The 57,415-nt window shown below is 64.2% G+C and carries 53 protein-coding genes (2 of these 53 running past the window's edge); 28 read left to right on the top strand and 25 right to left on the bottom strand.

What is annotated here, in order from left to right; translation table 11 throughout:
- From OK351_RS08545 to OK351_RS08510, 8 genes are all read left to right on the top strand, one after another.
- Window positions 1–411, top strand: partial view of a beta-ketoacyl-ACP synthase III gene (locus OK351_RS08545; RefSeq protein WP_265157898.1) — the 3' end only. 537 nt of this gene lie to the left of the window's left edge; the window shows 411 of its 948 coding nt (coding positions 538–948); its start codon lies off the left edge, out of view; it ends in the stop codon at window positions 409–411.
- 102 nt (window positions 412–513) lie between these two features.
- Entirely contained in the window at window positions 514–1,119 is a 606-nt protein-coding gene (locus OK351_RS08540; protein WP_265157896.1) for a hypothetical protein, read from the top strand.
- A 12-nt stretch (window positions 1,120–1,131) separates the two neighbouring features.
- On the top strand, window positions 1,132–1,530 hold the full coding sequence (locus tag OK351_RS08535) for a VOC family protein (RefSeq protein WP_265157894.1): 399 nt from the start codon (window positions 1,132–1,134) through the stop codon (window positions 1,528–1,530).
- A 33-nt stretch (window positions 1,531–1,563) separates the two neighbouring features.
- The gene (locus OK351_RS08530; RefSeq protein WP_265157892.1) at window positions 1,564–2,268 is read left to right on the top strand and encodes a FadR/GntR family transcriptional regulator; all 705 of its coding nucleotides are present in this window, start codon (window positions 1,564–1,566) and stop codon (window positions 2,266–2,268) included.
- Window positions 2,265–3,233, top strand: a complete 969-nt coding sequence (locus OK351_RS08525) for an asparaginase (protein ID WP_265157890.1) — start codon at window positions 2,265–2,267, stop codon at window positions 3,231–3,233. Before OK351_RS08530 ends, OK351_RS08525 begins: the two co-directional genes overlap by 4 nt.
- A gap of 48 nt (window positions 3,234–3,281) precedes the next feature.
- On the top strand, window positions 3,282–4,697 hold the full coding sequence (locus OK351_RS08520; RefSeq protein ID WP_265157888.1) for an aspartate ammonia-lyase: 1,416 nt from the start codon (window positions 3,282–3,284) through the stop codon (window positions 4,695–4,697).
- A 14-nt stretch (window positions 4,698–4,711) separates the two neighbouring features.
- Window positions 4,712–6,211, top strand: coding sequence for an amino acid permease (locus tag OK351_RS08515; protein ID WP_265157884.1), 1,500 nt, complete (start codon window positions 4,712–4,714; stop codon window positions 6,209–6,211).
- 95 nt (window positions 6,212–6,306) lie between these two features.
- Complete coding sequence (locus tag OK351_RS08510; protein ID WP_265157882.1) at window positions 6,307–8,115, top strand: HNH endonuclease signature motif containing protein; 1,809 nt, start codon at window positions 6,307–6,309, stop codon at window positions 8,113–8,115.
- Window positions 8,116–8,155: 40 nt separating this feature from the next.
- On the opposite strand, the gene OK351_RS08505 is transcribed toward OK351_RS08510, so the two are convergent.
- The 3 genes from OK351_RS08505 to OK351_RS08495 all read right to left on the bottom strand — a co-directional run bounded on the left by OK351_RS08505 (window position 8,156) and on the right by OK351_RS08495 (window position 10,310).
- Complete coding sequence (locus OK351_RS08505; protein WP_265157880.1) at window positions 8,156–9,457, bottom strand: SH3 domain-containing protein; 1,302 nt, start codon at window positions 9,455–9,457, stop codon at window positions 8,156–8,158.
- 145 nt (window positions 9,458–9,602) lie between these two features.
- Complete coding sequence (locus OK351_RS08500; RefSeq protein WP_265157878.1) at window positions 9,603–10,145, bottom strand: hypothetical protein; 543 nt, start codon at window positions 10,143–10,145, stop codon at window positions 9,603–9,605.
- A 12-nt stretch (window positions 10,146–10,157) separates the two neighbouring features.
- Window positions 10,158–10,310, bottom strand: coding sequence for a hypothetical protein (locus OK351_RS08495; protein ID WP_265157876.1), 153 nt, complete (start codon window positions 10,308–10,310; stop codon window positions 10,158–10,160).
- Window positions 10,311–10,574: 264 nt separating this feature from the next.
- Between OK351_RS08495 and OK351_RS08490 the strand changes: the two genes are divergently transcribed.
- Window positions 10,575–12,620: a S9 family peptidase gene (locus OK351_RS08490; RefSeq protein WP_265157874.1), complete on the top strand. Its 2,046-nt coding sequence runs from the start codon at window positions 10,575–10,577 to the stop codon at window positions 12,618–12,620.
- 66 nt (window positions 12,621–12,686) lie between these two features.
- Here OK351_RS08490 and OK351_RS08485 read toward each other — a convergent pair whose 3' ends face one another.
- The 6 genes from OK351_RS08485 to OK351_RS08460 all read right to left on the bottom strand — a co-directional run bounded on the left by OK351_RS08485 (window position 12,687) and on the right by OK351_RS08460 (window position 21,498).
- Window positions 12,687–15,179, bottom strand: coding sequence for a DUF5129 domain-containing protein (locus OK351_RS08485; protein WP_265157872.1), 2,493 nt, complete (start codon window positions 15,177–15,179; stop codon window positions 12,687–12,689).
- Entirely contained in the window at window positions 15,176–16,570 is a 1,395-nt protein-coding gene (locus tag OK351_RS08480) for a hypothetical protein (RefSeq protein ID WP_265157870.1), read from the bottom strand. Before OK351_RS08480 ends, OK351_RS08485 begins: the two co-directional genes overlap by 4 nt.
- 129 nt (window positions 16,571–16,699) lie before the next feature.
- Window positions 16,700–18,121 carry a dihydrolipoamide acetyltransferase family protein gene (locus OK351_RS08475; protein ID WP_265157868.1) on the bottom strand — a complete coding sequence of 474 codons (1,422 nt, stop codon included), beginning with the start codon at window positions 18,119–18,121 and terminating at the stop codon, window positions 16,700–16,702.
- 16 nt (window positions 18,122–18,137) lie between these two features.
- Complete coding sequence (locus OK351_RS08470) at window positions 18,138–19,103, bottom strand: alpha-ketoacid dehydrogenase subunit beta (RefSeq protein ID WP_265158381.1); 966 nt, start codon at window positions 19,101–19,103, stop codon at window positions 18,138–18,140.
- Window positions 19,104–19,116: 13 nt separating this feature from the next.
- Window positions 19,117–20,262: a pyruvate dehydrogenase (acetyl-transferring) E1 component subunit alpha gene (gene pdhA, locus OK351_RS08465; protein WP_265157866.1), complete on the bottom strand. Its 1,146-nt coding sequence runs from the start codon at window positions 20,260–20,262 to the stop codon at window positions 19,117–19,119.
- Between the two features lie 120 nt (window positions 20,263–20,382).
- Window positions 20,383–21,498 carry a histidinol-phosphate transaminase gene (locus tag OK351_RS08460; protein WP_265157865.1) on the bottom strand — a complete coding sequence of 372 codons (1,116 nt, stop codon included), beginning with the start codon at window positions 21,496–21,498 and terminating at the stop codon, window positions 20,383–20,385.
- 80 nt (window positions 21,499–21,578) lie between these two features.
- Between OK351_RS08460 and OK351_RS08455 the strand changes: the two genes are divergently transcribed.
- A complete protein-coding gene (locus OK351_RS08455) occupies window positions 21,579–21,965 on the top strand; it encodes a phage holin family protein (protein WP_265157863.1) in 387 nt (128 codons plus the stop codon).
- Between the two features lie 20 nt (window positions 21,966–21,985).
- Here OK351_RS08455 and OK351_RS08450 read toward each other — a convergent pair whose 3' ends face one another.
- The gene (locus OK351_RS08450; protein WP_265157861.1) at window positions 21,986–23,338 is read right to left on the bottom strand and encodes a lipase family protein; all 1,353 of its coding nucleotides are present in this window, start codon (window positions 23,336–23,338) and stop codon (window positions 21,986–21,988) included.
- 2 nt (window positions 23,339–23,340) lie between these two features.
- Entirely contained in the window at window positions 23,341–23,682 is a 342-nt protein-coding gene (locus OK351_RS08445) for a hypothetical protein (RefSeq protein WP_265157859.1), read from the bottom strand.
- An 89-nt stretch (window positions 23,683–23,771) separates the two neighbouring features.
- Between OK351_RS08445 and purB the strand changes: the two genes are divergently transcribed.
- The gene (gene purB, locus OK351_RS08440) at window positions 23,772–25,181 is read left to right on the top strand and encodes an adenylosuccinate lyase (protein ID WP_265157857.1); all 1,410 of its coding nucleotides are present in this window, start codon (window positions 23,772–23,774) and stop codon (window positions 25,179–25,181) included.
- A gap of 94 nt (window positions 25,182–25,275) precedes the next feature.
- Here purB and OK351_RS08435 read toward each other — a convergent pair whose 3' ends face one another.
- Together OK351_RS08435 and OK351_RS08430 are read right to left on the bottom strand one after the other, a co-directional pair.
- A complete protein-coding gene (locus OK351_RS08435; RefSeq protein WP_265157855.1) occupies window positions 25,276–26,931 on the bottom strand; it encodes a BCCT family transporter in 1,656 nt (551 codons plus the stop codon).
- A 42-nt stretch (window positions 26,932–26,973) separates the two neighbouring features.
- A complete protein-coding gene (locus OK351_RS08430; protein WP_265157853.1) occupies window positions 26,974–27,927 on the bottom strand; it encodes a flavin reductase in 954 nt (317 codons plus the stop codon).
- A 117-nt stretch (window positions 27,928–28,044) separates the two neighbouring features.
- Between OK351_RS08430 and OK351_RS08425 the strand changes: the two genes are divergently transcribed.
- From OK351_RS08425 to OK351_RS08380, 10 genes are all read left to right on the top strand, one after another.
- Window positions 28,045–28,743, top strand: a complete 699-nt coding sequence (locus OK351_RS08425) for a GntR family transcriptional regulator (RefSeq protein ID WP_265157851.1) — start codon at window positions 28,045–28,047, stop codon at window positions 28,741–28,743.
- 40 nt (window positions 28,744–28,783) lie between these two features.
- Window positions 28,784–29,452, top strand: coding sequence for an amino acid synthesis family protein (locus OK351_RS08420; protein ID WP_265157848.1), 669 nt, complete (start codon window positions 28,784–28,786; stop codon window positions 29,450–29,452).
- The gene (locus OK351_RS08415) at window positions 29,449–30,000 is read left to right on the top strand and encodes an amino acid synthesis family protein (protein ID WP_265157846.1); all 552 of its coding nucleotides are present in this window, start codon (window positions 29,449–29,451) and stop codon (window positions 29,998–30,000) included. The genes OK351_RS08420 and OK351_RS08415 overlap by 4 nt, the downstream gene beginning before the upstream one ends.
- 22 nt (window positions 30,001–30,022) lie before the next feature.
- Complete coding sequence (locus tag OK351_RS08410) at window positions 30,023–30,775, top strand: alpha/beta fold hydrolase (protein WP_265157844.1); 753 nt, start codon at window positions 30,023–30,025, stop codon at window positions 30,773–30,775.
- A complete protein-coding gene (locus OK351_RS08405; RefSeq protein ID WP_265157842.1) occupies window positions 30,772–32,256 on the top strand; it encodes an aldehyde dehydrogenase in 1,485 nt (494 codons plus the stop codon). The genes OK351_RS08410 and OK351_RS08405 overlap by 4 nt, the downstream gene beginning before the upstream one ends.
- A gap of 15 nt (window positions 32,257–32,271) precedes the next feature.
- On the top strand, window positions 32,272–32,478 hold the full coding sequence (locus OK351_RS08400) for a tautomerase family protein (protein WP_265157840.1): 207 nt from the start codon (window positions 32,272–32,274) through the stop codon (window positions 32,476–32,478).
- Window positions 32,479–32,494: 16 nt separating this feature from the next.
- On the top strand, window positions 32,495–33,565 hold the full coding sequence (locus OK351_RS08395; protein ID WP_265157838.1) for an LLM class flavin-dependent oxidoreductase: 1,071 nt from the start codon (window positions 32,495–32,497) through the stop codon (window positions 33,563–33,565).
- A 214-nt stretch (window positions 33,566–33,779) separates the two neighbouring features.
- A complete protein-coding gene (locus tag OK351_RS08390) occupies window positions 33,780–35,228 on the top strand; it encodes an MFS transporter (RefSeq protein ID WP_371931411.1) in 1,449 nt (482 codons plus the stop codon).
- Window positions 35,229–37,349: a molybdopterin oxidoreductase family protein gene (locus tag OK351_RS08385; protein ID WP_265157836.1), complete on the top strand. Its 2,121-nt coding sequence runs from the start codon at window positions 35,229–35,231 to the stop codon at window positions 37,347–37,349.
- On the top strand, window positions 37,346–38,845 hold the full coding sequence (locus tag OK351_RS08380; protein ID WP_265157834.1) for an FAD-dependent oxidoreductase: 1,500 nt from the start codon (window positions 37,346–37,348) through the stop codon (window positions 38,843–38,845). The genes OK351_RS08385 and OK351_RS08380 overlap by 4 nt, the downstream gene beginning before the upstream one ends.
- Before the next feature lie 171 nt (window positions 38,846–39,016).
- Here the strand turns inward: OK351_RS08380 and nirD are convergent, their stop codons facing one another.
- Complete coding sequence (nirD, locus tag OK351_RS08375; RefSeq protein WP_265157832.1) at window positions 39,017–39,373, bottom strand: nitrite reductase small subunit NirD; 357 nt, start codon at window positions 39,371–39,373, stop codon at window positions 39,017–39,019.
- A 353-nt stretch (window positions 39,374–39,726) separates the two neighbouring features.
- Between nirD and nirB the strand changes: the two genes are divergently transcribed.
- Both nirB and OK351_RS08365 read left to right on the top strand, forming a co-directional pair.
- Window positions 39,727–42,336, top strand: coding sequence for a nitrite reductase large subunit NirB (gene nirB / locus OK351_RS08370; protein ID WP_265157830.1), 2,610 nt, complete (start codon window positions 39,727–39,729; stop codon window positions 42,334–42,336).
- A 100-nt stretch (window positions 42,337–42,436) separates the two neighbouring features.
- Window positions 42,437–43,999 carry a long-chain-fatty-acid--CoA ligase gene (locus tag OK351_RS08365; RefSeq protein WP_265157828.1) on the top strand — a complete coding sequence of 521 codons (1,563 nt, stop codon included), beginning with the start codon at window positions 42,437–42,439 and terminating at the stop codon, window positions 43,997–43,999.
- On the opposite strand, the gene OK351_RS08360 is transcribed toward OK351_RS08365, so the two are convergent.
- Together OK351_RS08360 and OK351_RS08355 are read right to left on the bottom strand one after the other, a co-directional pair.
- The gene (locus tag OK351_RS08360) at window positions 43,953–44,255 is read right to left on the bottom strand and encodes a hypothetical protein (protein WP_265157826.1); all 303 of its coding nucleotides are present in this window, start codon (window positions 44,253–44,255) and stop codon (window positions 43,953–43,955) included. The genes OK351_RS08365 and OK351_RS08360 overlap by 47 nt on opposite strands.
- Window positions 44,256–44,263: 8 nt before the next feature.
- Window positions 44,264–45,127, bottom strand: coding sequence for a type II CAAX endopeptidase family protein (locus OK351_RS08355; protein WP_265157824.1), 864 nt, complete (start codon window positions 45,125–45,127; stop codon window positions 44,264–44,266).
- Window positions 45,128–45,213: 86 nt separating this feature from the next.
- On the opposite strand from OK351_RS08355, the gene OK351_RS08350 reads away from it, so the two are divergent.
- From OK351_RS08350 to OK351_RS08340, 3 genes are read left to right on the top strand one after another with little or no spacing between them, the layout of a single operon-like run.
- Window positions 45,214–45,828 carry a TetR/AcrR family transcriptional regulator gene (locus OK351_RS08350; RefSeq protein WP_265157822.1) on the top strand — a complete coding sequence of 205 codons (615 nt, stop codon included), beginning with the start codon at window positions 45,214–45,216 and terminating at the stop codon, window positions 45,826–45,828.
- 27 nt (window positions 45,829–45,855) lie between these two features.
- On the top strand, window positions 45,856–46,356 hold the full coding sequence (locus OK351_RS08345; RefSeq protein ID WP_265157820.1) for a DUF456 domain-containing protein: 501 nt from the start codon (window positions 45,856–45,858) through the stop codon (window positions 46,354–46,356).
- Between the two features lie 22 nt (window positions 46,357–46,378).
- Complete coding sequence (locus tag OK351_RS08340) at window positions 46,379–47,062, top strand: GNAT family N-acetyltransferase (protein WP_265157818.1); 684 nt, start codon at window positions 46,379–46,381, stop codon at window positions 47,060–47,062.
- Here OK351_RS08340 and OK351_RS08335 read toward each other — a convergent pair.
- From OK351_RS08335 to OK351_RS08320, 4 genes are read right to left on the bottom strand one after another with little or no spacing between them, the layout of a single operon-like run.
- Window positions 47,059–47,664 carry a response regulator transcription factor gene (locus OK351_RS08335; protein WP_265157816.1) on the bottom strand — a complete coding sequence of 202 codons (606 nt, stop codon included), beginning with the start codon at window positions 47,662–47,664 and terminating at the stop codon, window positions 47,059–47,061. The genes OK351_RS08340 and OK351_RS08335 overlap by 4 nt on opposite strands.
- Entirely contained in the window at window positions 47,661–48,785 is a 1,125-nt protein-coding gene (locus tag OK351_RS08330; protein ID WP_265157814.1) for a sensor histidine kinase, read from the bottom strand. The genes OK351_RS08335 and OK351_RS08330 overlap by 4 nt, the downstream gene beginning before the upstream one ends.
- Window positions 48,782–49,537, bottom strand: a complete 756-nt coding sequence (locus tag OK351_RS08325) for an ABC transporter permease (RefSeq protein WP_265157812.1) — start codon at window positions 49,535–49,537, stop codon at window positions 48,782–48,784. Before OK351_RS08325 ends, OK351_RS08330 begins: the two co-directional genes overlap by 4 nt.
- Window positions 49,534–50,451, bottom strand: a complete 918-nt coding sequence (locus OK351_RS08320; protein ID WP_265157810.1) for an ABC transporter ATP-binding protein — start codon at window positions 50,449–50,451, stop codon at window positions 49,534–49,536. Before OK351_RS08320 ends, OK351_RS08325 begins: the two co-directional genes overlap by 4 nt.
- A gap of 365 nt (window positions 50,452–50,816) precedes the next feature.
- Between OK351_RS08320 and OK351_RS08315 the strand changes: the two genes are divergently transcribed.
- Entirely contained in the window at window positions 50,817–51,530 is a 714-nt protein-coding gene (locus tag OK351_RS08315) for a DedA family protein (RefSeq protein ID WP_265157808.1), read from the top strand.
- Here the strand turns inward: OK351_RS08315 and OK351_RS08310 are convergent.
- The 5 genes from OK351_RS08310 to OK351_RS08290 all read right to left on the bottom strand — a co-directional run bounded on the left by OK351_RS08310 (window position 51,527) and on the right by OK351_RS08290 (window position 56,363).
- Window positions 51,527–51,883, bottom strand: coding sequence for a DUF2695 domain-containing protein (locus OK351_RS08310; protein WP_265157806.1), 357 nt, complete (start codon window positions 51,881–51,883; stop codon window positions 51,527–51,529). The two genes, OK351_RS08315 and OK351_RS08310, sit on opposite strands and share 4 nt — an antisense overlap.
- Before the next feature lie 99 nt (window positions 51,884–51,982).
- On the bottom strand, window positions 51,983–53,173 hold the full coding sequence (locus OK351_RS08305) for a pyridoxal phosphate-dependent aminotransferase (protein WP_265157804.1): 1,191 nt from the start codon (window positions 53,171–53,173) through the stop codon (window positions 51,983–51,985).
- Window positions 53,170–53,652 (bottom strand): carboxymuconolactone decarboxylase family protein, encoded by a 483-nt coding sequence (locus tag OK351_RS08300; RefSeq protein ID WP_265157801.1) that lies wholly within the window; start codon window positions 53,650–53,652, stop codon window positions 53,170–53,172. Before OK351_RS08300 ends, OK351_RS08305 begins: the two co-directional genes overlap by 4 nt.
- A gap of 374 nt (window positions 53,653–54,026) precedes the next feature.
- On the bottom strand, window positions 54,027–55,316 hold the full coding sequence (locus OK351_RS08295; RefSeq protein WP_306349476.1) for an Nramp family divalent metal transporter: 1,290 nt from the start codon (window positions 55,314–55,316) through the stop codon (window positions 54,027–54,029).
- A gap of 111 nt (window positions 55,317–55,427) precedes the next feature.
- A complete protein-coding gene (locus OK351_RS08290; RefSeq protein ID WP_265157798.1) occupies window positions 55,428–56,363 on the bottom strand; it encodes a dihydrodipicolinate synthase family protein in 936 nt (311 codons plus the stop codon).
- Between the two features lie 151 nt (window positions 56,364–56,514).
- Here OK351_RS08290 and OK351_RS08285 point away from each other — a divergent pair, with 151 nt between their 5' ends.
- Window positions 56,515–57,415, top strand: partial view of a LacI family DNA-binding transcriptional regulator gene (locus OK351_RS08285; protein WP_265157796.1) — the 5' portion only. Its footprint extends 113 nt past the window's final position; only the first 901 of its 1,014 coding nucleotides appear in the window; it begins with the start codon at window positions 56,515–56,517; its stop codon lies off the right edge, out of view.

The raw sequence follows: 57,415 nt of genomic DNA, 5'->3' as shown, positions 1-57,415 counted from the left end.
GTGCTCTGGGGTTCGGTCCCGCAGATGTCCGATGCCGTGCGGATCGAGCGGGAGAACAACGACAAATTCGCCCAGAACGGCCAAAGCGTCTTCCGCTGGACCACCACCCAGCTACCGAAGATCGCCCAGCAGATCATCGGGAAGGCCGGGCTGGTTCCGGAGGACATCGGCGGTATCGTGCTGCACCAGGCCAACCTGCGCATCATCGAACCGCTGGCCGATAAGATCGGCGCACCCAATGCACGGGTGGCCACCGATGTCATCTACTCTGGCAACACCTCCGCAGCCTCGGTGCCACTGGCATTGTCCAAGATGATGGCCGAGGACCCGCTGCCTGCCGGTACCAGGGTGCTGCTTTTCTCCTTCGGTGGCGGACTGACCTACGCCGGCCAGGTCATCACCATTTCCTAGTCGCCCGGCCGACGGACCACCCGGTACCGCCCGTTCACTACCCGTGGACTGTAGGCTACCTCTCAGGCGGGTGCCGGACCCGGCCCATTGGAGGATCACGACGTGCCACGGAAACGAACCGTACCGCCGCAAACCGTCGCCTGGCTGGCCTGCACGCTGCTGGGCGGTCTGGTCCTGGGCTCGTGCACCGCGCCGGCGCCGGGCACCGGCGATCCCACGGCACCGCCGGCCGAGGCCTCCTGTACCGATCCGGTGGCGGATCTGGAGTCCCGCACGGATCTGGACCAGCAGGTGCTTTTTGTCCAGCACGAGGCCTTCGGTGAGCAGCCGGAGACAACCACGCACGTTCTGGCACCCTTCGAACCCTCGCTCACCTGGCAGGCTGCGGAGCCGGGGATCGAGGACGAGGTGCTGCTGCCGTTGCTCGATGAGCAGGTCACCGGCATGAGCGTTGACCTCACCCCGATCTCCATCGACAGCGCCGATGTGCTCGTCGAGAACCCGGAGGACGGGGAGCAAACCCTGGTCTACCGGTTCGTCCAGCCGGTACAGCTGGATTACACGGTGAGCTGCCAGGGCGAAGCTACCGCCTATCGCGCCCGCGTCGTCGCGAATGCGGCATCCGGCACGGTGATCCTGGACTGCCTGGATCCCGACGGGGAGGACGCCGAGACGCTGGCCACCGCGCTGCGCCAGGACTACTGCTAGGAGGGACCCGCCATGGAAGTGGTCACCAGCCGAGTATTGTTGCGACCTGTGGACCACCAGGCCACGCTGCATTTCTACCGCGAGGCGCTGGACCTGCCGGTGGTCCGCGAATTCGGCCCCGCCCGCAGCCCCGGGGTGGTCTTCCAATTGGGGACCGGGCAGCTGGAGATCTCCGGCAGCCGCGAGGCCGGGCCGTCCACCCTCGTGTTGTGGCTGCAGGTGCGCGATGTTCCCGCCGAGCTACACCGCCTGCAGCACCTGGGGGTGCCAGTCACCCGGGAGGCGCGCACCGAACCGTGGGGGCTGGTCGAGGGCTGGATCCGGGACCCGGATGGCAGCAGGATCGTGCTGGTGCAAATCCCGGCGGAGCATCCGCTGCGCCGGGATCAGCGCGGGATTCCGGGGAGTTGACGTAGGCCGGGTCACATTGGCATACTCATCACCATGAACCTGTCAGACAGCTGGACACCCGGACAGCAACCCATAGCGCGGACCAGTGCCTCCGAAGCCGTATTCCACGCGCTGCGCTCGGCCATCGAGGCACAGGAGATCCCGTTGGGGACCAAGCTCGGCTCCGAGGCCAGCCTGGCCGCGAACTACGCGGTCAGCCGCTCCGTTATCCGCGAGGCCCTGCGCTCCTGCGCCGCCCTGGGGTTGACGCGCACCGAAACCGGGCGCGGCACCTTCGTGATCTCCCACCGTCCCACCCGGGACCTGGTACTGGGCGGCCACTCCTCCGCGGACCTGCATGAGGCCCGTCCGCATATCGAGATTCCCGCGGCCGAGCTGGCCGCCTCCCGGCGTACCGCCCAGGACCTGGAGCGGCTCAACGGCCTGATCGAGGAGATGGAGCAGGAGGACGGGGCATCGACCTGGGTGGAACTCGACGCCGCCTTCCATGCGGCGGTGGCCCGCGCCAGCGGCAACTCGGTGTTCGACCGGGTGGTTGGCGATATCCGCGAGGCCATGGCCCGCCAGTCCGAAACGGTCAACCTGGTCGCCGGACGACGCGAGCCGTCCAACAGGGAACACCGGGTGATCGTGGCGGCCATCGCCGCCGGTGACCCGCACGCCGCGGCCAACGCCATGGCGCAGCACCTCAAGGCCGTCCAGCAGGCGGTTTCCACCATCGTCAGGAGCACCGAATGACCCCGGCCAACCGGTCCCTGCCGGCCCATGTTCCGCTGGTCGCCGCCAGCCGTGGCGGGCAGCTGGAGTCCATCCACTACGGTTCGGCGGTGCTGCTCGGCCCGGACGGACGGATCGCCATGTCCCTGGGCGATGCCGGTGCCCGGTTCTACCCGCGTTCGGCCCTCAAACCACTGTTCGCGGTGGCCATGCTGCGCGCCGGACTGGAACTGGATGACGAGCAGATCGCCCTGGCCGCGGCCAGCCACTCGGGCTCCGGCCGGCACCAGCAGGTGGCGCTGAGCACCCTGCACCAGGCTGGCCTGCAGGAGGAGGACCTGGGAAATTCCCGCGACCTGCCCTACGGCCCCGCCGAACGCCAGGACTGGCTGGCCTCCGGGGGCACCGCCACCCGGCTGGCGCAGAACTGCTCCGGCAAGCATGCCGCGCTGCTGGCGCTGTGCCGCCTGAAGGGCTGGCCCACCGCAGGGTACCTGGGGGAAGACCACCCGCTGGCGGACCTGCTGGCGCAGACCGTCCAGGAGCTGACCGGGGAGAGGATCACCACGGTGAGCACCGACGGGTGCGGCACCCAGGTCTACCCGCTGACCCTGGCCGCCCTGGCCCGCGGCTTTGCCCGGCTGGCCAGCGCCGCACCGGGCACCGCCGAACACCGGGTAGCCAGTGCCATGCGCCGGCACCCGGACCTGGTCGCCGGGCATGGCCGGGACGTCACCGAGCTGATGCTGCGGCTACCCGGGGCCGTGGCCAAGGACGGCTTCGAGGGGATCCAGGCCGTCGGGTTGCCCGACGGCTGGGCCGTGGCCGTGAAGATCGCCGACGGCACCGACCGGGCACGCATGCCCATCACCATCAAGCTGCTCACCGCGCACCTGGGTGCGGCCGCACCCGCGGCCCTGCAGGAACTGGCCTCCAGCCCGGCCCTGGGCGGCGGCCAACCGGTCGGCGAACTGGCCGCACTCTAACCATCCACCTGACACCGGTGCCATCGGGCACCCGAGGAGTACTTTTCCATGCCCAATTCCGCCCTTGCCTCCCCCACCCGCAGTGAACACGACCTGATCGGCGACCGGCAGATTCCCGCCGACGCCTACTGGGGCGTGCACACCCTGCGCGCCAAGGAGAACTTCGACATCACCGGGACCACGCTGGCCGGCAACCCCCACCTGATCACCGCCCTGGCCCGGGTCAAGCAGGCCGCGGCCCGCACCAACCGCGAGTTGGGGCTGCTGGATCCCACCCGGGCCACGGCCATCGACCAGGCCTGTGAGGCCATCGCCGGTGGCGCCCTGCACGACCAGTTCATCATCGACCCGATCCAGGGCGGGGCCGGGACCAGCACCAACATGAACGCCAACGAGGTGATCGCCAACCTGGCGCTGGAGATCCTGGGCCACGCCAAGGGCGAGTACCGGCACCTGCATCCGAACGACCATGTGAACCTGTCCCAGTCCACCAACGACGCCTACCCGACCGCGGTCAACATCGCCACCCACTTCGCCACCCAGCCGCTGCTGGCCGCGATGCAGGTGCTGGAAGACTCCTGCCTGGCCAAGGCCGCCGAGTTCCGCTGCGTGGTGAAGATGGGCCGCACCCAGTTGCAGGATGCGGTGCCGATGACCGTCGGCCAGGAGTTCGGCGGCTGGGCCGTGACCCTGGGTGAGGACCGGGCCCGGCTGGCCGAATCGCTGTCCCTGGTCACCGAGATCAACCTGGGGGCCACCGCCATCGGCACCGGGCTGAACGCCCCCGCCGGCTATGCCGAGGCCGCCTGCCGGCATCTGCGCGAACTGACCGGGCTGCCGCTGAGCACCAGCCCGGACTTGATCGAGGCCACCAGTGATGTGGGTGCCTTCGTTCACCTGTCCGGGGTGCTCAAGCGGGTGGCGTTGAAGATCTCCAAGATCTGCAACGACCTGCGGCTGCTCTCCTCCGGGCCGCGGGCCGGGCTGAACGACCTGCAGCTGCCGGCCGTGCAGTCCGGATCCTCCATCATGCCCGGCAAGGTCAACCCGGTGATCCCCGAGGTCGTGAACCAGATCGCCTACCAGGTGGTGGGCCACGATTTGACCGTGACCATGGCCGCCGAGGGCGGGCAGCTGCAGCTGAACCCCTTCGAACCGGTGATCGCCCATTCGATCGGGCTGTCGCTCAAGCACCTGACCAACGGCTGCCTGACCCTGGCCACCCGTTGCATCGACGGGATCACCGTCGACGAGGACGCGTTGCGCCGCGAGGTGGAGAACTCCATCGGCCTGGTCACCGCACTGAACCCGCGGCTGGGTTACGCCGCGTCCACCTCGATCGCCATTCAGGCCCTGCACACCGGACGGGGCGTGGCCGAGCTGGTACTGGAACGCGGTCTGCTCTCGGCCGCGGACCTGGACGAACTGCTCAAGCCCGAGCGGCTTGCCAATCTTTCCGACTAACCCCAAGGAATCCCATGGACCATTCCACAACACGGGCCCAAGCCGCCCCGGTCACCGACGCGGCACTGACCGCCGGCGACTCCGACTACCACAAGGGCCTGACCGGCCGACAGATGCAGATGATCGCCATTGGCGGGGCCATCGGCACCGGACTGTTCATGGGCGCCGGTGGCCGGCTGGCGGCAGCCGGTCCGGGCATCGTGATCAGCTACGCCATCTGCGGTTTCTTCGCCTTCCTGATCCTGCGCGCCCTGGGCGAATTGGTGATGCACCGCCCTTCCTCGGGCTCGTTCGTCTCCTACGCCCGCGAGTTCTACGGGGAAAAGGCCGCCTTCGCCACCGGGTGGCTGTACTGGCTCAACTGGTGCATGACCTCCATCGTGGATATCACCGCGGCGGCGCTGTACATGAACTTCTTCGGCAAGTACGTTCCCTGGATCGGGGCGGTCCCGCAGTGGCTTTGGGCGCTGGCGGCCCTGGTGCTGGTACTGGGCATGAACCTGGTCTCGGTCAAGGTCTTTGGCGAACTGGAATTCTGGTTCGCGTTGGTCAAGGTGGTGGCCCTGGTCGGTTTCCTGGTGGTGGGGTGCTACTTCGTCATCTTCGGCACCCCGATCGCCGGCCATGAGGTCGGTTTCTCGCTGATCTCCGACAACGGCGGGCTGCTTCCCAGCGGGCTGTTGCCGGTGCTGGTGCTCATGCAGGGTGTGGTTTTCGCCTACGCCTCCATCGAGCTGATCGGCACCGCCGCCGGGGAGACGAAGAACCCGGAAAAGGTCATGCCCAAGGCCGTGAATACCGTGATCATCCGCATCGCAGTGTTCTACGTCGGCTCCCTGGTGCTGCTCTCGCTGCTGTTGCCGTTCAACGCCTACAAGGCCGGGGAAAGCCCGTTCGTCACCTTCTTCGGCGCCATCGGGGTGCAGGGCATGGATGTGGTGATGAACCTGGTGGTGCTCACCGCGGCGCTCTCCTCGCTGAATGCCGGGCTCTACTCCACCGGGCGCATCATGCGCTCGATGTCGTTGAACGGTTCGGCCCCGCGCTTCGCCGGACGCATGAACAAGGCCGGGGTGCCCTACGGCGGCATCGTCATCACCTCGGTGGTTGCGGTGCTCGGTGTGGTGCTGAACGCGGTGGTTCCGGCGCAGGCATTCGAAATCGTGCTGAACTTCGCCGCGGTGGGCATCATCTCCGCCTGGGGCATGATCGTGCTGTGCCAGATGGCCCTGGTGAAAAAGGCGCGGGCCGGGGAACTGCAGCGGCCCTCGTTCAGGATGCCGCTGGCCCCGGTCTCGGGCTGGGTCACCCTCGCCTTCCTGGTGCTCGTGCTGGTGATGATGGCCTTCGACAACCCGGTGGGGACCTGGACCATCGCCTCGCTGGTGATCATCGTCCCGCTGCTGGTGCTGGGCTGGTACCTGTGCCGCGAGAGGATCAACGAAATCGCCGGGGCGCGGCTGGCTGCCGAAACCGCACCCGGTGAACCGGTGAAGGTCGACGCCGCGAACTGAGCGCCCGGACCCCGCGGTGCGCACCGCGGGGTCCGGTTATCCACACATCTGCGCTATGCGCCCCGCCGCACCCGATGGTGGGGCATGCTGGGGCCATGAACACCTCCACCAGCCCACTGGCCCAGTTGGCCCAGGCGGCATCACTGATCCAGAGCGCGACCGCGGCGCTCGCCGGGCAGGAACCTGCGCCCGGGCATGCCGCCTACTTCGCGCGACTGGTGGAGCATCTGGGTGAACAGCTGGTCCGCGCCCAGCTCCATGCGGTCGACGCCCTGCGACGCACTGGCGCACATCAGCTGGACCAGGACTCCTTCCAGGCCATCAGCGACGCGGGCCTGGATCCCTCCCCTGCCGAGCTGGCTGCGATCAACGGGCGCACCACCATGGGGCGCTCCTACTACGGCAACACCGTGGACCTGCTCCACGGCTGGCTGAATATCCCGTTGACCACGGCCCGCGAACGGGTCCACCAGGCCGAGGCGTTGATCGCCGCCATCACCGAAACCGGCACGCGCACCGACCCGCTGATGCCCGAGTTGGCCGAGCAATTCACCGGGAAGGACATCGACCCGAGGCTGGTCACCAGTGCAGCCAGACAGATCCGCGGAGCCAAGAAGGATCTGGGCACCGGACCCGGCGCCGCCGGAGCCCAGGAACAGCTCGAACGCGATGCGATCACCCTGATTCGGGACCAGCCACAGAGCGCACGCAAGCACATGAACCGCCTCGTGGAGCAGACCGTGGCCGCCGACCGCCCTCTCGAAGCATTGATAGCCGAATCCGGGCTGTATCGGCGCGGGCTCAAACGCGGACTGGTCACCTACCAGCTCAAGCTCCTTCCCCAGGACGCCGAACTGCTCGAATCCGTTTTCACCCAGATCGACAACCCCAAGACCATCGCCGGAAACCGCGACGCACTCGATGCCTTGGTTGCCACCCGATACGGTCCCGCAGCACCGCCCAACGGCACAGGACCGGAGCCTGCCGTGTCCGCCCCATGGGGAGACCCGTCCGATATGCCTGCCTGGGCGCAGGAATCACCCGGGGATACGCCGCAGCTGCCGGCCATGGTCCCGGATGCGCGACCCGAACCCGGGGATCTTCCGGGCGAAACCGGAACAGGAGCCGACGAATCTTCCGGCACCGCATCACAGGCTCCCGCACAGGACGCCCACGCTCCCGAAGCCACCCAGCCGGTGTGCACCACCGCAGATACCGGCATGCCGGCGGAACTGTCACTACCGCTGGAAAAGGTCCGCCCCGAATTCAGGCACCTGATCGCGCTGATCGAACTGATCCGGGGCGCCGGGACCGTGCCGGACGGAAAACGAGCCGGATCGGTCACCCCGGAGGTCATGGTGATCCTGAACTACGAGAAAATGCTGGCCGGGGCCACGGATTTCGCGATCACCGCCAACGGGCTGCCGCTGACTGCCGGTGAAGCCCGGGCGATCATGTGTCAGGCCAAGATCTACCCCGAGGTCCTCGGTTCCAAGGGCATGGTCCTCGACTTCGGACGAGCCCGGCGCCTCTTCCCCAAACACGTCGGAAAGGCGGTTCGTGCCGCCTACCGGGGTTGTTCCTATCCCGGGTGCACCATGCCGGCGCACCGCTGCGAACTCGATCACCTGGAGCCCTGGGAAAATGGCGGTACCACCGACGTGGACAATGTGGATCTGTACTGCAAGATCCACCACCTGGCCCGGCACTGCGGCCTGTTCAAGGTGGTCAAGGTCGAGGGGTGTCGCCCTATGGTGCTATTGCCCCGCGACCTGGATCCACCTCAACACCTGAGGGTGAACACCTACTGGATGACCCCGTCCGAAGCCATCGAGGCGAACAAGCTGGCCGAGGAAGCCACCGTGCTCTACAAGGCCGGCAAATTGCAGCCCTTCGCTGCCTGAGCCATCGGACGACCCGCCGCGGACCGACTATCCGACCCGTTTAGCAAGGTAGCGACGCGGGCAGCTTGACCGGGGTCTTCTGCACCCCGCCCTTGGGACCATGATAGGCCCTACACACTGTGAGCCCGCGTTTGCCCAGGTTGTTGCCGATCTGCCTGATCGCGTCGACATCGAACCCCTGCCACTGCATGTGCATCAGGACTGTGTCCCCGGCCTTGGCCTGCGATGCCCGGGCAACGATGGTCTTCTTGTTTTTCACCTGCCAGTCCATGGTGTCCACGGTCCAAGTCCAGATCCGCATGTCCGCCCGCTGATATGCACAGCGCACATTGTCGTTGATCGCCCCATATGGCGGCCTTCCCCAGTTGGTGCGCACCCCGGTGCCCTGCAACTGCTTGGCCCCGTTGGCGCAGGAGAGCCTACGCAGATCAGGATGACTGACCGAGTGGTTGATCACCCATTGTCCGTGGGCCCGGGCCCGGTCTGCCAGATCCACACCGTACCGGGATTTGAAGGAAGCCAGACAGTTTCCGGTGGGAGCAAGCACCAGCCCGATGTTGCTCTTTGCCGCGTACTTGACGACAGCGTCGAAGGCCGACAGCGTCAGCGGGCAGTCGTCATAGGTCAGCACAACCGACTTGGTGAGGTTCGGACCCTTGCCCTGGGTGGTTTGGGGAGCAATCGGTTTCGGCGTGGCCTTCGGTGCCGTCGCTTTCAGGTACTGTCCGCTGGCCCAGCCGGTCCTGCCCTTGTAGTTGACCTTGTACCAGCCGTTGGCCGCCTTGGACAGGACCTTGACATTCGCTCCCTTGGCTATGGTCAGCACGATCTTGTGCTTCGTACTGCTGCCGGTGCGCATGTTCAGGTTCGCTTGGGTGACCAACGTGGCGGGCGGCTTGCTCACGGTCCTGGGTTTCGCCGTTGTCTTGGCCGCTTTCAGGTATTGCCCGCTGGCCCAGCCGGTCCTGCCCTTGTAGCTGAGCTTGTACCAGCCGTTGGCCGCCTTGGACAGGACCTTCACGCTCGCACCCTTCGGCATGGTGAGGATGACCTTGTGCCTGGTGCTATTTCCGGTGCGCAAGTTCAGGTTCGCCTGCGTGACCAGCGTCGATGTGGTGCTGGCGCCTGCCGCAGGATTCCCCAGGTCCTGCGGCTTCAACAAGCCGGACTCGGATACGTGGAACGCGGCGTAGTCTGCGGCCCCCTGGCCCCCAAACGGATCCTGCGCTGCGGCGTTCATGGACGGCGTGGCAGCCGTGGCCCCCGTCGACAGCAACGCGGTTCCGAGCATCGCGCAGAGCACGACCCTGGCGATTCCCGACGTGCGAGTGCGATATTCCATTGTCGATTCCCCCATGACCATCGGTCCCCACCGATTGTTATGGACCTATCATGAGCCCGAATCCGCCTGTCCACAAGTGTTTTCCGCGCATGGGAACGGAAGCGCCCGTGGTCTGCGGAAACTGCTACAAGCCAGGAATTGGCCCCTACTCCGTGATGCGCACCGTCTTCATGATCGAGTTCAGGTAGGTGAAGTCCTCCGAGTTCAGGAACTCCTCGGCCTGTTCCCGGGTCATCTGCCCGTCCACGCGATAGCCCATGACCTCCAGGTACTCGTTGGACACCCACAGCATCGGCCAGGCATCCTCGCTGGTCTTGAAGTAGTCCAAGTCCGGCTGTTCCCCGCGCTTGGCCAGAACCTCATCATCGACAATCGCCATGGAGAAGGACTCGGTCACTCCACCGTCCTCCTGGTGGGTGCCGATGGCATGGTGGGCCACCACACTGGCTGGCTGGAATGTCAACCCGGGAGCCGGGTCGCTGCTGAGCACTTCGCGCTCGTAGAGGTTCATGTCCCCGTCTGGGGAGGTCGCCGTATTCGGCAACAGGCTCAGTACCGTGACCCCGGCCTGGTTCTTCAGGTTCCATTGGGTGTATTCGTGACATTCACCCTCGCATTCCTCCTCCGGTTCGACGCTCCACGTCTGCGGAATATCCAAGGTGACCTCGTACTTGGATATGGTCTGCATTTCCGTGGCCGTTTACGATGGGCTTTCGGTGACGGTGGGCGACTGCTCGGAAGCAATAGGCGGTGTGCTCGGCTCCGGCGACTGGTTTCCGGAGCATCCGGTCACCAGGAATCCGGCACTGATGAGCATGGCGGTCAGGGTGAGGTTTCGTTTCGGGTTGCGCATGGTCTGCCTCCTACGTCGAATGTGGCGGTATATCATCGCCAGACCCCACTTCATACGGTGCCTCATTTCACCCCTTATTCCAAGGAGTGATCGAACTTTCGTCAGGACACTCTCAGGTTCACTTCGACATCAGATGCCTTTCGGCCACCAACGTTTCGCTGGACCGAATCACGTTTGCTCTAGTGCGAAGCGCAAATCAATGGAAAGATAAGTGAGGTGGAACACTCTAAGCATTCATTTCATAATTTGGACTCATACATCGGCATGCATCGCGTCGCGGGCCTGCAGCTCTCCCCCGACGGTTCCCGTCTGGTCACCACGGTCACCTCGCTGGACAAGGAGGAGACCGGCTACCGCAGCGCCCTGTGGGAGCTGGACACCAACGGAGCTTCCCCGGCCCGGCGGCTCACCCGCGGAACCGAGGGGGAAACACAAGCGGGCTTCACCGCGAACGGGGACCTGCTGTTTATCGCCAAACGCTCATCCGACAAGGATGCCAAACCGGCATTGTGGCGGTTGCCGGCCAATGGCGGTGAAGCACAGCTGGTAGTGGAACACCCGGCAGGGATTGGTGCGGTGCAGACCCTGCCGACCGCCCCGGCCTCCCGGCAGGGCACCGTGGTCTTCACCGCCAGCACCATGCCCGGCGCCGGCAACATCGAACAGGACAAGACCCTGCGCGCACTGCGCAAGGACAAGAAGGTCAACGCCATCCTGCACAGCGGCTACCCGGTACGTTTCTGGGACCACGATCTGGGCCCGCAACAACCCGATTACTTCCGTGCCCAGCTTCCCTCGGAAACCGACGACGCGGCCACGCCCGAGGCCATCAGCCCGGGGATCGGAGCCGAGCTGCTCGAAGCGGGCATGCATATTGCACCCAACGGCCAGTTCCTGGTCACCGATTGGAGGACCCCGGAAGGTCGCGGCAGCTCCTATCAGGGTGTGACCAAGATCGATCTGGATACCGGTGAACGCGAACTACTGCTGGAACCGGATGAGACCTACGAATACGGTGTGGGCAAGATCAGCCCCGACTCGACCGAACTGGTCTACTACCGCATCGAACGTTCCACGCCGGAAAACCCGGGCCGTTCCACCCTGTGGCTGATGAACCTTGCTGGCGGGGAAACCCACCAGATCGCGGTCGGCTGGGACCGGATGGTCACCTCGGTGACCTGGCTGCCCAATAGCACCGCCCTGCTGGTCACCGCCGACGACTTCGGCCGCGGACCGGTATTCCACATTGCCCTGGAAACCGACAAGGTCACCCGGCTCACCCGGGAGGGCAGCTACAGCGATGTGGTCATCTCCCCGGATTCGAGTTCCGCCTTCGCCTTGCGGGCCAGCTACGAGTACCCGGCCGAGCCGGTACGACTGGACCTGACCCATATCACCGGGCTGGAAGACGGGGACGAGGTCGCCCTTGGTGCGCTGAATTCGCCGGTGGGCCGGCCCAAGCTGCCAGGACGCCTGGAAGAGGTCACCACGACGGCCGAGGATGGCACGAGCATCCGCGCTTGGCTGGCCCTGCCCGACCAGGCCACAGCGGGGTCCCCCGCTCCGCTGCTGCTGTGGGTTCATGGCGGCCCGGTGTCCTCGTGGAACACCTGGAGCTGGCGTTGGAATCCCTGGTTGATGGTCGCGCAGGGGTATGCGGTGGTGCTGCCGGATCCGGGTTTGTCCACCGGGTACGGCCACGACTTCGTCGCCCGCGGCTGGGGCCGTTGGGGTGCCGAACCGTACACCGACCTGATGCGGATCACCGACGTCGTTGAGGACCGTGCGGACATCGACCGGACCCGTACCGCGGCCCTGGGTGGTTCCTTCGGCGGCTACATGGCCAATTGGATCGCGGGGCAGACCGACCGGTTCAAGGCCATCGTCACCCATGCCAGCCTCTGGGACCTGAACGGATTCGGCCCGACTACCGACATGTCCTTCTACTGGGCGCGGGAAATGCGACCGGAGATGGTCGCCAAGTACTCCCCGAGCGCCTACGTCGATCGCATTAGCACCCCGATGCTGGTGATCCACGGGGACAAGGACTACCGGGTGCCGATCGGCGAGGGGTTGCGGCTATGGTACGAGCTGCTCTCGAAATCCGGGCTTCCGCAGCAGGCCGACGGTTCGACAGCGCACCGTTTCCTGTACTTCCCGGAGGAAAACCACTGGATCCTCAGCCCGCAGCATGCCAAGGTCTGGTACCAGGTGATCCTGGGTTATCTGGCTGAGCATGTCCTGGGTGAGGAAGCCGTCCTGCCGCAGAGCCTGGGGCTGAGCGCTCCCGAGGAGGACGGGAAGAACTAACGGCACGAGAACAGGTCCCGCCCGGCAGCGTCCGGGTGGGACCTGTTGGCGTTGAGGTGGCCGGGGTCACCCGGGCACCTGCTGGGGCCCCGGTGTTCCTCCGCCGGCCCCGCGGGTTGCGGCAATCAGCTGCTGGGCACGCACCGCGGCATCAACCTCGTGACGTCCCAGGGTCTGTACCAGTTTCTCCAGGTGCCGGACCCGGCGTCCGAAGGTGCCTGAATAGCGTTCGGCCAGCGGGATGGAGGCCAGTTCCTCGGCCTCACGCCAGGCCATCGCCAGCGCTCGTTCATGCAACCGCTGGCCGGCTTCTGCAGCAGTTCCCGGCGGGCCGGCACCCAGCACCGCCACCGTGTTCAGCCGTGACTCGTCCAGCCCCAGGGCCAGTTGCCCAAGGTCCCGTTGCGCGGCGCGCAGCCGACGGCCGTACCGTCCCAACCGGCCCAGGGACGTGGTGGCTCCCAGCAGGAAGCGCACCAGCAGCACGGCGTTCAGGCCTGTCAGCCAGATCATGGCCGTGAGCGTCCAGAACAGGGCGGAGACCGAGAAGTCCGGACGGCGAGCGTCGTTGCGTACCAGGGCTTCGGCGTAATCGTCGATCATGTTCGCCAACGTGATCCCGCCATAGCTGGAAGAGCGGATGCTACCGTGTTCCCACCGCACCGGCTGGCCCCAGCCGTATTCGCCACGGGCCAGCTGCCAGCTGGCCATCCCGGGGATGGCCAACTCCCCGTTCTCGAAGATCATCGCGGGGATGATCGCTTCCCCTTCGAACAGCTCCCCGGTCTCCGGGTCGACCTTGTCGCTGAACTCGTGTTTCAGGCGCCACAGGATCTCCGGGATATTCCGGGGAACCAGGTAATCCGGATCCTCCGGATCGTATTCCAGGTAGGCACCGGCATCGCGCACGGCGATGGTAATCCTTTCGGCCTGCGGGAACTGCACATCCATGTACCGACGGATGTCGCTTTCAACCACTTGCTCGTGCACCCCGTCGATGACCAGCTCCAAGGCCCGGCTGCCTCGGTCCTCCTCGCCTTGCGGACGTTGCGAGTAGGGCGTGATCACCACCCCCGACACGATCATCGCGCCAATCAGCAGCACGGCGGCCACGCCGATCCGCCACCAGCGGCGGCGCACGTCGGGTTCGTCTCCTCCGGTCCGTTGGCCCCGGGCCAGACCCGAAACCCAGGTGCGGATCCTGCCCGGCGGAGCGGGTGCCGTGTCCCCGGGCAGGTCCCCCAGGATGGCCCGGACCCGGGCATTGGCGTAGCCCAGTTGCACCAGGGCGCGCTCACGCCGGTCCGGCTTCATCCCCAGGCTCTCACGCAGCTTGAGCAGCTCCGTCGACTCGGCCGGGGTCGGGGCGGCCAGCCGGATGTGCGGATAGCGTCGCAGCCAGGCATTCAGATCCCGCACGGTGCGGGCCAGGGCGGCTTCGGCCCGCGACCAGCTCTCGATCGCGGCCCGCGAGTCGTCGGCATTGTTGGCCACGCTGATCAGCCGGTCAAGGGCTTCACGCAACGACTGCAATTGTTCCTGGCTGACCATGCGCCCCGGGGCATGGCGCAACCGGTTGAGCAGTTCCAGCACCGCCGCGTTGATCGGTTGGCTCAGCCGGTCGAAGGTCGATCCCGTTCCGGCCAATTCGGCGTGCACCGATCCCGCCCCCAGCAGGGCATCGGCCAGCTCGGTCAGTTCGCGGCAGTCTCGCTCGAAGCCGGCCAGTTCGGCAACGAATCCGGGCGATGCCACATCCCGCAGCAGTTGTTGTTCGCAGCGGGCGGCCTCCAGCGAGAGTGCCTCCAGTCTCCGCCACGCTTCGGTGAACCCGCCTGGGCGGCGTCCTTCCGGTGTGGCCCGGTAGGTCACCTCCAGGGCCTCGAGGTCCAACACCACACGGGCCAGCTTGCGTCCGGCCGCGCGCAGACGCTGCTCCCGGCTGGTCTGCCGACGGCGGCGGCGCAATCCCAGGGCAAGGAAGGCGAAGGTGGCCATGGCTCCCAAACCGATGCCTGCCAGCCAGTACGTCGGGTTGGTGACCGGCTTGTCGCCGAGCACGGCGGCCGCCTGCTCACCGGCGGCCACCACGGCTGCCGGGCCGTGGCCCAGCCCGAGGTTGTCCCTGAAGCCGTTGTGGATATCAAAACGCTTGTCGGTGTATTCGGTATCATCTCCCACCAGCGATCTGTTGAATCCGGTGCCCGAGAACCGTTCGGACACCCGGTAATCCGTATCCGGAGCCCGGTTTCCCAGCCTCGTGGAGAGCAGGATGTCGGTGCCGCTCACCTCGCCGCGCAGTAGCTCATCCCCGGTCAGCCAGCGATCGGTGACTGTCAGTTCCAGCGGCCGCCAGCTGCGGATGGGCTCCTGCAACACCGCGTCAACGGTGCTCTGCGAGATATTCCATTCGTGTTCTCCGTCAACCCGGATGGTCAGCTGGTGCTGCGGTTCGGTCGTTAACGCCCGGTAGGCGCTGGCCGCGGTGAAGGTGGTGATGACGGCGCACACCAGGGCCAGCAGCCAGGGCCAGTGCCGGGTCCACTTGTTCGTGCTCATGGGTTGAGCACCGGGTCATATGTGCCGATCAATCCACTCAGCCGTTCGTAGATGTCGGGGTCCTCCAGCGGGCCTCGACGCAGGGTGCCGGCCAGTTCTGCCGTTCCGCCGCCCGCTTCCAGAGCGCGGTCCAGTTCCACCTCCAATTCCCGGCGCAACTGCCAATGCCCGGCCAGCAGGTCCTCGTGCGAAACCCCGCTGGTCGCGGGAATCTCGGTTTCCAGGGTTTCCAGGGCGTCGGTATGTTCCACGGCCAGTTGGCGCAGGACCCCGGCATTGACAATGCTCCGGCGGGTCACCAGCAGTTGCGGGATGCCGGACAATTGCGTCCGGTGGTGCTCCTGCAGGGTCCGGAAACTGGCGGTGCGGCGTGACGGCCGGTCCCAGGAGGCCAGTTCCTGGAGGATCGAGGAGAGTTCCTCCAGGGCTGCGGCGTACTCGATGAGCTTCTGTCGCATGCTGTTGCTGAAGTCGGTGTTCCCCTCCGGTCCCGTTGCCAGCCGGGCGGCCTGCACCAGGCCGGGGCCGTGCTCATCCAGCCAGCGCACGGCATTGGCGGCCGGGCTGCTGCCGATGATCTTCATCGGACGGTATCCCAGGTGTTCGATCCCCCGGGCGAGGGTGCCGATACGCCCAATGGCAGCGAGGGTCTGCTTCTGGCGCTTCTGCTCCCGCGCCCGTCGACGATGCCGCAGCCCCTTGGTGATGCCGGCAGCTGATGCCAGGGCCACGAGCACCCCGAGGACGAGCAAGGCGTATTTGGCGTAGTCCGGGCTGAGTTTCACCCCGGAAACCACCGACTCGATGGTGGCGATCACCCCGTCGGTGGTGTTTCCCCCGGCATAGTCCCGTAGGCCCGCGGCATCCAGGTCCCCACGATCCGCCTTGGATTTGACGTTGCGTCCGAGGTCCACGGCGACCCGGGCGGGGCCCTTCCCCGATTCGGGGAGGATGATCCCGATGACCACCCAGTCCTTGCCCACGTAGCCGCGGGTCTTGCCGTGCTCCAGCCAGTCGTCGCTGAGCGCGTCGATGGGGCCGAACAGCAGCATCCCGCGGATCAGTTGGGCGGCCGAGGCGACGCTGGATGGGTCCTGGTCCACCGCCACGGCCAGCTTCAGCCCGGTTCCCTCCAGCAGTTCGGTGGCGGCGTCCACGACCTGCCGGGTATCAACCAGTGGTGCGGCCGAGTCCTTGAGCGCAAACTGGAATTGCCCGGTGTCGGTGGCCAAACCCGGCAGGATGATGGCCCCTTCGGTGTCCTCGGGCACGCTCGTGGCGCTGGGATACACGGGGATCGGGTCGGCAGCCAGGGCGGGTGCCGCGGGAAGCAGCAGGGCCAGCAGCAGGGCCGGTACGGCCGAGGCAGGCAGGGTTCGGGCTGGTCGCATCGGCTGTTTCCTCGGTTCGGGTTTCACTGCACCCCAACTTATCAACAGTGAATGGACAAAACGTCCGAGCTCGCCCGGCGGGTTCCGGAACGGCAAAGGCCACCCGCCGATGGGGTGGCCCTTGTGCTGTCAGTCCAGCAGCATCGCCGGTTCCTCCATGATGGAGGCCACATCGGCCATGAACCTGGCCGAGAGATCCCCATCCACCACGCGGTGGTCGAAGGAACCGCCCAGGGTGGTGATCCAGCGTGGGACCACTTCCCCGTCGACAACCCACGGCTTCTGCCGGATGGTTCCGAAGGCCACGATCGCCACCTCCCCCGGATTGATGATCGGGGTACCGATGTCGATGCCCAGCGCCCCGATGTTGGTGATGCTCAGGGTACCGTCACGCATGGCCTCGGGTTTGGTTTTGCCCCCGCGCGCAGTCGTGGCCAGGTCGTTGAGCTCGATGGCCAGCTCGCGCATGGACAGATCCTGGGCGTCCTTGATGTTCGGCACCAGCAGGCCCCGCGGAGTGGCCGCGGCAATGCCGAGGTTCAGGAAGTGCTTCTGGTGGATCTCGGCGCCATTTTCGGTTTCCACCCAGCTGGCATTCACGCTCGGGTTGCGTGCCGCGGCCCAGATGACCGCACGGGCCAGCACCAGCAGTGGGGAGACCTTGATGCCCTCGAAATCGCGGGACTTCTTCAGCCGGGCCACGTATTCCATGGTGCGGCTGGCATCCACGTCCACGAAAATCGACACGTGCGGTGCCGTGAACGCCGAATCCACCATGGCCTTGGCGGTGGCCTTGCGCACCCCGCGCACCGCGATGCGTTCGATCCGGGTTTCCTCGCTGGCCCCCTTCTGCCAGTACATCGGGGCGGCATCGCGTTCGGCGGCGCGTTGCGCGTTGTAGCTGTTCACGTCCTCCCGGGTGACTTCACCCTGGGTGCCGGTGCCCACCACATCGTTGATGTCGATATTCAGTTCCTTGGCCAGCCGGCGGACCGGAGGCTTGGCCATGACCCGGTCCACGAAGTTCGCCATGGCCGGTTTACGCTTGTCCACCTCGCGGGCCACCGCGGCCGACAAGTCCTGGGCGCGGCGGGAGATCTGGTCGGCCAACGCGGACGGGGTGCTTCCGGCGCGGGCGGCTGCGGTACGCTTGCCACTTTCGCTCGGAGCCGGACGGTTCAGCCGGGTACGGCGGCGTGCCGAGTCGGCGGTGGGCCCGGAACCCACCAGCGGACCGGGCTCCTCGCTGGCCACCGGCGCGGCGGTAGCCAACGCCTCTGACGCCTGGGGGGTACCGGTCGGGGCGGGCTTGTTGCCCTGTTCGTCAATGGTGATCAGCGGGGCATCGACCAGCAGGGTCTGGCCTTCCTCGGCATGCAGCTCGGTCACCACGCCGGCGAACGGGCACGGCAACTCCACCAAGGATTTTGCGGTTTCGATCTCCACAAAAACCTGGTTGACCTCGACGGTGTCGCCCACGGCGACCTTCCATGAGGCGATGTCGGCCTCGGTCAGCCCTTCGCCAACGTCCGGCAGGTTGAAGGTAGTCATGTTTTCTCCTTGGACTCTAGTATGCGAAGGAGCGGTCGAGCGCTTCAAGCAGCTTGTCAATATCGGGCAGGTACTGCGATTCGACCTTGGAGATCGGATAGGGCATGTGGAAACCGCCCACCCGGATCACCGGGGCTTCCAGCGAAAGGAAGGCACGTTCGGTCACCCGTGCGGCGATTTCGCCACCCAGGCCGCCGAAAGTCGGTGCCTCATGGGTAAGGATCAGCCGTCCGGTCTTCTGCACGGATTCGGTGATGGTGTCGAAGTCGATGGGTGAGAGCGAGCGCAGGTCGATGACCTCGATGGAGCGCCCGTCCTCCAGCGCGGCATCGGCAGCGGCCAGGGCCACGGGAACCAGTGGCCCGTAGGCGACGATGGTGGCGTCCTCGCCGGGGCGGACCACCTGGGCCTTGAACGCGTCCAGCGCCGGGGTTTCGGTATCGACCTCTCCCTTGAGCCAGTATCGGCGTTTGGGTTCCAGGTAGATCACCGGGTCCTGGCAGGCGGCGGCCTGCTGGATCATCCAGTAGGCGTCGTTGGCGTTGGAGGGGGTGATCACGCGCAGACCAGCGGTGTGCACGAACAGCGCCTCGGGTGATTCCGAGTGGTGCTCGATCGATCCGATACCGCCGCCGTAGGGAATACGGATGACCACCGGCATGTCGATGCGCCCCTCGGAACGGGTGCGCATCTTGGCCAGCTGGGTAGTGATCTGGCTGAAGGCGGGGAAGACGAACCCGTCGAACTGGATTTCGGCCATCGGGCGGTGCCCGCGCAGTGCCATGCCGACGCAGCTTCCGACGATGCCGGCCTCACCCAGCGGGGAGTCGATGACGCGGTGCGCCCCGTGTTTTTCCTGCAGCCCCTCGGTAATCCGGTAGACGCCGCCGAGCTTGCCGATGTCCTCGCCGATGATAACGGAGTGCGCCTCGGATTCAAGGATCTTGTCCAGGCCGGCGGTGATCGCCTTGGCCAGGGTCATGGTGGTGGTCAACTTACTTGCCCTCGTTTCCGGCCTGATCGGCGAATCCTGCTTCGTACTCCAGATGCCATGCCAGCTCTTCCTTGATCAACGGGTGGGCTTCGGCATACACCTGGTCGAAGACTTCGGCCAGGGGCGGAACCGGGAAGGCCATGGCATCCTCGCGGACCCGCGCGGCCATCGCGTCGCCGTCTGCGGCCAATTGCTCGAAGAAGGCATCGTCCACCAGCCCCGCATCACGCAGGTGGGTTTCGAGCCGGGTCAGCGGATCCTTCGGATCCCAGGCCTCTTCCTCGGCGCTCTTGCGGTACTTGGTTGGATCATCGGCGGTGGTGTGGGCACCGAGCCGGTAGGTAATGGCTTCGATCAGCACCGGCCCCTTGCCGCTGCGGGCGTGTTCCAACGCCCAACGGGTGGCTGCGAGTACGGCCAGCACGTCGTTGCCGTCCACCTGGATGCCGGGCATGCCGTATCCGGCAGCGCGGGTCACCAGCGGGACCTTGGACTGGACCTCGAAGGGCACCGAAATGGCCCACTGGTTGTTCTGGCAGAAGAACACCACCGGAGCATTAAAACTGGCGGCGAAAACCATGGATTCGTGGGTTTCGCCTTCGGTGGATGAACCATCCCCGAAGTAGGCGACAACCGCCTCGCCTTCGGCCGCACGCCTGGCTTCATCCCAACCGTGCTGTTCCAGGTTAACGGCCATCCCGTACCCGGCCGCGTGCGGAAGCTGCGCGGCGAGCACCATGGTGTACATATGGAAGTTGTTTTCCCTCGGATCCCATCCGCCACCGGAAATCCCGCGGAAGAGGCGCAGCATCTCGGAGAAGGACACATCCCGGGTCAGGGCCACGCCATGTTCGCGGTAGGTCGGGAAAATGTAGTCACCGGGGCGGGTTGCACGGCCCGAGGCAATCTGGGCTGCTTCCTGGCCCCGCAGTGGCACCCACAGGCACAACTGCCCTTGGCGTTGCAGCGCGGTGGCTTCGGCATCGAATCGGCGGGTCAGGGCCATATCGCGATAGAAATCGCGCAGCATCTGGTCATCCACGTCCTGCAGATAGGCATCATAGAACTCATGGGAATGCCGTTGACCGTCCGGAGTCAATATCTGTATGAACCCCTGGTCCGATGCCTCGGCTGCCTTGCGCGGCATACGCTGTCCCTTCAATCAAATATGCCCCATGCGGAATGTATTCCGCATGGGACATATACGGCATGTCCTCGTCCTAAGCCTAGCGCCCGAGACCGGGGAAATGCGAGATTTCGACCCGCCCTATGAGCTTAACAACCCCGAATTCGCCCGGCACAGCTCAATAAACCGGTTGTTCGCTTCCACCTCGCCGATGGAGACCCGCACCCCTTCACCGGCAAACCCGCGCACCGACAACGCCTGCTGGTCGGCCAGCTCGACAAACTGCGTGGTCGTCTCGCCCAACGGCAACCAGACGAAGTTTGCTTCGGTGGCAGGGATGTTCCATCCCAGGTCCTTCAACGCGGTGACTACGCGTTCGCGCTCCGCGACAATCGTATCCACCCGTTCCATGACCTTATCCAGGTTCTCCAGTGAAGCGATGGCGGCCTGCTGGGCGACCGTGGAGACGGCGAAGGGTGTAGCGACCAGTCGGATGTAACTGGTGATCTCGGGCTGGGATACGGAGTAGCCGATCCGCAGGTTGGCCAACCCGTGCGCCTTGGAGAAGGTTCGCAGCACCACCACGTTCTGGTGCTGCTTATAGGTCTTGATCCCGTCGACGGCCGCGGGATCCCGCACGAACTCCGTATAGGCCTCGTCCAAGACGATCAACACGTTCTTGGGAACCCGGGCAATGAAGTCGTCGACTTCCTGTTGCGTCAGGATCGGGCCGGTGGGATTGTTCGGTGTGCACAACAGGATCACCGAGGTATTCTCGTTGATCGCCTCGGCCATGGTGTCCAGATCGTGGCGGCCATCCTCGAGCAGCGGGATCTGTACCGGCAGCGCCCCTGCGCTTTGCACCACGATCGGGTAGGCCTCGAAGGAGCGCCAGGCGAAGATGACCTCGTCCTGGACACCGTCCTCGTTCTGGCCCGCGAAGGTCGCCAGGATCTGCGTTAACGCTCCCAGCGAGCCTGCGCCGGTGACGATATCCGCAGCCGGGATTCCAAGAACCGGTGCCAGTCGGGCGCAGAGCTCAGTGGAAACCGTATCCGGGTAACGGTTTGTACCGAGCTGGGCGGCAATGGCCGCACGGACCTCATCCAGTGGCCCGAACGGGTTCTCGTTCGATGCCAACTTGTACGGAGTCAGCCCCGGCACCTCCACCGGAGGTTTGCCTGCCGCGTACTTGGGCAGGCGAGCAACCACCGGCCGCGGCTGAACGGGATCATGAGTCACGGGGTTATCAGTCATGAAGCCAGCTTATCCGTGACGCTGGAGGCACGGGGAAGTTTTTCAGCATCCGTCCGGAAACTTGTGACAAGGTATATTCCATGAACTTCTTGATTCGCGTTATCGTCAATGCCTTGGCCCTGGCTGCCGCGGTGTGGATCGTGCCCGGGATCCACATCGACAGCGTGGGTGAAGGGGCCATGGGCGCCGGGCTGTCATACCTGATCATCGGTTTGATCTTCGGTGTCATCAACGCCTTGGTCCGCCCGATCGTGAGGCTGTTCTCCCTGCCGATCACCTGCCTGACGCTGGGCTTGTTCACCGTGATAATCAACGCGCTGATGCTGATGCTCACCGCGTGGGTCTCGGGCTTCACCCCGGTTTCCCTGACCATCGAGAAGTTCTGGTGGGACGCCATTGTCGGGACCATCATCATTTCCGTCGTGTCCGCGGTTCTGGGGCTGTTTGTCAGCAAGGACCGTCGCTAGCGTTCTTGCTGACATCCCGGTCAATGCGGTGGATTGATCCCGCTGAGCTTCCTGTAGTGCTCATCCTCACGCTTCGGGGTCGGCGCCGGTTCCTTCTTACGTCGCCGGAGCCGGAAGCTCTTGAGTTTCATCGGACCGGGCGCAAACATCAGGCTATTGATGATGGGGGCCAGCTCCGGATTCGGCGTGTTCTGCAGATGTTCCAGATGGTCCCGGTAGTTTTCCAGCTGGTGCCCCTTGCCGAACCCTTCGGAGTCCAGCGACTCGGGATCTGACGGTTCAGGGAACGTGACGGTAATCTGCTGACGCTTCCTCTTGTTGGGCATCCCGTCCATCCCGGGCACCGGATCCGTTTCGTCTTCCAGATGCAAGGACTTCACGTCTTGGGGCAAGGTCATCGGGCCGATCGGCGACCCCAGGGTCAGCACCGTCTTGATCTTGAACTTGTTGCGCAACAGTGGGTGCTTGGCCAGGTTGGCGATATGGATACCTCCTTGGGAATGGCCGCTGAGCACGACCTCGCTTCCCTCATGCGCCCCGCTGAACTCCAGGGCCTTGGCAAACGCCTCGGCATAGTTGTTCGAGTCATGCCCCAACGAATCCATGATGCCCCGGGGATCGAAGGGGTTACCGTCCCCGCGGTGCGGCTGAGTTCCCGGGACGATAACCAGGAAGACTTCCCGGCCCTCACTGCGGGTCCGTCCGATGAGGATCCGTGAGTCCTCTTGCCGCGACAGGTCCTGTAACCGATAGTAGCTGTCCAGGGTTCCGTCCATCGGTATCGGTGCCAGATCCTGGATCTGGTCGATCACGATCGGCTGACGCGGGAGCAGATTCTGCGTATCCAGGACCTCGGCGAACCGTTGCATCACGTCCTGGACCGGTGAGCCCAGCGGGTCCGTGGCGTTCCATGGCAGCAGTTCGACGTTGGCAAGCACTGCCAGCAGTTCCAGTAGCCGTTCGGTTTCATTGCGTGGCGGGCGCCAGTTGTTCTCCCGGGCCCCGGTGAAACCGTGCATCAGTGTGCCCGGTGTGCGCAACAGGGCGATCATGGCCCGCACTTTCCGTTCCGTTTCCGTGGCGTTGATAATCGCCTGCTCGACCTTGGTGGCGAGGTCCACCGCTTCGGATTCCCGCTGCCCTGACAACTGGATCAGATCCTGCAACTGCGTCCCGAAGTCGTGAAGTGCCGGTAGCCATGGGCTCAACCCGGCGGCATTCGCCCTCACCCGCGCTTCGATCCGGCAGGCTATGGCACGCATCAGACATTGCTGGAACAAGGTCTGCGCCCTGCGGGAGTGCAATGCCACAGCCCGGCAGGCCGCGGCGGCTTGTGCGTAATCCTCCGGGTTGTAATTGATTTCATACCCCATGGTTAACCCGCCAGTTGGTACTGCATGATCTGTTCTTCCAATACCGCCAGATCATTCATGGCGGCTACCAGCTGGTCCCGGGTTGAGGCAATAGCCAGCAACATCCGGCGGAGCTCCTCCGCCAGTTCGCCACTACGCTGGATGAACTCCTTTCCAGCGACTGTTTGCCATGTCAGGCCACTGATTGCCGTGAGTTCCCGGATCGCTGATGTAACCGCGGTCTCGGTTTCCGCCAGCTTGGTCCCCACCGAATCCAACGTCGCGTTGAACATCGTCGCTCGCCTCCCGATCTCCGGTTGACCGGGCAGCACGCCCGGATAAACTCCAGAATGCGGCCCGTTCACGTCACCCAGGAGGGCCTGCCCACCAGTTGTGGATGGAACCGGCTGTCGCAAAAGATGAGTCTGACGGCAAGTGATGGAAGAATATGGGCATGTCTGAGATTGCGCGCACTTCCCTTGCAAATGAACCCCTGGCACTTGGTGCACTTGATGGCCGTTACCGTTCGGCTGTCGCTCCCCTGGTGGACTACTTGTCCGAAGCGGCCCTGAACCGTGACCGGATCCACGTCGAGATCGAGTGGCTGATCCACCTGACTGACAATTCCGTCCTGCCGGGAACTTCCCCGCTGACCGCGGAGCAGAAGGCGGCCCTGCGCAAGATCGTGACCGATTTCAACGCCGACTCGGTGAAGGAACTTGCCGAGATCGAGGCCGTGACCGTCCACGATGTGAAGGCCGTGGAGTACTACATTGCCAACCGTCTGGAAGGCATCGGTATCGAGCAGTTGAAGCCACTGGTGCATTTCGGATGCACTTCGGAGGACATCAACAATTTGTCCTACGCCGTCGGGGTCCAGGGAGCTGTCGCCCGGGTCTGGCTGCCGGCGGCTCGCGACCTGGTCGCCCAGCTGGGCAAGATGGCCGAGGAATCCCGCGAGGTGCCGATGCTCTCACGCACCCACGGCCAGCCGGCCACCCCGACCACGCTGGGCAAGGAACTGGCCGTACTGGCCTGGCGCCTGACCCGCCAGCTGGATCGTATCGCCAAGACCGAGTACCTTGGCAAGATCAACGGTGCCACCGGCACCTATGCCGCACACTACGCCTCGGTTCCCGGTGCCGACTGGCAGCAGATCTCCCGGGGCTTCGTGGAACACCTGGGGCTGACCTGGAACCCGTTGACCACCCAGATCGAATCCCACGACTGGCAGGCCGAACTCTACGCGGACATCGCCCGCTTCAATCGCATCCTGCACAACCTGTGCACCGATATCTGGAGCTACATCTCCATCGGCTACTTCGCGCAGATTCCCGTGGCCGGGGCCACCGGCTCGTCGACGATGCCGCATAAGGTGAACCCGATCCGCTTCGAGAACGCCGAGGCGAACCTGGAAATCTCCAACGGCATCCTGGACACCCTGGCTTCTACCCTGGTCACCAGCCGGTGGCAGCGCGACCTGACCGATTCCTCCGGCCAGCGCAATATCGGAACCGGGATCGGGCACTCGTTGCTGGCGATCTCCAATGTCGCCAAGGGCCTGGATCGGCTCGACGTCGCCGAAGCGGTGCTCGCCGAGGATCTGGACCACAACTGGGAGGTGCTGGCCGAGGCCATCCAGATGGTGATGCGTGCAGAGTCCATCGCCGGTGTGGAAGGCATGGACAACCCCTATGAGCGTCTGAAGGACCTGACCCGTGGCCAGCGTGTGGATGCCGCCCGCCTGAAGGAATTCGTGGGTGAACTGGGGCTGTCGGCCGAAGCCGAACAGCGTCTGCAGTCGTTGACCCCGCATACCTACAACGGCATCGCTTCCCAGCTGGTGGACCACCTGAAGAAGTAGTCGACGTCCGTACGGCAAAGGGCCTGCCCAACGTTATCCCACGTTGCGACAGGCCCTTTGCTCGTTAAGGTCATGATGCCTTCCCTAGTTCCTCCTACCGCTTCACGGGCACTGGAGCATCTTCAGGGTCTTGGTTGGCCGGTGCGGCAAGCCTGGTATCCGAGCGCAGTTCCTTTATCAGCGAGATCGCCAGCAAGGTGACAATCACAGTGAACGGGACGGCCGAGAGAATTGCCGCTTGCTGCAAGGCCTGCAGGCCACCGACAATCAACAGCACGATCGCGCACACACCGGTCAACACGCCCCACACTGTTAGTACCGGTCGCTTCGGATACATGGCCCCGCCGGAGGTTAACGTCCCCAGAACGAAGGTATTCGAATCGGCCCCGGTAACGAAGAACATGACCACCAAGATGATCGTGAAAATCGAGGTAATCAATGGGAATGGTAGCTCGGCCAGCACCGCGAAGAATGTCGTATTGGTATCCACCAGGGTAGCTTCACCAATCCCAGTTGCGGTGTTCATCTGCTGATCCATAGCGGTGCCACCGAAGATACAGAACCAGATACTGAAAACCATCGAAGGAATTCCCAAGACCGCGGCGACGAACTCACGGATGGTCCGCCCCTTGGAAATACGGGCCAGGAAAATCCCGACGAACGCCCCCCAGCTCAGCCACCAAGCCATCATGAAGTAGGTCCACCATTGCATCCACTGCAAATCCTCGGCAGTTGATGGAGTCAACAATGCCACGGCGGGGAACTCGCCGACGAACTGTCCAACGGACCGGAAATAGATGTTGGTAATGAAACCGGTCGGCCCGGACACCAGCACGAAAAGGCCGATGATGGCGGCACCAACCATAGTTCCCTGGCTCAGCCATTTAATTCCCCGCCCCACTCCGGAGAGTGCAGACAGCGTGAAAATTACCGTGATTCCGGCAATGATGATGATCTTGACGATCAGGTCGTTGGGTAGGCCGGTAATCCGGTTCAAGCCCTCGGCGATCTGTGAGGCACCGAGTCCAAGCGAAGTGGTGGTACCAAACAACGTCGCCAGCACTGTGAAGATATCGATGGTCTTTCCCGCCCAGCCGTCCATCGACTTGCCAAGTACCGGACGCAACATCACAGATACCAGTCCGGAATTGCCACGACGGTGAGTCGAGTAAGCGATGGCCAGACCGAAGACACCGAACAAAGCCCAGGCGTTGGGTCCCCAGTCGAAATATGAGAATTGAAGCGCTGTCACCGCAGCATCGATGGTTTCCGCCTCTGCGCGTCCGTGGGGCGGAGACATGAAATGGGACATGGGTTCGGCTGCGCCATAACTGATCAGGCCAATGCCCATCACTGCCCCTAGGATCATGGCTATCCACGCCCAGTTGCTGAATTCCGGTCGGTCCGCATCCTTACCCAACCGTATTCTGCCGAAGCGGGAGATCGCCAGGAACAGCATCAGCCCTATGCAGCCCAATGTCACCAAAAGGTAGCTCCAGCCGATGTTCTTCGCTGCCCAGTTCGATGCGTTACTCATCAACTCGTTCAGGTTCTGCGGCGCCGATGCGGCCCAGATAACGAAACCGACGACCAGCGCCAGGGACATGAACAGCACACCGCCGGGTGCATAGATTTTCTTGTACACGCTCTTGGTTTCGTCTGCACTGCTGGCGCGCCGCAGTTCCCCACCGGTCAAGGTGGGGCCGCCGACGGGACCCCCGTACTGCCTGTGCTCAGGGTTGGTGTTCATCGCTTTCACGCTTTCTGGTTGGGTCAAAGATTGTCTGGGTACCTAGAGCTCGTTGAGCTTTGCCCCATCGAAGAATCGGCCGGCCTTGTAGACCATTGGTTCGAGTTGGGCCACTTCGGAGTGCTTCACCTTGGCGATGAACACGGTATGGGTCTTGGCTTGGAAACGTTCCTTGATCTCGGCCTCGATGGATGCCGCCGAGCCATCGATCAGTGGGCTACCGTTCGGTCCGGTATGCCAGTCGAGGGTGGCGAACTTGTCATCGCCCTTGGAAGCGAAAATGCCTACGGTATCGCGCTGCTCGTTGCTCATGATATTGATACCCAGGTGAGTTGATTTGAACAGCGAGGAGTATGTGCTCGTGGTTTTCTGAACACAGACGAGCACCAGCGGTGGCTCCAGCGACACCGAGACATAGGAGTTCGCGGCCAACCCACGGGGCTTGCCCTGGTCATCAACCGTTGTCACCACCGTCACGCCGGTGACAAATTGGCGGTTGAAGCCCTTGAGCTCCTCACGCCCCGGAATCCCGCTGAGGTCATCGACTACCACCCCATCGGACGGGGCTTCGAAGGCCGAACGCAGGGAAGGAACGCCAACATCGGCCAGCAATTCGGTTTGATCCCAGGTCACCTGCTCCGAGATCACCAACCCATCCTGGAGCGTCAGCAGATTCGACCCTCGGGTTTCAACCTTGTTCCCGGTTGCCGGCACTCCCTGAAGGTCGTTGGCGAAGGTTCCGTTGGTGTGCCAGAAGATGGCCGCGCTCTTCCCATCGGCATCCACCACGAGGCTGTCGATGGTGGTCACCAGGTCAGGGAAGGCCGCACGCACATCGAGGATGTCCTGCTTGAGCGCCTCAGCATCCACGACATGCTTCGATTGGGTGCTGATACGCCGGTACTCCGGGTGAAGGATCCCATCGAAGGCTTCTACCTCGCCACGATCCCAGGCTGATTCCCAAATGGCAGTGATTGATTCTTTGATTTGTTGCATGCAAGAAATGCTAGCATCGACTGTGATTCAGTCAACAGTTTTTTGGAATTTCCTGAAAAATCAACAGATTTTCAAGAATCCCTTGCATACAAGAGTGGCGCTCGTTAGAGTTCTTGTATGCAAGAGACTTCAACACTCGGAACCAAGAGCAAGCCTGATTCCGAGCCGCCACTGCTCAGCCGCCTGCGCCAGATGATCGTGACCGGGGCAGTCCAGCCCGGGGATCTACTGGCGGAAACGGCTCTGGCCCAGGACTTCGATGTCAGCCGTACCCCGATTCGCGAGGCACTCAAACAACTCGAGCGCGAGGGCTTGGTGGAAGTGCGCGCAAGGGTCGGAACATTTGTACGCAAACCCACCCAGCGTGAGATCCACGAGATGTTCGAGCTCAAGGAATCCTTCGAGGGTCTCGCCGCCGGTCTACTGGCCCGACGGGGGCCGGTGCCGGAACTGCAGCAGTTGCGGGAGAATGTGGCACGTTCCCAGGAAGCGGTCAAGAACGACGACTCGGAACTGTATTCCCATTTGGTTCACGAGTTCCACAGCACCTTGGTGGCCGGGGCCGACAACCGCAAGCTCTCCGAACACTACGACTTGCTCATGAACCAGTTGGCCTACCACCGGATCGTGTCCCAGACATTGAGTATGCCGGGACGGCTGCAGAACTCGGTGAAGGAGCATCAGGCCATTATCGATGCCATCAGCTCCAAGGATCCGCTGGCCGCGGAGCTGGTGATGCGGCGCCATGTCGCTTCCTCGGGTCAATCGGCTGTCCTCGCGGCTCTGCACGCGGATGATATAGACCAACCGGGTTGATAGCCCGGATCACGCAGACCTCCAAGCAAAGGAATACCAGATGAATAGCTTCATCGCCGAGCCGACGAGCCTCGTCGATCTAAGCAGCCGCACGACGTTGGACGACTACTCGGAAATCTCCGCCTCCATTGGGCTACGGAAGATCTCACGCACCGTCGAGGAAACCCCGCACGAGCAGCTGGGCAACATTACCCGGGCCACCGCAACCGCAGTGATCACCAACCCCTGGCTTGGTACCGGCACCGGCCATGAGCTGGCTGAACGGACCGAGGCCATCGCCCCGCTATTGGCTAAGCTGCTTTCCGACCGCCTGCTGGACGCCCTGGGCGGAGCCGGGAACATCGAAGCCTTCGGCAAGGCCGCACTCGTGGGCCTGGACGGCGAGATTGAACACGCCGGTGCACTGATCCATACCCCCTTCTTCGGAAACCTCCTGCGCGAGGCCCTGGGGGGCACCTCGATCCTGTGCTTTGTGGATGGGCGTGCCACAGCTGGCGAGACCTTGCGCATTCCGCTGTGGCACAAGACCGCCGCCGCAACCCGGACCCACTACCAGAGCCTGGAGCTCTTCCTGCCCGATGCCCCGCAAGCCGGGGAAATCGCGGTGATTGCCGCGGCATCCACCGGCCCACGCCCCCACGCACGCATCGGCGACCGCACCACCGATCGTCAAGTAACCTCCGAAATCCTGAAGGGAATCGCACTATGAACTACCGCAAACTCGTGACCATCATCGATGAAACCGTGACCGAGGGCGGACGCCCGGTTGAACCGGTGGCCCGCGTGGTCATTGTCGCCGCTGTTATTGACAACCCGTGGGCTGGTGAAGGTTTCGTCGAGGACCTGAACCCGGGTATCGACAAGGTCGCTTCGGCGGTGGGCGAGTTGCTCGCCCCGCGCGTCATCGAGGCTCTTGGTGCACCGTTGGAAGCCTATGGAAAGGCCGCCATCGTGGGCCTTGACGGGGAGATCGAGCATGGGTCGGCGCTGATCCACACCCTGAAGTTCGGAAACCACTTCCGTGACGCCGCCAACGCCACCACCCTGCTGCCCGCCGTGGAAAAGCGTGGACCTGCCGGAGTGCAGTTCGACATCCCGCTGAAGCACTTCACGGATGCGACCATCCGTTCCCATCACCAGAGCGTCGAGGTGAAGATCGCCGATGCCCCGCATCCCGATGAGATCCTGATCGCCCTGGCCGGTGCGACCCGAGGCCGTCCGCAGGAGCGTCTGGCCCCCCTGTCCACCGAGCAGTAGTCCACACGGAGGCGAAACGCGCATGAACAATACCAAGCAGCCACGGGTCGTCCTGTTGCACGGCGTCGGGTTGGACCACAGCATGTGGCAACCGCTGCAACAATTGCTGGGACGGGAGTCCGTTGCCTTGGACTTGCCGGGGCATGGCGCTCAGCCGGTACTACGGGAAAAACAGAACCTGGCCAGCCTTGCCGCCGATGTCCTGTCCCGCATCCCGGTGACCGAACCGGTGCATTTGGTGGGTTTCTCGCTCGGCGCACTTATCGCCCAGCACATTGCGCGCTTCGCCCCCGATCGGGTGCGGACCCTGGTTGCAGTCAATTCGGTCTGCCGCCGCACCCGGTCCGAATCGGCAGCCGTGGAACAGCGCCTGGCTACAGCCGGCACGGATTTCGCCGAAGGTGTGGACCGGGCCATCGAACGCTGGTACCCGCCCGCCGAAACCCGGGTACCGGGGGAGGTCATCGAAGCCACCCGACGGGTACTGCTGGCCAATGACCTGGAATCGTACCTGCACGCGTATGCGGTCTTCGCCCGCGGAGATCGTGAAATCGCCGGGGAGCTGGCAGCCATCGGCCAACCCACGCTGGCCATCACCGGCGAACTGGATCCCGGCTCGACACCCCAGATGTCGCACCGGTTGGGTGAAGTCGTTCCCAACTGCCAGGTGCGCATTGTTCCCGGCGCACGTCACATGCTGCCGGTGGAGAACGCGGCGGCGCTGGCCGCCGAGTTGAACAGATTTTTCAGCGACAACGAAGGGAAGTCGTCATGAGCGACCGTTACCTGCATTTCATCAACGGGGAATATGTCGCCCCGAGCGAGGAACGCTACTTCAGCAGCACCAACCCCGCCACCTTGGAAGTCCTCTATGAAGCCGCTCGCGGCAACGCGCAGGATATCGATCGTGCCGTCAGGTCAGCGCACCGGGCATTCACCTCACCGGCGTGGAGTGGCCTGAGCGCCACCGCCCGCGGCCACCTGCTGCGTCGGCTCGGGGACCTGGTCGTGGACAACGCGGAGAAGCTGGCACGCTACGAATCCCTGGACAATGGCAAGCTGCTGCGTGAGATGCGTGGCCAGCTGGCCACCCTTCCCGAGTACCTCTACTACTATGCCGGCTTGGCCGACAAGGTGCAGGGCTCCCAGGTTCCGGGCATGAACCCGGCGATCCTGAACTACACCCAGCGCGAGGCCCTGGGCGTGGTCGGCGCAATCACCCCGTGGAACTCCCCATTGACCCTGACCACCTCGAAAATCGCGCCGGCCCTGGCCGCGGGCAATACCGTGGTCATCAAGCCCAGCGAATACACCTCGCGGACCGTGCTGCTGTTGGCGGAGTTGGCCGACCAGGCGGGCTTCCCCGCAGGGGTCATCAACGTGGTTACCGGGTACGGTGCCGAGGCCGGTGCGGCGCTGGTGTCGCACCCGTTGCTGGCCAAGATCTCCTTCACCGGCTCCACCGCCACCGGGTCCCACATCGCCTCCCAGGCCGCCAGCCGCTTCATCGGCTGCACCCTGGAACTGGGCGGCAAGAGCCCGAATATCGTCTTCGGGGATGCCAACGTGTCCAACGCCGCCATGGGCGTGGTCGCCGGAATCTACGCCGCAGCCGGGCAGACCTGCATCGCAGGCAGCCGGGTCTTCGCACACACCTCGGTGTACGACGAACTGCTGGAAAAGGTCACCGAAAGGGCCCGCTCGATCATCATCGGCAACCCGTTGGACGATGCCACCGAGCTCGGACCGCTGGCCTTCGCCGACCAGTTGGAAAAGGTCGCCTCATACGTGAAGATCGGCGCTGACGAGGGTGCGACTGTGCTCGCTGGCGGGGGCCGGCCGGAAGGCCTGGAACTTCCCGGGTATTTCTTCTCCCCCACCGTGCTCACCGACGTGAACAACGACATGCGGGTGGTGCGCGAAGAAATCTTCGGCCCCGTCGCCGCGATCATGCCCTTCGAGCACGAGGACGAACTGCTGGCCATGGCCAACGACACCGAATACGGCCTGGCCGCCGGGGTCTGGACCCAGAACCTGGCTCGTGCCCACCGCATGGCCCGCAAACTGGAGGCCGGGACCGTGTGGGTGAACACCTATCGTGCCATGTCCCCGATGTCCCCGCGACAGGGCTTCAAGAGCTCCGGCGTGGGCATCGAGCACGGTCTGGAATCCATGAACGAATACACCCGTCTCAAGAGCGTCTGGATCAACACCGATGAATCCCCGGTGGCCGATCCATTCGTGATGCGCGCCTAGGCCCCTGGAAACGATATGCCATTGATAGATGTGTCCATCGCCCGAGGGCGCAGCCCCGAGCAGCTGCGTGCCCTGATCAGTGCCCTGCACACGGCAGCCGTGGACACCGTGGACGCGGCGCCCGAGAACATTACCGTCATCGTGCGCGAGATCGAGCATGAGCACTGGTCCCGGGCCAACGTCACCATCGCCGAGCGCAACACGTCGAAGACTACAGAGTAAGGAAGGAAGACAAGCCATGCGTTTTTCCCTGTTCATCCATATGGAACGCTATGACGATTCGATCAGCCACGAAGAGCACTTCGAGAACCTGGTCGAGTTGACCCAATTGGCCGAAGCGGGTGGGTTCAGCACGGTGTGGATCGGTGAGCACCACTCGATGGAGTACACCGTCTCACCGAATCCCCTCCCCCAGCTGGCCTATCTGGCCGCCAAGACCTCGACCATCCGACTGGGCGCCGGTACCATCATCGCTCCATTCTGGAACCCCATCCGTGCGGCGGGCGAAGTCGCGCTGCTGGATGTCATCAGCAATGGTCGGGCCGAACTCGGGGTGGCCCGCGGCGCCTACCAGTTCGAGTTCGACCGGGTTGCCGGTGGATTGCCTGCCACCGATGGCGGACAGCATATGCAGGAACTGATTCCCGCCGTCAAGAAGCTCTGGGAAGGCGACTACGCCCACGACGGCGAGGTTTGGCAGTTCCCGACCTCGACCTCGGTTCCGAAACCCGTACAGAAACAGGTTCCTGTCTGGGTTGCCGCGCGCAGTCCCGAGTCCCATGATTATGCGGTTGCCAACGGCTGCCACGTGATGGTCACCCCGCTGATGAAGGGGGACGAGGAAGTCGAGTCGCTGGTTCAGAAGTTCGAAACCGCCATCGCCAACCACCCCGAGGTGACCCAGCGTCCCGATATCATGGTGCTGCGCCACACCTATGTCCATGCAGCCGACGAGCCCGAGGGCTGGCGGCCGGCGGCCGAAGGGATCCAGAAATTCTACCGGACCTTTGATGCCTGGTTTGGCAACAAGAACGTCCCGGAAGCCGGCTTCCTTGAACCCAGCCCGATCGAGAAATTCGCGGGGCGTGACGAATTCACCCCTGAATCGTTGCACAAGACCGCGATGATCGGCACTCCCGCCGAAGTCATCGAACGGCTTCGCCGTTACGAGGCCCTGGGTGTGAGCGAGTACAGCTTCTGGAGCGACAACACCCTGAGCCACGAGCAGAAAAAGCAGTCGTTGCAGCTGTTCATCAACGAAGTGGTCCCGCACTTCGCACGCGACGAAGTGCACGCGAAGGCCAAGTAGGCCAGCTGAGGATGCAGGGCTGGGCCCGCCGGTTAACGGCGGGCCCAGCCTTGTCTCATCGGTGCCGGGGCCCCTCCACCACCCGTACGCCCCTGGCCCCGAACGGGCTCGTTTCCGGCAGGTTTCGGGTTCCTAGCCGGTGGCTGCTCCCCCGGTTACCAAGAATTGCCATCGGTGCAACACTAACTGCACGGTCGTGAAATACCACTCTGGAATGCTCAAAGGCATCAACCACGAGTGGAAGGGAACTCTTCGCGTGAGCATCCGACTGGAATCCCAAGCGCAAACGACCACAACGACGGCCCCGCCAACAACCGCCCTGGCCATCACCAAAGGACGTTGGATCACCAACTGGGATGCGGAAAATCCCGAATTCTGGAATAGCGTCGGGCGTGCCACCGCCACCAGGAACCTCAAGTGGTCGATCTTCGCCGAGTTCCTGGGCTTCATCGTCTGGCAGCTGTTCGCCATCGTCGCCGTCTACCTGCCCACGGCCGGATTCGACTACACCACTTCCCAACTGTTCTGGCTGATCTCGATGCCCAGCCTGGTCGGCGCCACCCTGCGCATCCCCTACACCTTCATGGTGGCCCGCTTCGGCGGGCGCAACTGGACCATCATCTCCGCCCTGCTGCTGCTGATCCCGGCCGGCGGGCTGGCCCTGGCCGTGTCCACCACCGCCACCCCCTTCTGGGTGATGCTGGTGCTGGCCGGGCTGGCCGGCTTCGGCGGCGGCAACTTCGCCTCGTCGATGGCCAATATCACCTACTTCTACCCGGCTGCGCAGAAGGGTTGGGCGCTGGGGCTGAATGCCGCCGGTGGCAACCTGGGCGCCGCGGTCGCCCAGCTGCTGGTGCCGATCGCCATCACCATCTTCGCCGCCGGGTCCCTGCAGCTGCCCATGGCCGGGTTGATCTGGATCCCGTTCATCCTGCTGGCCGTGGTCGGGGCCAGCCGCCACATGCACAACCTGAGCAATGCCCGCTCGGATGTGCGTGGGGCGTTGGCCTGCCTGGGAGAGAAACACCTGTGGATCATCGCCAGCCTGTACATCGGGACCTTCGGCTCGTTCATCGGCTTCTCCGCGGTGTTCCCGAAGCTGCTGCTGGATGTCTTCCCCGGGTTCTCCTCCTTCCAGCTGGGCACCGCGGTGATCTCGTTGGCGTTCCTGGGCCCGCTGGTCGGCTCGCTGGCCCGACCCTATGGCGGGAAACTCGGTGACCGTTTCGGCGGGGCGCGCGTGACCATGTCCTCACTGGCCGTCATGGCCGCGGTGACCGTTGGGGTGATCCTGACTTTGCCGCTGGCGAACCTGTGGATCTTCATGGCGTTGTTCCTGGCGCTGTTCACCACCAGCGGCATCGGCAACGGATCGACCTACCGGATGATCCCGGCGGTGTTCGCCCTGCGTGCGGCGGGTGAGACCAGCGCCGAAGCCAGGGCGGTGGTGGCCCGCAAGGCCGCCGCGGCCCTGGGCCTGATCTCCGCCATCGGCGCCTACGGCGGCTTCCTGGTCCCCCAGGCGCTGGGACTGTCGATCGCCCGGACCGGCTCCTATGTTCCGGCCTTCGGGGTGTTCGTCGCCGTGTACCTGCTGCTGATGTGCGTCACCTGGTACTGCTACCTGCGCCGCGGTACCATCTATGCCGACCAGGGAGTCTAGATGGGCAGCACCGCGACGCACTGTCCGTACTGCGCCCTGCAATGCGGGATCAGCCTGCAGGCCCAACCGGCCTCGGAGCACGAACCACTGGCCCTGAGCGGCCGGGACTTCGAAACCAACGGCGGGGCCCTGTGCCGCAAGGGCTACAGCGCCGCACGCCTGCTGGCGCACCCGGAGCGGCTGCAGTCCCCGCTGCTGCGCCAGCCCGACGGCTCCTTCGCCCCCATCGGCTGGGAACAGGCGCTGGACCTGGTGGCCCGGCAGGTGCGCGACACCCGTACGGCCCATGGCGCGGATGCCGTGGCGGTTTTCGGCGCCGGCGGGTTGACCAACGAAAAGGCGTACCAGCTGGGGAAGTTCGCGCGGCTGGCGCTGGGCACCTCGCGCATCGACTACAACGGCCGGTTCTGCATGTCCTCCGCCGCGGCCGGGGCGAACCGGGCCTTCGGGCTGGACCGCGGGTTGCCCTTCCCGCTGGCGGACCTGGACCGGGCGGCGATGATCCTGATGCTCGGCTCCAATGTGGCCGACACCATGCCCCCGTTCGTCCGCCATCTGGAAGGCGCCCGGGCCAGCGGCGGGCTGGTGGTCGTGGACCCGCGCCGTTCGGCCACCGCGAAACTGTGCGATGGTTCCGGCTGGCACCTGCAACCCACCCCGGCCACCGACCTGCAGCTGCTGTTGGGCCTGTGCCATGTGCTGCTGGCCGAATCGCTGGTGGATGCCGACTACCTGGCCCGGCGCACCACCGGGCTGGCCCAGTTGCGCTCCTCGGTGGCCGCCTGGTGGCCCGAACGCACCGAAGCGGTCACCGGGGTCCCGGCCTCACAGATCCGGCGTACCGCCCGCGAGCTGGCCGCCGCCGCGCAGGCGGCCAGGTCCGGGGCGGACCCGGTCTACATCCTCACCGGCCGGGGTGTGGAACAGCATGAGAACGGCACCGATACCGTCACCGCGGCAATCAACCTGGCGCTGCTGCTGGGACTGCCGGGCACCCGCGCCGGCGGGTACGGCACCATTACCGGCCAGGGCAACGGCCAGGGCGGGCGGGAGCACGGGCAGAAATGCGACCAGCTGCCGGGCTACCGCAAGATCACCGACCCGGAACACCGCGCGCACGTCGCGCGGGTATGGGGTGTGGACCCCGAGGTGATTCCCGGTCCCGGGGTGCCGGCCACCGAGCTGCTGCACACCCTGGGCACCGACGACGGGGCGCGGATGCTGCTGGTCCACGGGTCGAACCCGGCCCTGTCCTCCCCCGATGCCTCACAGGTCATTGCCGGGCTGCGCCGCCTGGACTTCCTGGTGGTGGCCGACTTCTTCCTCTCCGAAACCGCCGCCGAAGCGCACCTGGTGCTCCCGGTACTGCAATGGGCCGAAGAGGAAGGGACCATGACCAACCTCGAGGGCAGGGTGCTGCGCCGCCGCGCCGCACTGCAACCGCCACCCCAGGCACGCGACGAACTGTGGATCTTCGCCGAACTGGCGCGCAGGCTCGACGCCCCGGGCACGTTCTCCAGCGACCCGCGCGAGGTCTTCGAGGAACTGCGCCGCGCCTCGGCCGGCGGGTTGGCCGACTACTCCGGCATCGACTGGGAGGACCTGGATGCCGGGGCAGCGGTGTACTGGCCCTGCCCGCGCGGGACCCGCATCACCGGCACCCGTTCGGGTACCCCGCGGCTTTTCCTCAACCGCTTCGCCCACCCGGACGGCAAGGCCCGGCTCACCGCCGTGCACGCCACCGCCCAGATCCATCGTCCCGGCCGGCTCTCGCTGGTCACCGGGCGGTTGCTGGAGCACTACCAGTCCGGCACCCAGACCCGCCGGGTCGAGGAACTGGCCGCGGCGGCTCCGGAAGCCCGGCTGGAAATCCACCCGGCCACCGCCCTGGCCTACGGCATCGCCGAGGGCCAACGTGTGCAACTGGACAACGAACGCGGCCGGGTCATCGCCCGGGCCGCGCTGAGTACCGACATCCGCCTGGACACGGTGTTCCTGCCCTTCCACTTCCCCGGCGGCAACAACGCCAACGTGCTGACCGAGACGCTGGTGGACCCCAGCAGCGCCATGCCGGAGTTCAAGCACACCACCGTATCGCTACACCCCCTGGAGGAGCGATGAAGCACACCGAACGCATCGTCATCATCGGTTTCGGCCCGGTGGCCGCCTCGCTCATCGAGGGGCTGCTGCCCGGTGTCAGCGCCGGAACCATCGAGCTGAGCGTCATCTCGGCCGAACCGGAACTGGCCTATAACCGGGTGCTGCTGGCCGAGGTGGCCGTGGGGGCCGCCGCCGCCGAGCACCTCAACATGGTCGACGGCCAGCGCCTGCGCGAAGCCGGGGTGAAACTGCATCTGGGGGTCACCGCCACCGGGGTGGACCGCTCCCGACGCCGGGTGCACCTGGCCGGGGCCGCACCGCTGGCCTACGACCGGCTGGTGTTCGCCACCGGCGCCCGCCCGGTCATCCCCTCGCTGAACGGCCTGAACTTCGACCCGCACGCCGAATCCGCGCTCCCCGCCGGGGTGCTGGCGCTGCGCACCCTCCAGGACGCCCACGACCTGCAACAAATCCTGTCCCGACGCGGCCGGGTGCTGGTACTGGGCGGCGGCATCCTGGGGATCGAGGCCGCGCTGGCCATGGCGCAGGCCGGGCATCAACCCGTGCTGGTCCACCACGGTCCGGCCCCGCTGGGCCGGGTGGTGGACGCCGATGGCGGCAGGCTGCTCATCGGCAGCCTGCAGGCCGCCGGGGTCGAGGTCGTCTCCGGGGTGAAGGCCACCGGGATCCACACTGCACAGGGTTTCACCGGTTTGGCCACCGACACGCACGGCATCATCGCCGGCGACGGGCTGCTGATCTCCACCGGAGTGCGTGCCCGCACCGAACTGGCCGCCAGTTGCGGCCTGGAAACCAACCGGGGTATCCGCACCAACAAGTACCTCGCCGCGGACACCGAACACCGCGTCTTCGCCCTGGGCGACTGCGCCGAGGTGGACGGGCACCCGCCGGTGGGACTGCTGGCCCCGGGCTGGGCCCAGGCCAGCTGGCTGGCCGGTTTCCTGCTCAACCACCGGGCACCACGGCCCGATGGGCCCTCCCGCCCGATTCCCGCCGACCTGCCCGCGCCGGTCTTCGACACCTCCGATGTGCTCATGCTCAAGGGCCAGGGCCTGGAAGTCACCGCCGCAGGGGACACCTCCGGCGGGTTATTCGACCAGGACAAGCAGGTGGTGGTCTACGCCGATCCGGCCAACGGCCGCTACCTGCGCCTGGTGACCCGCGATGCGGTCCCGAAGGGGTTTGTGGCCATGGGGCTGCCACGCACCGCGGCGGAGCTGGTGCTCGCCTACGAACGCGGCACCGCCCTGCCAAAGGATGCCTCCACCCTGCTCCGGCTGGATGATCCGGCCGACCAGTCACCGGCCGTCGCCCCGGGCCCCGGCGACCAGTTATGCCGTTGCTCGGGCGCCACCTACGGCGAGGTGGAACACGCGGTGGAATCCGGGTGCACCACGGTGACCGAGGTGGGCGAGAGCTGCCGGGCAGGCACCGGTTGCGGCGGGTGCAAGGCCACCATCGAGCAGATGCTGAACAAGCTGCCGGTGCCCGCCTGAGCAGGAACCGCGTTCCCTGGTGCACCTCCGGTTGACGCACAGATGGACCCCCGGTCCGTAGACCGGGGGTCCATCTGTGCAGGATGCTCCGCTAGCTGGCGATCGGCTCCTCCTCCTGGGTCTCAAACCATCCTTGCCATTCGGAATGTTCCATCTGGATCGCCTCGGTACTCATTTCCCCTCCAGGCAGATCCGGCCTTCGTGCACAACCACCGGGTGGACCGGCAACGGTGCGGTGTCGGCGTTCAGGCAGTGACCGGTATCCAGCCGGTAGACCTCCTTGTGCAGCGGGCAGGCGACGGTGGCCACCCGCGTCCCGTCGATGGTCGTATCCCCGACGATGCCGCGGGCCATGACCTTGGCCTCGCTGCCGGGGCAATGGTGGGAGACCGCGAAATACTCCTCGACGCCGGTCCGGAACAGGGCGATCTGCTCACCGTCGATCCAGGCCGCTTCCCCCCAACCGATTTCCAGATCTTCCGGGCCGCAGACCGGTACCAGGGTGTGTTCGAGAACTGTGATGCTCATCGGTGCGTTCCTTTCGGGTGAAAACTCTGTGATGGCTCGAGCCTAGGACGCTCGTGTTTCACCTGTGGCGTTACCCTGTTGCCTTGCGGTAAAGCGTCTCTAACCCGCAGAAAAGGGCGGAAGAGATCGAATATCCCGCAGCATTCCCCGGGTTTTCATGCTGCCGCCGACACCGGGAGCGCGGTGCGTCCCGGCCAATGAGTCGGGGTTCTTTCGCCGATCTCACCGGCCTTTTCCGCCGTGGTGGAGAAAATTGCCGTGCCCGAAACATTCGGGAAATTCGAGGGCAAAATCCGTTCCCTAGGCTGGGAGCAACCCATCCCTTGGTTTCCGAGCGAAAGTCGAGTTCAAGCATGGAACACTCCCACGGACCACGCCAGATAGTCGTCGTCGGAGGCGGCCCCGCAGCACACCGGTTCACCGAGGCGCTCGCCGGCCGCGAACCGGACGACCTGCACATCACCGTACTCACCGAGGAGCCCCACCTGCCCTACGACAGGGTCGCCCTCTCCCAGGCGCTGACCAGCCCCGGGGTCGATCTGACCCTGGGTGACAAGGCATTGTGGGAAGAAGAGCACGTCACCCTGGTGACCGGGGCGAAGGTCACCGACCTGGACAGCCTGGGCCACACCGTGACCACCGCCGACGGGCGCAGCTTCGGCTACGACGAGCTGGTGCTGGCCACCGGTTCGAACGCCGCCACCCTGCCGATTCCCGGTGCCGAGCACACCCACGTGTACCGCACCCTGGAGGATGTGTGGGGCATCGCCGAGTCGGTGAAGACCCTGGCCGCCACCCTGGGCCGTGCCCCGCGGGTAGCCACCATCGGCGGCGGGTTGCTGGGACTCGAGGCCGCCGCCGGGGCCCAGGCCCTGGGCGCCGAGGCGGTCATCATCGACGGCGGCAACTGGCTGATGGGCACCCAGCTCGATGAAGGCGCCGGGCAGGCGCTGGGCCGGCTCATCGCGCAGAAGGGCTTCACCGTGCACGGCGGGGTCTTCCCCAAGGAAATCGTCACCGACGCCTCGGGGGTGACCGGGGTGCTGATGGCCGACGAGCGCCACATCGACGCCGACATGGTGGTGGTCTCCATCGGGGTGCGCCCCCGCGATGAGATCGCCCGGCGGTACAACGAACAGCTGGATACGGCCGATAGCGGGGCCACCCGCTTCGGGATGGGGCCGCGCGGCGGCATCGTGATCAACGCGCAGTGCGCTACCGACATCGAGAACGTCTGGGCCATCGGCGAGGTGGCGAACTTCGGCGGGATGTGCATCGGCCTGGTGGCCCCGGCCAACGCCATGGCCGAGGTGCTCGCCGAGAACCTGGTGGGCGGGAATGCCGAATTCACCGGGTTCGACACCGCCACCAAGCTCAAGCTCTCCGGGGTGGATGTGGCCAGCTTCGGCGACGCCTTCGCCCGCACCGCCGGCGCACTGGAGGTCGTCTACGCCGACGCCCCGCGCGGCCTCTACCAGAAGGTGGTGGTCTCCGAGGACGCCAAGCAACTGCTCGGTGGCATCTTCGTCGGGGACGCCAGCCCGTACCAGATGCTGCGCCCGCTGCTGGGCCGCGAACTGCCCGGTGAACCCGGCGCCTACCTCAGTGCCCTGGGCGGCGAGCTCCCCGAGGGGGAACTGCCCGATGACGCGGTGCTGTGTTCGTGCAACAATGTCGCGGCCGGGGCGATCCGCGACGCGGTGGGTGGCTGCGGCAGCTGCGAGGGCCAGCAGCCGGTCACCAAGCTCTCCGAGCTGAAGTCCTGCACCCGCGCCGGAACCCAGTGCGGCTCCTGTGTGCCGATGCTCAAGAAGCTCATGGAAGCGGAAATGCTCAAGAACGGCGCCGAGGTCTCCACGGCCATGTGCGAGCATTTCGCCTTCTCCCGTGCGGAGCTGTTCGAGGCCGTCCGGCTGGCCGGGTTGGGCACCTACCCGCAGATCATGGAGCGCTTCGGCACCGGGGCCGGCTGCGATATCTGTAAGCCGGCGATCGCCTCGATCCTGGCCTCGCAAACCAATGTGCACCCGATGGACGCGGGCCTGGCCGGCGCCCAGGACACCAATGACCGGGTCATGGCGAACATGCAGAAGGACGGCACCTACTCGGTGGTCCCGCGCATCCCGGGTGGGGAGATCACCCCGGACAAGCTCGCGGTGCTTGCCCAGGTCGCCAAGAAGTACGGGCTGTACACCAAACTCACCGGTGGTCTTCGCATCGACATGTTCGGCGCCCGGCTGGAACAGTTGCCGGAGATCTGGCGCGAGCTGGTGGATGCCGGCTTCGAATCCGGCCAGGCCTACGGCAAGTCGCTGCGCAATGTGAAAACCTGTGTGGGCTCCAGCTGGTGCCGCTACGGGATGCTGGATTCGGTGGCCCTGGGCATCGAGATGGAGTTGCGCTACCGCGGGCTGCGCGCCCCGCACAAGTTCAAGATGGGCGTCTCGGGCTGTGCCCGCGAGTGCGCCGAGGCCCGGGCCAAGGACGTGGGCGTGATCGCCACCGCCGAGGGCTGGAACCTGTACGTGGGCGGCAACGGCGGGGCGAACCCGGCCCACGGCCAGCTGCTCGCCGGGGGCCTGGATGACCGGACCCTCTTCCGCTACATCGACCGCTACCTGATGTACTACATCCGCACCGCCGACCGGCTGCAGCGCACCGCGCACTGGATGCAGGACCTGGACGGCGGGCTGGACATGGTCCGTTCGGTGGTGGTGGACGATTCCCTGGGCCTGGGCGCGGAATTGGAAGAGGCCATGGAAACCCACGTGGCTGGCTACCAGGACGAATGGGCCGCGACGCTGAACGATCCGGAGAAGCTCAAGCGTTTCCGTTCCTTCGTCAACGCCCCGCAGGTCTCGGACCCGGATCTGGCCTATGTCCCCGAGCGTGGGCAGCACCGTCCGGCCGAACCGGTCCGGCTGGGTGCCACCATCGCCGTGGGAGCGCCGGGCAGGGAGTAGGCAGAAAGTGGCATTGCATCCCTTGATTTGAGACTCAGTTCCATTACTATGGAGTAGTGCTGTGACCTGCAGCACAAGTGCCCAAGTCCCAGGAGTTTCGATGTCCCTACCAGCCTCCAACCTGACCATGTCCGTGGCGGCGATCCTCGCCGAATCCGCCGTCCGTCACGGCGAGCGCAAGGCCATCACCATGGCCGGTGCCAGCACCACGTACGCCGAACTCTGGGAACAGACCCGTTCCTACGCCGGGGCCTTGCGTGACGCGGGGATAGGGGAAGGCGACAGGGTGGCGGTGCTGATCCCCAATGTCACCGACTTCGCCCGGGTCTACTACGCGGTACTCTCCCTGGGCGCCGTCGTCGTGCCAATCCATGCGCTGCTCAAACGCCAGGAGATTTCCTACGTACTGGAGGATTCCGGCGCCCGCCTGCTGGTCTGCGCCGCTCCCCTGCTGGCCGAAGGCGCCGCCGGGGCGCAGGCTTCGGGCGTCGGGGTGCTCAGCGTGCTGGCGCCGGTGGATTTGGGCACCGACCGGCTGGAGGACCGGGCCGCGGCGGCCAATCCCATCACCAGCTATGTGCCGCAGCGCCCGGAGAACATCGCCACGATCCTGTACACCTCGGGAACCACCGGAAAGCCCAAGGGCGCGCTGGGCACCCACCTGGCGTTGATCGAGCAGACCACTACGCTGCTGCTGGACACCATCGACATGCGGGTGGGTGACCGGGTGTTCGGCGGACTGCCACTGTTCCACACCTTCGGCCAGACCGCGGTGCTCAACACCGGGCTGCGGGCCGGGGCCGAGCTGATGCTGTTGCCGAAGTTCACCGCGCAGGCCGCACTGGACCTGGTGCTCGACGGGGACATCGACCTGTTCTTCGGTGTGCCCACCATGTACGTGGCCCTGCTGGAGGCCGGGAAGAACCGTTCCGAACGCCCGACCCGTTTACGCTATGCCGTCTCCGGGGGCGCATCGCTGCCGGTGGCGGTGCTCACCGCCTTCGAGGCCCGCTTCGATGCGCGGATCCACGAGGCGTACGGGTTAACCGAAACATCGCCGGCCGCCACCTTCAACCACCTGGGCCGCACCCCGCGGCCGGGCACCATCGGAACGCCGATGTGGGGTATCGACGTGGAAATCGCCGACCCCGCTATTCCCGACCGGATCGAGCTGCTGCCACGCGGAGAACTGGGCGAACTGGTGATCCGCGGGCACAACCTGTTTTCCGGTTACCTGGACCGCCCCGAGGCGACCGCACAGGCCGTGGTGGATGGCTGGTTCCGCACCGGGGACCTGGGCACCAAGGACGACGAGGACTACCTGAGGATCATGGACCGCACCAAGGACATGATCCTACGCAACGGCTACAATGTGTACCCGCGCGAGGTCGAGGAAGTGCTGGTCAGCCACCCGGAGATCTCCAATGCCGCCGTCTACGGTGTGCCGCATGAAACCCACGGGCAGGAAGTCGCCGCGTCGGTGACCCTGGAAACCGGATCGGCCCTGGACGCCGAAGCCATCGGCCAATGGATCAGCGAACAGGTGGCCGCCTACAAGTACCCGCGGCATATCGAGATCGTCCGCGAGTTCCCGCTGGGTCCCAGCGGGAAGATCCTCAAGCGCGAACTGGTGGCCAGGCACAGTCCGGTGGCAAGCACATAGCCCGGATCCACCCCGCGGCCCGCCGCTGGGCCAGATCCGCAGCGGAGGCATTCAGCCGCCACAGCTCATCCCAGTCCGTGTTCCCGCTGATGGCCTGTTTGGTGTGCTGGATGGAGAACTGCGAAGTGGAGACCGGTTGCCAGGCACCGCCAAAGCAGTTTACCTTTACCAACACGTCGAAGTGGTTGACCTGTTCCCCGTTGGGCTCGGTCTCGAAGTGCACCTCGCCCATGGCGTCGATGAGCTGCAGGCACATGCGCCCGGTCAGTTCCCCTGGGCCCAGCGTGCCATCCCGGATGGATGGATGCCCACTTTCCGCGCCCGGGACATCAACCACCAGGCGGCGGCGATCCACAGGACCCAACCGAGGATCTCCACCACCCAGGCCACACCGCTTCCGGAGGCGATGGACTGGGTGAAGAACACCCGCACGCTGTTCAGCGCCCCATGGATGATCACCGCAGGCCAGACCGAGCCGGAGTACAGCCGCAAGGCGACCATGAACGGCGCCCAGGAACCGATCGCCAGCAGGTAGGCGGCCGCGACCTGCCAGTCATCGGCCATGATCAGCGGCAGGGCCGGGACATGCCAGAGCATCCAGAACACCGCGGAAACCACGGCGATCTGCCAGAAGGGGCGCTCCTGCAGGTGGCTGACCAGCCAGCCCCGCCACCCGAATTCCTCGCCGATGGCGAAGACCGACTGCAGGACCAGGAACACCGGAACGGCCACTGCCGCGAGAAGCACCGCATCGGTGGGGTTCGGCGCGTACCCGCCGAATGCCAGCCCCGCTCCCAGCTGGATCAGGCCAATCAGCACCACTGTGGCCAGCCCCAGCCCGATGGCACGCCAGGATCCGCCCCAGCGTAGGGCGAATACCTGGCCGAACCGTCCGGGCCGCAGGAGAAGGAAGAGGGCCACCGCTGCGGCGAAGGGTGTCAGCTGCGCGGCCGGAACGATCAGCCCCACGAATTCCTCGGATACGGCACCAAAGATCGCCGGGGAGGCCACCGCGAAGCACAACCCGGTGGCGATGAGCAGGAACAGGAATGCGCTCGACCCTCCGGTGGCGGTTGCCGCCGGACGGGGCTGGATGTCGGCGGAAGACTTCGGACGCTGGTCAGTCATGACGGACTCCTCGTGATTGCACTACCAGTCTGTACAGTGTACAAACTATTTGGGGGAAGGTCACCCCCGTGGGCGAGAATGGGCAGATGAACATGCAACGACGTGGTCCGCGAGGGGACATCACCAAGGCCGGGATCCTGCTCGCGGCCAACAACCTGCTGGTCGCCCGCGGGCAGGTCAGCGAGGTGTCCCTGCGCGCTGTGGCCACCGAGGTCGGGGTGGCCACCAATGCGATCTACACCTATTTCCCCTCGTTGCAGGCGATCTGGCATGACCTGGCCGACCAGCGCCTGGGGCTGCTGAACCCCCGCCAGCTGCTGGACTACGATTGCAGGCACTGCGCCCTGCTGGAATTGGCGCATCGCGCCGCGGCCATGGCCCGGGTGCCGGGCACCGTCGCGCTGCTGCACACCCAACCGGTGCTGGGTGAGCATTCCTTCACCCTGAGCGAGACGATCATGGAACTGACCGAATCCGGGCTGGTTGATCCGCGCGATGCCCATGACCTGATCGTCGGATGGTTCTACGGCAGCACCATGCTGGTCTCCGAGGGCTGGACGGCTGGCACCGATGAGATCCGCGGTTCCTCCACGCTGGAGCAATTCCCCCGGATCGCCTCCCGCTCCGATGCGGACCAGGACGCCCAGTTCGAGGCGATCCTGCGCGGCATCGGCATCCTCCACGCAGTCCACGACGGCTGAGCCGCTGCCACATGACACACTAAAGGCGTGGACACAGAGATTATTTACACGATCATCGCCGGGCTGCTGCTGGTCGTCTCGGCGCTGGGCACGATCTTCCCGGTGCTTCCCGGCTCCCTGCTGACCATCCTCACGCTGCTGGGATGGGGTTGGCTGCTGGGCTCGGGTGCGTCCTGGTGGGCTGCCGGGTTGGGCATGCTGATCGCGGCCCTGGGCTGGTCGGCGTCCGCCGTGTTAACCGGGCGGAAACTGAAACAACACGAAATACCCCGAGGTTCGATCCTCTGGGCCCTGCTCGGGGCCATCATCGGGGCCTTCCTGGTCCCGGTCATCGGCCTGTTCATCGGATTCGCTGTGGGGTTGTTCGCCGGGGAGGCCTCCCGGCGGCGTGAGGTCGGCGGAGCACTGGCCTCGTCATGGGCCGCCCTGAAGGCCATGGGTCTGGGGATCATCGTCGAATTCGGCTGTGTCCTGCTCGCCACCTCGATCTGGGTCATCGGGCTGATCGCCCACTTTGCCACCCGGTGATCTTCCATGGCAATATGCCGCCATGGAGCACACCGACAAACTCATCGGCCTGTGGCCCGCGGCAGGACTGAGGGCCCGTAGCGGTCCACTGGAACTACGCTGGATCAATGACCGGCTGCTGGCCGAACTGGCCGAGCTGGCAGCAGAGGGGATCCACGCACCGGGGCAGATGCCCTTCACCGTTCCCTGGAGCCGTGGCACCAAGGACCAGGTGGCGCGCAATGTCCTGGAATACCAGTGGGCCGTACGCTCCCAGGTGGGCCCTGGAAAACTGGTATTGGAGATGGCGGTGCTGCTCGACGGGGTACCCGTGGGCGTCCAGGCGGCATCGGGAGACAACTGGGCAATCCTGCGCTCGGTGGAAACCGGTTCCTGGCTGGGCCGCGCCCAGCAGGGCCGCGGGCTGGGCACCCGGATGCGCGCCTTGATGCTGCATCTGCTTTTTGACGGACTCCATGCCCGGGAAGTCCGTTCCACGGCCTTTGCCGACAACCACGCATCGAATGCCGTATCGATCAAAACCGGCTATCTGCCGGACGGCCGGTTCCGGGATGTCCGTGAGGGTGCCCCGGTCACGGTCAACCGCTACCGGATGGATGTCGAACGCTTCGGGCACAGGCGCGATTCGCTGGCCGGACTTCTCGGTGCGCCGGTGGAGATCTCAGGCGCCGAACCCGTCCGCGACCGGCTCGCGGGTGCCGGTTAGATCCACCCCCGCTCCTGGGCGATCCGCGCCGCCTCGATCCGGTTCGAGGCGTTGGTCTTGCCGATGGCGTTGGACAGGTGGTTGCGCACGGTGCCCACCGACAGGTGGATACGGGTGGCGATCGAGGAGACCGGGCTACCCGAAGCGGCCAGTGACAGCACCTCGCGTTCCCTGTCGGTCAGCGGGTTCACGGCTGCTTCCACGCTCATCATGGCCAGTGCCGGGTCGATGACCTTGCCCCCGGAATGCACCCGCCGGACGGCCTGGGCCAATTCAACGGGTGAGGCGTCCTTGACCAGGAATCCGTGGGCACCCACATCGAAGGCCTGGCGGAAGTACCCCGGCCGGTCGAAGGTGGTGACAATCAGGATCTTGACCTCGGGGTGCGAAACCCGCAATTGCTGCGCGGTGAGCAAGCCGTCCTGCCGGGGCATCTGCACGTCGAGCAGTGCCACCTGCACCCGGTTCTCGGCCACCGCTTGGGCTACCTCATCGCCATCGGAGCATTCGGCGACCACCTCGATATCCGGTTCCATGTTCAACAAGGCCGCCAGTGCACCGCGCACCAGATGCTGGTCATCGGCGATCAACACCCTGATCATCCGGCGGCCCCTGTCCGTGAGAAGTCGATGGAAACGCTGGTTCCGCCCAGCCGTGATGGTCCCACTGTACAGCTGGCCCCGAAAAGCCGGGCACGTTCGCGCATCCCGCGGATCCCATGGCCCTCGGTGCCGTCCTGGATCCCGTCCCCGTCGTCGTCGATGCTGATCGCGGTGGCCCCCAGCGACACCCACACCCCCGAGGCATGGGCATGGCGCAGCACATTGGTCATCGCCTCGCGTACGATCCAGGCCACATGCGAGCGCAACGCCGGCGGGATCGCTTCGGCCTGCCCCACCACGGTGAAACTGATACCGCTATCGGCACAGACCGCGGATAGTTCCCGTAGTTCCCCGGCCAGATCATGCCTGGTCATTCCGTGCACCGTGGTGCGCACCGAATCCAGGGCGGTCACCGCCAGTGCGGAGAGCTGCTCCACCTCTGCCCGCGCCCTGGCGTAGTCGCCCTCGTCCAGCAGCCGCAAGGCCAGCTGCGCCTTCAGGTTCAGCGCGGTCAGCGAATGCCCCACCCCGTCGTGCACGTCGCGGGCCATCCGTTCCTGCTCGCTGACCACCAGGTAGTCCGTCTTGAGCTGTTCCGCCGCCACCGACCGCTCGATGGCCGAGATCGTCACGAAGTAGACCACCATCAGCACCAGGTTCAGCCCGATCAAGAACAACATCGGCAGGAATACCCCGTAGAGCAGCGGCAGCGCAAAGCACAACAGCGTGACCACCGCATAGGTGGCAACCATAATCCGGCGGGTCAGCAGGAACGCGGAATAGGAGGAGATGAACGGCATCAGTCCCAGCGCACCGGCTTCGAGCACCGGGATACCGAGCAACAGGATCACGGCCATGATCCCGAAATAGACCAGCGCTTCCCGTTGGGTGCTACCGCCGAACCCCACGGTCCATGAGAACCTCGCGTAACCGCGCAGGTAGGATGCGGCGTAAACGACGACCAACCCCAGGCCGATCACCCGGATCGCCATGGGGTGTTCGCCCTGGACCAGTTCGAGGATGGGGAAGATCAAAAAAAGGATCCAGACCCCGGAAACCCACCAACCGAACCGGTTCCAGAACTCGTCTACCTCGGTTTGTACCTTGCCGTCTTCGGTCACTGCCGCGCCCGTGCCTTCCGTGTGGCGATTACCGCGAAGACCGCGAAGATCACGGCCCATGCCACCAGATTAGTCACCGGCATCCAGATCGGGTCCACCGCGAACCCCGTTTCGGGCGGAACATCGCGCAATTGCAGGTACCGGATCAGCGCGACATAGCCGAACATCGGCGTGAACCGGGCAATATCGAGCATCATGCCCTCCAACGGCATGAACACGTTGCCGAAGAAGGCGAAGAACACCATCAGCCCGGCAGCCAGTCCGAGCGCCGATTCTGATTTGAAGACCATGCCCACCCCGATGCCGTAGCAGGCGAAGATCAGCGAACCACCGATGGTGATCAGGTAGCTGGCCACCCAGATCCAGTTCTGTGTCACATACGCCCCGGTGGCCGCGCCCAGGGCGAAGACCAGGGCCGAGGAGATCGCGGCCACCGTGGTGGCCACGAACATCTTGGAGGAGACGAAGGTGGCCGGGGGCATCCGGGTCAGGGCGATCTGCCGGCCCCAGCCCTGCATGGTCTCGGTTGCCACCGTGCCGGCGATGGCCACGGTGGACACCGCAGCACCGTAGGCGGCCATGGAGACCATCACATAGAACTTCACGTTGCCGAAGCCCAGTTCCTGGTCGGTGTAGGAAGGGATATTGCCAAAGAGCACATACATGGCGCTGGGCATCAGCAGCGAAAAGATCAGGTTGTACCCGTCGCGCAGGTGCCTGGTGAATTCGATGCGGACATAGGTGGCATTCATGATGCATCCTCCGTGAGGTGAATGAAGGCGTCTTCGAGGCTCGGGGCCGAGATCTCCAGGTCATAGGCACCCAGTTCGGTGAGCAGCAGTCGGGCGAGTCCGTCCGAGTCCTGGCACCGGAAGCTGACCCGCAAGTCGTTTTGCTCCTCGATACTCACCTGGTCGGAATCAGAAAGCACGCGTTGGATCGCGGTGGCATTCGGCATGGTGGCCGCGACCTTGCGCCCCGAAATCATCTGGCGTAGTTGCGTGGTGGCCCCGTCGGCAACCACCTTGCCTTGGCTCATCAATACGGTGCGTTCGGCGAAGTTCTGCGCCTCTTCAAGGTAGTGGGTGGCGAAAATGATGGTTCGACCGTCGACGGCTTCGAGTTTCATGGTTTCCCAGAAATCCCGGCGGGCCATCACATCCATCCCGGCGGTGGGTTCATCCAGGATCAACACATCGGGATCAGGCAACAAAGCCAGGGCGAACTTGATGCGCTGCTGCTCGCCACCCGAGCACTTGCCCACCCGGCGCTTGGCGATCCGGGTCAGCCCGGTCCTCTCCATCACCTCATCGATCCGCTCCGGAACCAGGTGCATCGAGGCAATGGCGGTGATGGTCTCCCGTACCGTCATATCCCGCAACAAGCCGCCGGTTTGCAATACCGCGGAAACCCGTCCGCCGAGCACGGCCTTGCGTGGCTCCAGGCCCAGGACATGGGCCGAACCCGCGCTGGGTATGGTCAACCCGAGGATCATGTCCACGGTCGTGGTCTTGCCAGCACCGTTGGGTCCGAGCAGGGCGACGATCTGTCCGGTGGTGATCTGCAGGTCGATGCCCTTGACCGCCTCCACCTTGCGCGAACCGGTGGCGAATGTCTTCTTCAGCCCGCGAAGCGTCACCGCTTCGGTTCTTGTTAGCGTTTCCATATCAACCAGTCTGCTCGCACCGGGACGACTTGCGAAGAGTCGAAAGTCATGGGCTAACCATGATGATTGTCATGGGTGCCATCCGGCGACAATGGTGCGGGGTCGCCCCCCGGTCAATCCAATTACTGGTTTTAAGTTGCACAAAGCAACCACCTGTTGTTTCCAGTTCCTTCAGTGTGTGACCTCGCCGACAACGAAGGATCCCCGGTATGCGGTTTCGCGCCACCCGATCCCACCGGTCAATTGGGGAAACGTGCTTCTCTCCTGGTACCCAGGCCCGTGAGATCGGTCAACCAGCCGGGAAACTCACAGCAAAATCCCGTAATCTTCATATCGTGCCTGATCTTTCATCCTTTTCTTCGTTCATGACCGAAGCCGGCGTCTTGCCGGCCGGTGCAGCGTTCCTTCCGGACTGGCTGGACCCGACGGTGTTCCTGTCCAATGAGGCCCTGGGCCCCTGGGTTCTGGCCCTGGTCTGCGGCATCGTCTTTGTCGAGACCGGCTTGCTGGTCGGCTTCTTCCTGCCGGGCGACTCGATGCTCTTCACCGTCGGCATGTTCATTGCCACCGGTGTCCTGCAGATTCCACTCTGGCTCTTTGCGGCCTGCATTTTCGTTTGCGCTTTCGCAGGTGACCAGACCGGGTACATCATCGGCAAGAAATCCGGTCCGGCGATCTTCAAACGTCCCGATTCGCGGTTCTTCTCCCAGAAGAACGTCGAGCGGGCCCACGAGTTCTTTGAGAAGTACGGTGGCCGTGCGGTGATCCTGGCCCGTTTCGTTCCAATCGTGCGTACCTTCGTCCCGGTGATCGCCGGCGTCGCGAAGATGAAGCACTCCACCTTCGTCGCCTTCAACCTCATCGGCGCACTGTTGTGGGGCGTGGGCGTGACCCTACTGGGCTATTGGCTGGGACAGTTCACCTGGATCGCCGAAAACATCGACATCATCTTCATCTTGATCGTCTTCATTTCGATCCTGCCGATCATCTTTGAACTAGGCAAGGCACACCTGGAATCGAAGAAGAAGGCGAAGCTGGCCGCCGAAAGCGCGGATTCCTCCAAGAACAGCAACAACTAGGCACTTTTTCGGCGGAACTGCCCGCCACCCCATTGGACGCCGCGGCGCATCAACCACTGGTCACAGGGTTGTATGCTGCCGCGGCGTACTCCGTGGCAGACGATATCCTTCCCGGCATCAAGTAGCCTGGCGGTTTCCGCGCTTGCGGGGCGCACCGCGTTCATGAGCACCTCGCAATCGCAGTATCCCCCAAGCAGCTGCACCTTGCGTTCCAGGGCCGTGGCCCGTGGCGCCACGAGATCCCTGTAGTGCTTCAGGAAACGAAGGGATTGCTTGCACGGGTGGTCGGAGCCAACCCGGTAGAGAAAACAAATCAGGCATTCATGGTCAACCGGTGTGGGCAGGTCCGTCATGTCCGGGCTCCTAGGGTGATGCTGGTTTCGTGATACCCCCAGCATCGCCCCAGGATCGTGGCCGGATCCGTCAACATCGTCCGGTTGTGGAAAAGCCGTTCAGGGCAGGTGCGTACCCAGGAATGCCTCGACACGGTCCAGGGCTTCGGCAACCCGATCGTATCCGGCAGCGAAGGACAGCCGGATGAAATGGTGACCTTCGAAGGGGTCGAAGTCACCGCCCGGGGTCAGGGCAACCCCTGCTTCGGCCAAAACCTGGGTGCAGTACCCGCTGGCCGATCCGAAACGCTGCAGCAACGAATCGGCCAATCGCCCGTAGAGGTAGAACGCACCGTCAGCCGGGGCGGCCTCGCAGATCCCCAGCTTGTCCAACGAGCCCAGGACCAGTTCCCGGGTCCGCGAAAACTCACCAACCCTGGATCGGGCCTCAGTGTAGCTGGACTCATCGAAGGCGGCCAGGACTGCCTGCTGTGCCGTTGCCGGGGCGCACAGCGCCAGATTGGAGGCCAAGGCGTCCACGGCATCAACCAGGTCGTCGGGCACCAGCATCCAGCCCAACCGCCATCCGGTCATTCCCCAGTACTTGGAGAAGGACGAAACCACGATGGCGCTGGAAGAATACTTGACGGCGGTCGCCGCCCGGCGGGAGTCGTCGAACTCAATGCCGTGGTAGATTTCGTCGCTGATCAAGCGGACCCCGTTGGCGTCGCACCAGTTGGCCAGTGTACGCAGTTCTTCTTCGGAAAGCATGGTGCCGGTGGGGTTGTTCGGGGATGCGATCACCAGCCCGTCCAGCCGGCCGTGTTCTTCCCTGGCCCTTTCCAGCAGCTCGATGGTGGGTTGGAATCGTTCGGCCGCCCCGGTGGGCAGGTCGACCACCTGCAGCCCGAGTGCCCCCAGGATATTGGCGTATGCCGGATAACCGGGGCGGGCCAGGGCCACCACATCCCCGGTGTCGAAGGCGGCCAGGAAGGCCAACTGGAAGGCACCGGAGGAACCCGTGGTCATCACGATGTTCTCGACCTTGGGGGTCACCCCGTAGCGGTGCTGGTAGTGACCCGCCAAGGCCAGCCTGGTCGAGGTCAGGCCACGGGTAGGGGTGTAACCGAATTCGGTGCCTTGGGCATGCAGCGTCGCCGCCAACTCGTTGACGGCCCGTGGTGCCCCACCACCGGGTTCACCCACACACAACGAAATGACATCCTGCCCCTCGGCGCGCATGGCGGAGACCTGCTCGACGATGGTCATGACCTCGAACCCGGGAACCTGGGCCCGGCGTGCCACCTTCATTTCTTCACCGCCACGAATTCGCGCGGACGGACCGGGTGGCGTGACAGGATCGAGATGCGGTTGAACGCGTTCATGGAAATCGCCAACCACTGGATCACGGAGAACTGTTCTTCACCCAGAACCAGGCGGGCACTGGACAAAGCCGCTACCCGTTCCTCGTAGCACGGCAGCTCGGTGGCGGCTTCGGCGATGGCCAGCGCGGCCCGCTCGGTCTCGTCGAAGAGATCCACGTCTTCCCAGAGCCCCAGAAGGGAAATCCGCTGCATGGTTTCGCCGGCCTCCAACGCCCTGCGGATATGCAGGTCCAGGCAGTACGAGCAACCGTTGATCTGTGAAACCCGGAGGTTCACCAGCTCGGCCAGCCGGTCACTGATCCCGGCGCTTCGGTAGGACACCGCCAGCTGGTCGGAGAATACGCCAAGGGATTTCCAGAGTTCCGGATTGGCTTTGTCAAGGAAAAGTGGGTCTGAAACGGCCATACTTCGAGTCTATCCCTGGCATGATGCAGAATGTATTTCCAGCACACACGCTTGATGCCACACCTCGGGCAGGGTTCGACTCTCGGCACATGGGCCCTGCATTCTCGACGGCAGCAAGGAAGCGACTGCTCTAGCATTGTGCGGCAGCGTTCAATTTGTCGGTCGCTATCCCCACGCGTGGTGGATACTGATGAACTCAAGCCTCATGATTTGGAATTCCAGAACGTTCAATTACAAGGTCCAGAACCATGTTTATCTTCACGACATCCAATATCCACATGCAAAGAACATGCCGGGCCATGGTTACCAGGCCCGTCATGTTCAACACTCTGCTTGTCGGTTCCTATCGCGAGCAAGGTGACTGAAGGGTTGAGTCATGCGACGAAAGTCCACATGAGTCGCATGGACAGTGCCAGAATCGCCAGCAACCCGATAATTCCGAAGGTGTTATGCCACCACCTGTTACGCAAGGACCCCATCAAGGACCTCCGATTGGCCATGATGAAGATCAGAAAGCCAAGCAGCGGAGCAATCAGCACAGTAAGCGATTGAGCCACAACAATCAGCACCACCGGCGAACCTTGGAAAACCAACGTGACGATGACCCCGAAAGTGAGGATTACTGCGAAAAAGGTCTTGGCCATCACCGAGCTGGCGCCAGATCCACGACCGAGCGCATCTGAGATCATTGTTCCACCTGCAGTCGCGTTGGCGATCATCGAAGAGAACGCCGCACAGGACAGCCCTAGTGCGAATACGATGCTCCCTATCGGACCTGCCAGCGGTTCGAACACAGAAGCCAATGCGTTGATTGTTCCTGCTTCTGCGCCGGTCTTTCCTAATACGGCGGCGGCAACCATAATCACCAATCCGGTCATAATCCCTGGTGCGACGATTCCTGGAATCGTATCTACCAGAGTAATGTCCCGGTAGTCTTCTTTGGTTCGCTGGTTCTCCTTAATACCGTATGAGGTGTAGAAGGCAGCATTGATGGAGAAGTTCGTGCCCACGAGCGCAACAACAAGGATCTCACTTCCAGGAGGCAACTGCGGAACCAGACCCTCCATCGCCAGATACCAGTCGGGTTGGGCAACAATAGCACTCGCAATAAACGATGCACCCATCAGCAGGACGATCACCAATAGGGCGCGTTCGACGATTCCGTAGACATTCTTGAACACCACCACAGCACCCACTGCCAGTGTGCACACTACGGTCCAGACAGCCGGAGAACCACCGAAAACCATGGAGAGGCCTAATCCGGATCCAACCGCGTTACCGACTGAGAACATGAGCGTAATGCCGAAGACTCCAAACCCTGCGAGCCTACCCACCCAGTTGCCCAAATGGTCCTTGATTGAGGAGATCAGGGACACTGGAGAGCATATTCCCAGTCGGACACTCATATCCGCAAAGAAGATCATCAGTATTGTCGATATAACTATGACCCAGACCAAGGAATAACTGAATTGACCGCCTGCCTGCACCGCTGTAGTCAAGTTACCTGGGCCGAACTGCCATGCCCCGACTACGAAGGCGGGCCCCATAAGGGCCAGATAGCCTAGGAATGTGCGTTTCTTCCTCGAAGGTCCTGCACTATATTGCTCTTGCGAAAACACGTTGTTAGTCCCCAGCGCGGTATGGGTATTGTTCGGCTTGGCCACGGGAGGGCCTCCTTTTGGACTTCAATCTATCTGGAACGGCCTTAAATCCGGTTTCTAAAGGTAAGACACGTTGGGCAGCCGAATACGGCTACCCAACGTGCCTTATATCTGCTAAACGTTGGCAGCAACATTTCCGAGGTTAGCGGACTGAAGCGCATGGGCGATTTCCTTATCCGCACCTTCAGCCAGCGGAAGCAGAGGAGGGCGTACGGTGGCATGATCGAGAATGCCTCTGGCGACCAGACCTTGCTTGAGCGCCACGGTGCCTTCCATATGCGAGCCGCGGTGGTAAACGTTCTTCGTCACGGGCAGTAAACGGTCATGGATGGCCCGGGCTGCTTCGTAGTCTTTCGCCTTGCCTGCATCGATCAGCTCGATCAACGGTTCCGGAGCCAACCCACCGTATCCAACGAGGGCCCCGTCAACGTCGAACATGGTGTGCAGCAGGTACTCATCGTGGCAAGTGAGAATCTGCAGATCAGGGTAGGTCTTGCGGAGCACTGGAATCTCAGTGTCCCACCGTTTCATGTTGCGCACGCCGTTCTTGGTCGCAAAGACGCCTTCCTGGCCCGCGATCTCCAGCTGAGTTTCCAGATTGTACGTTGCCTTAGTAACGTCAGGGTATTGGAATAGGATCAACGGCAAGCCACTGGTCTCGTAGATTTCCCGGTATCGGGTTTGTGGGGCGCCATCCTGGTAGCCGAAGCGCAGCCATCCGTGCGAGGGATACACCAATCCGGCAGAAGCCCCGGCTTCGACTGCGCGCTGTGCCTCCAGAGCCGCAACGGTATTCCCTTCACCGGTAATTCCGGCGATGATCGGAATCTGGTCGTTGACCGCTTCGCGGAAGCTACGGATGACCAATGCCTGTTCATCCTGGGTAAGGAAAGTTCCTTCACCTGCATGACCCAGGACGACTAGGCCTTTGACACCGTCAATGCTTGCCAGCCAGCCGCCAAGTCGATTGATCGCTTCAACATCGACACTTCCATCGCGATTGAAAGGTGTCACCGGCGCTGGGACGAGTCCACGTAGATCGATGGTCATAGTATTCCTCCGTCTGTATTGTTCAGACCCGCTTTGATAACGTTTGCGGGAACGTTTTCATTGTTTCGTGGATCACCGCTGACTGTCAATAGGGTCACAGAATATTTAGTGGCTAGAGTATTAACCAAGCCTCTGAAACAGGAGAACCACGATGAAATTGAGCGAACCGAGCGCCCCGGTAACATTAAGAGATGTTGCCGCGGCCAGCGGCGTTAGCATCTCTACGGCCAGCCGTGCGCTGGATGACCGCGGAACGCCTTCTCGTTCGGCAACTGCTGAGCATGTAAGAAAAGTTGCTGCCGAGTTGGGATACCGGCGCAATTCTTTCGCTTCGAACCTGCGCCGAGGGCAAACCCGCACCTTGGGAGTTTTAGTCCCCCGCCTTCGGGATGTGGCTATGGGGCTGATTTTCGAGTCCATCGAAGAAGCTGCTTCCAGTCGAGGATACTTTGCCATGGTGGCCACCACGGGCGACGACCCGGCCGGGCAGCAAGTCGCTGTTGACTCACTTCTTGACAAGAATGTAGATGGAATCATTCTGGCAAATGCGCGCGTCGACGACGAGCTTTCCAAGACTTTTCGGCGCAAAAACTTGCCTCATGCACTGGTGCTCCGAACCGATGGTATTAGCCCCTCGGCTATTGGCGATGATGAGATGGGAGGTTACCTCGCAGTCCGACACCTCATTGATCTCGGTCACCGCGACATTGGGATAATCGTAGGTCCGTCGTATACCTCCACTGGTATCGCGCGACGTAAAGGTGCGCAGAATGCCCTGATTGAGGCGGGGCTAGATCTACAGGAGAATTGGTTCGCCAGTACCGGATACGATATCGCCAATGGAATGGAAACCGGTACGTCCATGCTTTCACAGGGAAATCGTCCTACCGCAATCTTTGCAGCCAGCGACAATTTGGCAATAGGCGTCATGAGTGCGGCCTACCGGCTGGACATCACAGTAGGTAAAGACTTAGCACTGGTCGGCTACAACGACCTTCCACTCGCTTCGATGTTGCCGGTTCCATTGACATCCGTCAGACTTCCATTCGACC

This window comes from Glutamicibacter sp. MNS18, assembly GCF_026107515.2.
Lineage (GTDB): Bacteria > Actinomycetota > Actinomycetes > Actinomycetales > Micrococcaceae > Glutamicibacter.
This window is presented reverse-complemented; position numbering and strand designations above follow the sequence as displayed.

Bases quoted from the DNA above. Each gene is read 5' to 3' on its own strand.
- OK351_RS08535 (WP_265157894.1), top strand. From the start codon at position 1,132: ATGGAAGTGGTCACCAGCCGAGTATTGTTGCGACCTGTGGACCACCAG.
- OK351_RS08530 (WP_265157892.1), top strand. From the start codon at position 1,564: ATGAACCTGTCAGACAGCTGGACACCCGGACAGCAACCCATAGCGCGG.
- OK351_RS08525 (WP_265157890.1), top strand. From the start codon at position 2,265: ATGACCCCGGCCAACCGGTCCCTGCCGGCCCATGTTCCGCTGGTCGCC.
- OK351_RS08520 (WP_265157888.1), top strand. From the start codon at position 3,282: ATGCCCAATTCCGCCCTTGCCTCCCCCACCCGCAGTGAACACGACCTG.
- OK351_RS08515 (WP_265157884.1), top strand. From the start codon at position 4,712: ATGGACCATTCCACAACACGGGCCCAAGCCGCCCCGGTCACCGACGCG.
- OK351_RS08510 (WP_265157882.1), top strand. From the start codon at position 6,307: ATGAACACCTCCACCAGCCCACTGGCCCAGTTGGCCCAGGCGGCATCA.
- OK351_RS08505 (WP_265157880.1), bottom strand. From the start codon at position 9,457: ATGGAATATCGCACTCGCACGTCGGGAATCGCCAGGGTCGTGCTCTGC.
- OK351_RS08500 (WP_265157878.1), bottom strand. From the start codon at position 10,145: ATGCAGACCATATCCAAGTACGAGGTCACCTTGGATATTCCGCAGACG.
- OK351_RS08495 (WP_265157876.1), bottom strand. From the start codon at position 10,310: ATGCGCAACCCGAAACGAAACCTCACCCTGACCGCCATGCTCATCAGT.
- OK351_RS08490 (WP_265157874.1), top strand. From the start codon at position 10,575: ATGCATCGCGTCGCGGGCCTGCAGCTCTCCCCCGACGGTTCCCGTCTG.
- OK351_RS08485 (WP_265157872.1), bottom strand. From the start codon at position 15,179: ATGAGCACGAACAAGTGGACCCGGCACTGGCCCTGGCTGCTGGCCCTG.
- OK351_RS08480 (WP_265157870.1), bottom strand. From the start codon at position 16,570: ATGCGACCAGCCCGAACCCTGCCTGCCTCGGCCGTACCGGCCCTGCTG.
- OK351_RS08475 (WP_265157868.1), bottom strand. From the start codon at position 18,121: ATGACTACCTTCAACCTGCCGGACGTTGGCGAAGGGCTGACCGAGGCC.
- OK351_RS08470 (WP_265158381.1), bottom strand. From the start codon at position 19,103: ATGACCCTGGCCAAGGCGATCACCGCCGGCCTGGACAAGATCCTTGAA.
- pdhA (WP_265157866.1), bottom strand. From the start codon at position 20,262: ATGCCGCGCAAGGCAGCCGAGGCATCGGACCAGGGGTTCATACAGATA.
- OK351_RS08460 (WP_265157865.1), bottom strand. From the start codon at position 21,498: ATGACTGATAACCCCGTGACTCATGATCCCGTTCAGCCGCGGCCGGTG.
- OK351_RS08455 (WP_265157863.1), top strand. From the start codon at position 21,579: ATGAACTTCTTGATTCGCGTTATCGTCAATGCCTTGGCCCTGGCTGCC.
- OK351_RS08450 (WP_265157861.1), bottom strand. From the start codon at position 23,338: ATGGGGTATGAAATCAATTACAACCCGGAGGATTACGCACAAGCCGCC.
- purB (WP_265157857.1), top strand. From the start codon at position 23,772: ATGTCTGAGATTGCGCGCACTTCCCTTGCAAATGAACCCCTGGCACTT.
- OK351_RS08435 (WP_265157855.1), bottom strand. From the start codon at position 26,931: ATGAACACCAACCCTGAGCACAGGCAGTACGGGGGTCCCGTCGGCGGC.
- OK351_RS08430 (WP_265157853.1), bottom strand. From the start codon at position 27,927: ATGCAACAAATCAAAGAATCAATCACTGCCATTTGGGAATCAGCCTGG.
- OK351_RS08425 (WP_265157851.1), top strand. From the start codon at position 28,045: ATGCAAGAGACTTCAACACTCGGAACCAAGAGCAAGCCTGATTCCGAG.
- OK351_RS08420 (WP_265157848.1), top strand. From the start codon at position 28,784: ATGAATAGCTTCATCGCCGAGCCGACGAGCCTCGTCGATCTAAGCAGC.
- OK351_RS08415 (WP_265157846.1), top strand. From the start codon at position 29,449: ATGAACTACCGCAAACTCGTGACCATCATCGATGAAACCGTGACCGAG.
- OK351_RS08410 (WP_265157844.1), top strand. From the start codon at position 30,023: ATGAACAATACCAAGCAGCCACGGGTCGTCCTGTTGCACGGCGTCGGG.
- OK351_RS08405 (WP_265157842.1), top strand. From the start codon at position 30,772: ATGAGCGACCGTTACCTGCATTTCATCAACGGGGAATATGTCGCCCCG.
- OK351_RS08400 (WP_265157840.1), top strand. From the start codon at position 32,272: ATGCCATTGATAGATGTGTCCATCGCCCGAGGGCGCAGCCCCGAGCAG.
- OK351_RS08395 (WP_265157838.1), top strand. From the start codon at position 32,495: ATGCGTTTTTCCCTGTTCATCCATATGGAACGCTATGACGATTCGATC.
- OK351_RS08390 (WP_371931411.1), top strand. From the start codon at position 33,780: ATGCTCAAAGGCATCAACCACGAGTGGAAGGGAACTCTTCGCGTGAGC.
- OK351_RS08385 (WP_265157836.1), top strand. From the start codon at position 35,229: ATGGGCAGCACCGCGACGCACTGTCCGTACTGCGCCCTGCAATGCGGG.
- OK351_RS08380 (WP_265157834.1), top strand. From the start codon at position 37,346: ATGAAGCACACCGAACGCATCGTCATCATCGGTTTCGGCCCGGTGGCC.
- nirD (WP_265157832.1), bottom strand. From the start codon at position 39,373: ATGAGCATCACAGTTCTCGAACACACCCTGGTACCGGTCTGCGGCCCG.
- nirB (WP_265157830.1), top strand. From the start codon at position 39,727: ATGGAACACTCCCACGGACCACGCCAGATAGTCGTCGTCGGAGGCGGC.
- OK351_RS08365 (WP_265157828.1), top strand. From the start codon at position 42,437: ATGTCCCTACCAGCCTCCAACCTGACCATGTCCGTGGCGGCGATCCTC.
- OK351_RS08360 (WP_265157826.1), bottom strand. From the start codon at position 44,255: ATGTGCCTGCAGCTCATCGACGCCATGGGCGAGGTGCACTTCGAGACC.
- OK351_RS08355 (WP_265157824.1), bottom strand. From the start codon at position 45,127: ATGACTGACCAGCGTCCGAAGTCTTCCGCCGACATCCAGCCCCGTCCG.
- OK351_RS08350 (WP_265157822.1), top strand. From the start codon at position 45,214: ATGAACATGCAACGACGTGGTCCGCGAGGGGACATCACCAAGGCCGGG.
- OK351_RS08340 (WP_265157818.1), top strand. From the start codon at position 46,379: ATGGAGCACACCGACAAACTCATCGGCCTGTGGCCCGCGGCAGGACTG.
- OK351_RS08335 (WP_265157816.1), bottom strand. From the start codon at position 47,664: ATGATCAGGGTGTTGATCGCCGATGACCAGCATCTGGTGCGCGGTGCA.
- OK351_RS08325 (WP_265157812.1), bottom strand. From the start codon at position 49,537: ATGAATGCCACCTATGTCCGCATCGAATTCACCAGGCACCTGCGCGAC.
- OK351_RS08320 (WP_265157810.1), bottom strand. From the start codon at position 50,451: ATGGAAACGCTAACAAGAACCGAAGCGGTGACGCTTCGCGGGCTGAAG.
- OK351_RS08315 (WP_265157808.1), top strand. From the start codon at position 50,817: ATGACCGAAGCCGGCGTCTTGCCGGCCGGTGCAGCGTTCCTTCCGGAC.
- OK351_RS08310 (WP_265157806.1), bottom strand. From the start codon at position 51,883: ATGACGGACCTGCCCACACCGGTTGACCATGAATGCCTGATTTGTTTT.
- OK351_RS08305 (WP_265157804.1), bottom strand. From the start codon at position 53,173: ATGAAGGTGGCACGCCGGGCCCAGGTTCCCGGGTTCGAGGTCATGACC.
- OK351_RS08300 (WP_265157801.1), bottom strand. From the start codon at position 53,652: ATGGCCGTTTCAGACCCACTTTTCCTTGACAAAGCCAATCCGGAACTC.
- OK351_RS08290 (WP_265157798.1), bottom strand. From the start codon at position 56,363: ATGACCATCGATCTACGTGGACTCGTCCCAGCGCCGGTGACACCTTTC.